Genomic DNA, 55,354 nt, shown 5'->3' on the forward strand with positions numbered 1-55,354 from the left:
CGTGCGCAGCACCGACTGCAGATGGCGTACAAAACTCACAACGGACTGTTGCATCTCCTGCTGTACATCGTCATCGGAAGGGCGCAGGCCGCGGGCATCCCAGCTTTCCGCCGGAAAATTATTGCGGGTGACGTAGGCTTCGAGCTGCTGATGGAGGGTAGTGCTCATAGAGGAAAGGGCAAGTAAATAACGAAGCTTTGTTTACGCTCAAGCCGGGGAAGGTTCCTGCAGAATAGCTCCTACGGTGCGCAACTTCAATTCGGTTTCCTGCCACTCACGGGCGGGGTCCGAGTCACTAGTGAGGCCGGTACCGGCGTAGAGAATGGCTTCCTGGGCGCGCAGCTGTAGGCAACGGAGGTTTACGTAGAGGCGAGCTACGCCGGCGTCGGGTAGGTTGACGGGGCCTAGGAAGCCCGCGTAGTAGGCGCGGTCGTAGCCCTCGTGGCGGCGCAAAAACTCCAGGGCCGGTTGCTTAGGTACGCCGCCCACGGCGGGGGTAGGGTGCAGCAGCCGCAGCATATCGGTACCAAGGGTAGGGAAGGGAACCTGGGTGAGGTACACGGCAAAATCGGTGCGCAAGTGCAGCATCTGGCCCGCCGCCACCGTGCGCGGACCCCGCTCATCGTACTCGCGCAGGCGCAGTTGCTTAAAGCAGTTCACAATGTAGCGGGCCACCATGGCGTGCTCCTCCAGGTCTTTGTGGGCCCATTTGGCCGTAGCCGGCTTCATACCCGGCAGCAGGGGCTGGGTGCCCGCCAGAGCCATCGTCCGGAATACCTGGTCCTCGTCGATTTCAGCCAGCACCTCCGGGGTAGCGCCCAGCCAGGTGCCTACCCCCGGCGCACTCACCAACGATACGAAGGCATTGGGGTAACGCTCCTGTAGCTCGGCAAAGGCGGCCAGGGCGTCAAACCCCGTCGGCAGCGCCCGCCGCACCGCTCGGCTCGATACTACCTTTTGTACCGTACCGGCCTCAATGGCCGCTACCCCGGCCGCTACCAGCGCCTCGTACTCGGCCTGCGAAGCTGTGACGGGCGCTGGCTGCCGGCTTAGGTGCCAGGGAAGGTTGGCGGTTTCGGGGAGGGTAGCAAACCGTTGCCGCAGCTCCGGGAGCCGGGCCGCTGCCGCCGCACTCACCTGAATTTCCTCGGGCTTCGCCAGGTCGAAAAACAGGTCGGCGGGCAGGAACAGCGGCGGGTTGTGGTCGGAGTCGCGGAAGGGAAAGAAGGCAAAACCGGCCGGCGCCGTGGGCTCCAGCGCGGGCGGCAGACCCACGTAAGCAGAATCAACTTTCAGGCTCAGACAGAGGCGGGGCTGCTCGGCGCCGGGCAGCCGCCACAGGGCTACGGGCCGGCCGCTGGTCAGGGCCAGGGCCACCAGCCGCCGCAGCCGCTCCGCTACGGGCAGCTCGGGCTTCCAGGCAATGCGCTGCAGGTTGCTCATGCCTGTGGTTTTGCCTGCGGAATATCAATAACCGCCATGGTAATACGGCTGATGCAGACCAAAGCGCCGGTTTCCTCGTGGGTAATCCGGATTTCCCAGACCTGCGTGCTGCGCCCAACGTGCAGCGCCGTGGCCCGCCCAACTACGTACCCGTCGCGCACGCCTTTGATGTGGTTGGCATTGATTTCCAGTCCCACGCAGGCCTGTTTGGTGGGGTCGAGCTTGGTGGCGGCGGCCACGCTGCCCAGGGTTTCGGCCAGGGCCACCGAGGCGCCGCCGTGCAGCAGGCCCATGGGCTGGTGGGTACGCCCATCTACCGGCATGCGGCCTTCCAGATACTCGTCGGTGAGGGCGGTGAGTTCAATGCCGAGGGCGTCGGCCAGGGTAGGGCGGGTGCTGACCCACTGTTTGATTTGCTCCAGCGTCATGGATGAGGGCGGGGTGGAAGAGGCGGGGTCATCCCGGAAAAAGGATGCGGCCTCTCTTCCGTTATAACAAAGTCGGCGCCCGATGTTCTGGCCCAACCTACCCTGCCTCTACGTAAAACAGAAGAACAAACTCTGCCCTCTGGCACGTCCTTTCCAGCGAAAAGGCCGTACTTTAAAGCAGAAACAGCAAAACTAGCGGGAAAGTGAGCGTCAAAAAAATCTACCTCATCCGCCACGGGCAGACCGATTTCAACGTGCGCGGAATTGTACAGGGCAGTGGCGTCGATTCCTCGCTGAATGAGGCTGGGCGTCGGCAGGCGGCGCGCTTTTTCGCGGCCTACCGTCATGTGCCCTTCGATAAGGTGTACACCTCCGTGCTTCAGCGCACCCACCAGTCGGTGCAGGGCTTTCTGGAGTTAGGCCTACCCCACGAGCAGCACGCAGGCCTCAACGAAATCAGCTGGGGCACCCGCGAAGGCACCCGCATTACCCCCGAGGAAGACGAGGAATACCACCGGGTGCTGCAGGACTGGAAGGCTGGCCGCACCCACGTGCGGATGGAAGGCGGCGAAAGCCCCGACGACGTAGCAGCCCGCCAACGCCCCGTAATTGAGCTGCTTACCTCGCGCCCCGAGGAAGAAACCGTGCTGGTGTGCATGCACGGCCGGGCCATGCGCGTGCTGCTCTGCCAGCTGCTGGGCTACCCCCTCAGCCAGATGGATTCCTTCGAGCACCACAACCTCTGCCTCTACCAGCTCGACTACACTGGCTCTATGTTCACCGTCCGCAGCTTCCTGGATGTGCGCCACCTGCAGGAGGCGGTATGAGCAGTAGCACGGGCTTTAGTCCGTACTTCGTAAAGCCGTCCTGCTTTCGGGGCAAGGCGACGGACTAAAGCCCGTGCTACACCCTGACTGAAAAAGAGCCCCCACTGAAAAGGCCGGCCGATTTTCTTACAGGCGAAAATTCGCTGTTTTCTACCCGCTCCCAGAAGAGTGCCTTTCGTTTGCACCCCCAAAAATTCGGGCTAATTTTGGCCCCACTCAACCCAACGAAGACGCAGATGGCCGAACTCATAAAAATGCCCAAAATGAGCGACACGATGACCGAAGGGGTCATTGCCTCGTGGCTCAAAAAAGTAGGCGACAAAGTGAAATCCGGGGATATCCTGGCTGAGGTGGAAACCGACAAGGCCACGATGGAACTCGAAAACTACGAGGACGGTACCCTGCTTCACATCGGCCCGAAAGAAGGTGAATCCGTACCCGTAGATGGTCTGCTGGCCATTGTGGGTAAGGAAGGTGAAGATATTTCCGCGCTGTTGAACGGTGGCGGTGCTGCTCCGGCTCCCGCTGCCGCCGAAGCTCCTAAAGCAGAAGCCGCGCCTGCTCCGGCGCCCGCGCCTACTCCCGCACCCACTCCAAGCCCGGCCCCGGCCCCCGCAGCCGCTCCGGCTGCTGCCCCCGCCGGCAACGGCAAGAAGGCCACCATCATCCGGATGCCCAAAATGAGCGACACGATGACGGAAGGCACCATTGCCGCCTGGCTGAAGAAGGTAGGCGACAAAGTAAAATCCGGTGATATTCTGGCCGAAGTGGAAACCGATAAGGCCACCATGGAGCTGGATAACTACGAAGATGGCACCCTGCTTTACGTAGGCCCGAAAGAAGGCGAAGCCATTCCGGTTGATGGCATTCTGGCCATCATCGGGGAAGAAGGCGCCGATGTGCAGGCCCTGCTTGGCGGTCAGTCGGGGGGTAGCACCTCGGCCGCTCCGGCCGCGGCAGAAGCTGCTCCGGCTGCTGCTACTTCGTCGGCCCCGGCTCCGGTGGCTGAGGAAGCCGCTCCGGCCCAGAACGGTGGCCGCATCTTCGCCTCGCCGCTGGCTAAGAGCATTGCCAAAGACAAAGGCATCGACCTGAGCACCATCAAGGGCTCGGGCGAAAATGGCCGTATCGTTTCCCGCGACTTGGAAAAAGCCCAGCCCTCAGCTGCCGCTGCTCCGGCCGCTGCCGCCGCTCCTTCGCAGCCGGCCCAGCCCGCCACGGTTCAGTCGGAGTACATTCAGGCCGCTCTGCCTGAGCAGCCGAAAGCCGCGCCGGCTCCGGTGGCTGCTCCGGCCGCTGCCGAAGGCACCTACATCGATACCCCGGTGTCGCAGATGCGCAAGGTTATTGCCCGTCGTCTGTCGGAAAGCTTGTTCACGGCTCCGCATTTCTATCTGACGATGGAAATCCTGATGGACCGCGCCATGGAGGTTCGCACCCAGCTCAATGCCCTCTCGCCGGTGAAGCTCAGCTTCAACGACATGGTTATCAAGGCGTCGGCCGTGGCTCTGAAGCAGCACCCCGCCATCAACTCCTCGTGGCTCGGCGACAAAATCCGCCAGAACAAGGTGGTGAACATCGGTGTGGCCGTAGCCGTGGACGAAGGCCTGCTGGTGCCCGTGGTGCGCAACGCCGACGGCAAAGGCATGTCGCAGATTGCTACGGAGGTGAAAGAACTGGCCGGCAAAGCCAAGAGCAAGAAGCTGCAGCCGAGCGAGTGGGAGGGTAGCACCTTCACCATCTCCAACCTGGGCATGTTCGGCATCGAGGAGTTCACCGCCATCATCAACCCGCCGGATGCCTGCATCCTGGCCGTGGGTGGCATCAAGCAGACTGCCGTGGTGAAAGATGGCCAGCTGGCCATTGGCAACGTGATGAAAGTGACCCTGAGCTGCGACCACCGGGTCGTGGACGGTGCCACCGGCGCTGCCTTCCTCCAGACGCTGAAAAGCCTGCTGGAAGACCCCCTGCGCATGCTCATCTAAGCAGCATACCCAGTACAGAAGCAGAAAAGCCAGTCCCGCCGGGGCTGGCTTTTTTGTTGGGCCAAAGGCAGGAAAGCACTGGTAAAAGCGCGAAGTGCCGCGCCTCGGCATGGTTCCGGGTATTAAGATATAGCACCCCGCAACTGCGCAAGATTCGGGTGGCGCCGGCCGGGGTGCGGCGGTACTTTTGGTTTCGTACTACCCCCTTCGTCTTATGCAACCTTCGCAAGCAGAGCTGGATTACGCCCGTGTGGAGCAGGCCATTGAGTACATTGCCAGCCACGTCAGCCAACAGCCTTCCCTGGATGATATGGCCGCGCACGTACACCTGAGTCCGTTTCACTTTACCCGCCTGTTCACGCGCTGGGCCGGCACCAGTCCGCAGCGGTTCCTACGGTATCTGACCAAGGAATATGCCCGTCGAGTGCTACTGGAGTCGGGCGACGTGCTGGCGGCCACTTACCGGGCGGGTTTGTCGGGGCCCAGCCGCCTGCACGATTTGTTTGTGACCTACGAGGCCATGACCCCGGCCGAGTACCGCGCCCAGGCCGCCGGCCTGACCATTCGCTACGGCTTCCAGACTACCCCCTTCGGGGAATGCCTGCTGAGCCTGACCGACCGAGGCATCTGCGGGCTGACGTTTCAGGCTGCAACCCAGCGGGAAGCGGCCCTGGCAGAGCTGCGCGCCGCCTGGCCCGGCGCCACGCTGCAGGCAGCCGAGGCGGAAACGGCGGCCGTAGCGACACAGCTTTTCGCTACCCCTCCCGCCCCGGGCAAGCCGTTGCCTCTGCTGCTGAAGGGCACTAACTTCCAGATTAAAGTCTGGGAAGCGCTGCTGCGCATTCCGGCGGGCATGGTGGTGTCGTACCGCCACCTGGCGGCGGCTATTGGGCAGCCCGGCGCCAGCCAGGCGGTGGGCGGGGCCGTGGGGGCCAACCACATCGGCTACCTTATTCCGTGCCACCGCGTGATTCAGCAGCACGGCGGGCCGGGCGGCTACCGCTGGGGCAGCGCCCGCAAGCAGGCCCTGCTGGGCTGGGAAGCCGTGCGCGCCGGACAGGCCGACGGCAAAGTCCACGAGTAGGTCGGTAGCACCGTAGCAGTACAAATTCATTGCAAAATCACTATACTTACCGGCGGTGGGAGCTACGCCGGCGGCACCCGATTGTAAAGCGTTCAATCGAGTAACAGTATGAAACAGACTATACTAGCAGTAGCGCTGTCAGGGGTAAGCATTGGTGCCTTCGCGCAGGTCCAGACCATTAGTGGGCAGATAGTAGATAGCGCCGGCAAGCCCGTAATTGGGGCTACCGTGGTGGAAAAAGGCACCAACAACGGCACCGCCACCGGCAACGACGGGCACTTTACCCTTCGCTCCCGCACGGCTACCCCCCGCCTGCAGGTAAGCTCCATCGGGTACGCCTCGCAGGAGGTAGATGCGGCGGGCGGCACGGTAAGCGTGCGGCTCACCGATGCTTCTACAGGTTTGGGCGAGGTGCAGGTGGTAGGCTCCCGCAGCCAGAACCGCTCCGTTACCGATTCACCCTCGCCCGTTGATATTATTGACCTTCGGGAAGTGACCACCAAAACCGGTCAGCTTGATGTAAACCAGCTGCTGCAGTTCGTGGCGCCCTCGTTCAACTCCAACCGACAGACCGGCTCCGACGGGGCCGACCACGTGGACCCCGCCACCCTGCGCGGCCTGGGGCCCGACCAGACCCTGGTGCTGGTAAACGGCAAGCGCCAGCACCAGTCGGCCCTGGTGAACCTGTTTGGCACCCGCGGCCGCGGCAACACCGGCACCGACCTGAACGTGATACCAGCCGCCAGCATCGAGCGAATAGAGATTCTGCGCGACGGGGCTTCGGCTCAGTACGGCTCCGATGCCATTGCCGGCGTTATCAACATTGTGCTGAAAAGCTCGGTGAAGGAGCTGACCACCAACGTGAACTACGGGGCCTACGACGCCAAATACCGCTTTGATGACGAGAGCTTCGACGGCGGCAACTTCAACGCCAACCTCAACTACGGGATTGGACTGGGGCAGAAGGGTAGCTTCGTGAATGCCACCGTGGACTACAACCTGCGCGAACACACCCAGCGGGCCAACGTGCCCAACGCCGACGGCCTGGCACGCCGCGAGTACGGCGACCCGGAAATCCGCAACCTCTCGGGCTACCTCAACTCCCGCTTCGCCCTCAGCGACCGGTCGTACTTCTACGTGTTTGGGGGTGGTAACAAGCGCAAGGGCGACGCCTACGCATGGACCCGCTTTGCCGACGACGACCGGAACGTGCCGGCTATTTACCCCAACGGCTTCGACCCCATTATCAGCAGCGACATCTGGGATGCCTCGGCGGTGGCGGGGCTGCGCACGGCCCTGGGCGAGTGGGAGCTTGACTTGAGCAACAACTTTGGCTCCAATCGTTTCGAGTACGGAGTCAAAAACACGCTTAATTCCTCGTTGGGGGCTTCTTCGCCGACCTCGTTCAACGCGGGAGGGTTTCAGCTCCAGCAGAACGTAGTAAACCTGGGCCTGACGCGCAATTACAAAACCGTGCTGCAGGGCCTGAACGTGGCCGCCGGCGCCGAATGGCGCCGCGAGTGGTATTCGCTGTTCGCCGGCGAAGAGGCCTCCTACCGCAACTACGACCCCCAATCCGGAGCGGCCAGCGGCTCCCAGGGTTTCCCGGGCTTCCAGCCCACCGATGCCATCAAAGCTCAGCGCGACAACCTGGCGGCCTACGCCGATGCCGAGTTGAGCGTAACCCAACGCTGGCTGCTGGCCGGGGCCCTGCGCTACGAGCACTACTCCGACTTCGGCAGCACCCTTAACTACAAGCTGGCTACCCGCTTCAATCTTACCGAGTTCCTGACTTTGCGTGGCACTTACAGCACTGGGTTCCGGGCGCCCTCGCTGGCCCAGGTGAACTTTAACTCCACCTTCACCAACTTCATCAACGGCGAGCCAGTGGAAGTGCTGCTGGCCCGCAACAACAGCGCCGTAACCCAGAAGCTGGGCGTGCCCAGCCTCAAGCAGGAAACCTCCAACAACGCCAACATCGGCCTCACCAGCCGCATCGGCTCGTCTTTGAGTCTGACCCTGGACGGCTACTACATCAAGGTCAAGGACCGGGTGGTGCTCACCAGCCAGTTTTCCGCCGATGACCCCGTAATCGGCCCCGACCTGCAGGCCCTGAACGTGGACCAGGCTCAATTTTTCGCCAACGCTGCCGATACCCGCTCCATTGGGCTTGATGTGGTGCTGAGCCACACGCTACCCCTGGGCGCCGGCCGGCTGAACTCTACGCTGGCGGCCAATGTCAACAACCTCAAAATTGACCGGGTCCGGACTTCGGGCCGCCTGACGGGTAGGGAGGAGGAGTTTTTTGGGGCCCGGGAGCAGGCTTTCGTGAAGGCGTCGGCCCCGCCCTCTAAAATCAACCTCACCTTCGACTACCAGCTAGGACGTTTCGGGGCCCTGGTGCGCTTCGTGCGGTTTGATAAGATTACGCTCATCGACTGGGATGGCAACCCCATGAAGTACGACCGGCGCGTCACCACCGACCTGACTCTGAACTACGCGCTAACCAACCACTTGCAGTTCATTGTGGGCAGTGCCAACCTGTTCGACCGCTACCCCACCTTGTTCGACCCGCAGCGCACGGAAACCGGCGGGGCCTGGGACCCGGTGCAGATGGGCTCGAACGGCCGGTTTTACTTTGCTAAATTGCAGGCCCGTTTCTGAGTAGGTGTCAGCCTGTGCATCTGTCATCCTGACGAAGGAAGGACCTCTACCGGGAGTAATTACCCGTGGTAGAGGTCCTTCCTTCGTCAGGATGACAGGCATTTTTTCTGGCCCGAAGAAGCTGACAACGGGCCACTATAAACGCACAAACTGAACTATGAGAATCCGCTCCACTACTGTGCTGGGCATACGCCACAACGGCGAAGTTGCCCTCGGCGCCGATGGCCAGGCCACCATGGACAAGCACGTAGCCAAAAGCAACGTGCGTAAGGTCCGCAAGCTGCAGGATGGCAAAGTAGTAACCGGCTTTGCCGGCTCTACCGCCGATGCCTTTATGCTGCTTGATAAGTTTGAGGAAAAGCTGAACGGCTATGGTGGGCAGCTACGCCGTGCGGCCATTGAGCTGGCCAAAGAGTGGCGCAAAGACCAATATCTGCGCAAGCTGGAAGCCATGATGGTGGTAGCTGACAAAGACGAACTGCTCATCATTGCCGGCACCGGCGACGTGCTGGAGCCCGATTCCGATGTGGCTGCCATCGGCTCCGGAGCCATGTACGCCCAGGCCGCGGCCCTGGCCCTGAAGAAGCACGCTCCCCACCTCACCGCCCGCCAGATGGTGGAAGACGCCCTGCACATTGCCGCCGACATCTGCATCTACACCAACCACAACCTCATGATTGAGCAGCCCAGCTAACAGCTGCTCCCGTGCGTCACATGACCGAAGACCTGATTTACTACAACTCGCGTAAGCGCCACGCGCTGCTCACCTTGGCCGGGCTGGCGTTTGTAGCTATGGGGGTGTTTATGATTGTGACAAAAGGCAACTGGGCTCTGGGGCTGATAACCATCGTCTTCTTTGGGGCCTGCGCCGCGGTAGGGGCCTGGCAGTTTTTCGACACCCGGCCGCGCCTGCAAATCACCGACGAAGGCATCCTGGACCGCACGCTGGGCGTGGGCCTCATTCCCTGGACTGATATTGCCGACGCCTACGTGCGCTCCATCAACCACGAGTATTTCGTTTGCCTGCAGGTGCATGATGAGGCGGCCTACCTGAGCCGCCTCCCGGCGCTGAAGCGTAAGCTGGCGGGTGCCAACGCGGCGCTGGGCTTTACACCTCTCTCCATCAACCTGAGCGGCGTTGACCTGAATGCGGAGCAGCTGCTGGAGTACATTCTGAAGCAAAGTGCCGCCGCGCAGTCTCATTTCCCTGATCTGTCTAAATAACGTTGCACCAGTCCGTGGCCCACTGTTTTGCTCTAGCGTATCCCAGTCCAAGCAGCCGGTATAGCCAAATCAGCTCACTCAGCAGGCTCTCATGAAGAAGAAAGCATTTGATTTCCGGGCACTAGGCGAATCATTGCAGGCCGATACGCAAGATTTTCTGGATACGTATGGGACCAATCATCCAGAGGACGGACCTCTGGTAGCGTTCTGCCTGTATTTCGATTCGCAGGGCGCTGTCCATAGTCTCCTACTACCCCACAAGGCACTGACTCAAAAGATTAGCGTAGATGATACGGCGGATTGGTTTCAATATGCTGAACACGTCGACGCCCGTCTGTCAGAACGAACCGAAGCACTGCTGAGCGACTACGAGGAGTTGTTTTGGGATGAAGATGCAGACGAGGAAGAGAATGAAGCGGTAATCCAGCAGTTTCACCAGATGATAACCGACGTTATGCAGCGTCTGACATTTGAGAAGCTGCCCAAAACCGACGACTTCGTGTACTACGCCGATGCTATGGACGAAGACTACAAAGCTTGGAACGCCACCATTCCCCCGGCTTTGTTGAAGAAGCATTTCGACCAATAAGCCAGAGTGCATGGCCTTTTTGCAAGCAACCCAGCCCTAATAGCACACTATTCAGAATCTTCGATATAGGGCATCCTGATTGAACGATTCCAGCCTTTTTTTTGATAGAACACTGACACCCACAAGCACAGAACACACGACTCAATGAACGTAACGAACTTCCTCAAGCACCACTACCGCCACTTCAATGCCGCTGCGCTGATTGATGCCGCCGAAGGCTACAACAAGCACCTCGCGGAAGGTGGCAAGATGATGATTACCCTGGCCGGCGCCATGAGCACCGCCGAAATGGGCATCCAGCTGGCTGAGCTGATCCGCCAGGACAAGGTGCAAATCATCAGCTGCACGGGTGCCAACCTGGAAGAGGATATCTTCAACCTGGTAGCCCACGACTTCTACGAGCGGGTACCTAACTACCGCGACCTGACGGCTGCCGACGAGCAGGCCCTGCTGGAGCGCCACATGAACCGCGTAACCGATACCTGTATTCCGGAAGAAGAGGCTATGCGCCGTCTGGAGCACTCGGTACTGAAGTTCTGGGAGCAGGCCGACAAGGCCGGTGAGCGGTACTTCCCCCACGAGTTCTTCTACCAGATCCTGAAGTCGGGCGAGCTGGAGCAGTACTACCAGATTGACCCCAAGGACTCCTGGATGCTGGCCGCCGCCGAGAAAAACCTGCCCATCATCTGCCCCGGTTGGGAAGACTCCACGCTGGGCAACATCTTCGCGGGTCACGTAATCAGCGGTGATATCAAGAACGTGCACACCGTACGCACGGGCATTGAGTACATGATTTACCTGGCCGACTGGTACACCAACCAAGCCACCGAGGAAAGCAAAGTAGGCTTCTTCCAGATTGGCGGCGGCATTGCCGGCGACTTCCCCATCTGCGTGGTGCCCATGCTGCACCAGGATCTGCAGCGCACTTCGGTGCCGCTGTGGGGCTACTTCTGCCAGATTTCGGACTCGACTACCTCATACGGCTCGTACTCCGGTGCCGTGCCGAACGAGAAAATCACCTGGGGCAAGCTGGGCCAGGACACGCCCAAGTACATCATCGAGTCGGATGCTACCATTGTAGCCCCGCTGGTGTTTGCCATGGTGCTAGGCCAGTAATGGCTGCCTGAAGCAATAAGTAAAAAGCCCGCCGCTGACATTCAGCGGCGGGCTTTTTTTATAAGGAGCGCTTGGCTCAGGGGCAGTGGTTTACCGGATAGGCTGAGCTTATGAAACTACCTGGCAGGCTGGGGCGTCGGGGCATGGCTGGCAGCAGAGGTAGGGGCCCTTCTTTGCTGAAAGTCTTTGAGAAGGGTAGGGTCCTGGCGGATAAGTGAAGCAATGATAGCCACGTACACCAGCATGATGCTGGCAAACAGTAATATCGTTTGCAGGACCACGGTACCGATGCTGCGCGCCCATTTGGCTCCTACGGATAGGCGGGCCGGCTCCAGCAGCTGGCGGTACACCCAGGCGGTATATACCGTGAACGGCAGCATACCTAGCACCAGATATTGCTGCAAAACCGGGAAATACGGTATCAGCAGCATCATCGGGAGCATCACGACGGTGGAAATAACGGTGGTGGTGCCTGATATAAACGCCTGACTTAGCAGCATCTCGGCAAAATTGAACCGCGCCGGCCGCAGCAACCAGGTCGCCAACAGGGCGTTGCCGGGGAGGAGAACAACGTAGATCAGGGTCGGGTATTTGGTGTAGAGCTGCAGGTAGCGCTCCATGGTCAGCTGTAGCAGGCGCGGCATGTCGGCCTGTTGGCTGGCCGCCATCGGGTTCATGCCTACCGCCGAGAGTAGCAACATGCACACGGCACAAATCAGGAGTAAGTAGGAAATGGGCCGGAAATGCTGGGCCCGGCGGCCCGCCATGTATTCGTGCAGGGTAGCGCCCGGCCGCGTCATCATCTGCCGGAACGTATAGCCGATGCCCTTATCAACGTGCCAGATGGAGTGGGGCAGGTCGTGGAGCAGCAGGAAGCGCAGCGTCAGGCGGTGCGTGTGGTGGACATCCTGCCCGCAGTGGCCACAGAACCGGTCCGCGACCAATGTGCCGCAATTCAAACAGGCGGCAGGGGCGTGCTCCGATGAGTGGGCCGCCACGCCATGAACCGAGTGCGCCAACTCAGGGTCAATGGCTATGGTTTGGGTAGCAGTAGCTTGCATATAGAATACAGTGGATGTTATTGAAATTAAGAGATTTATTATAGGAATAGCAAGAAAAAGCCCGCCGCTGAAGCTTCAGCGGCGGGCTTTTTCGATAAGTAGGCTTACAGCCGCATCAGCGTCATTTCTTTTCCAACGCCATAATTTTCCGAATTATACTATCTCTGTTTTTTGCGGCTAGCATCCAATGAGGAAGCCGGTTTTGTAAACTCTGATTGCTCCATCCGTAGGGCGTTTGTGTCCGCTCGCGCAATCCCGCTCCTAAGAATTGCTTAAGCCACGCCAAATGAGCGAGATTGTAAGCATAGAGTACCTCGCCTTTGTATCCTGTTTGGTACCAGAGAGGATAACGGAAGAAGCTGTCAACAGGCGGGCCAGTGAGAATTCCTTCATACTGCTCATAATTTGAGTGAGCTGTCACGAAGGAGTTTGCGTCGCCATCCCAAATTCTATGGAATAGGCATCCATGACACAAAAAAGAGGCTTCCCAGATGTTGCTGTAAGACGAAGTCACCTGTGCTTTTGAACCGCATCTAGGACATTCAACTGATATTTCAGTCATGAATTCAGCCAGAGAGCGATATTCAAATTTCATGGGTACTTAATTTGATGTGGATCCTTAAGACTGCTTACGCCAGTTCCGCCACGCGCACCTCTTGTGGCAACCTCACCGCCTCAAAAGCCTGGCTCAAATCCAGCATCAGGTCCCGTGGGTCTTCCACCCCGATGCTCAGGCGAATCATTTGGCTAGTGATACCCATTTCGAGCTGGTCGACGGGTGTGATGTCGGAGTGGGTCATGGTGGCGGGGTGCTCGGCCAGGCTTTCGGTGCCGCCCAGGCTCACGGCCAGCTTGATGAGGCGCAGGGCATTGAGGAAGCGGAAGGCTTCAGCCTCGCCACCCCGAATGTCGAAGGAAATCATGGAGCCGGGCGAGAGGCAGTGGCGGCGGTAGATATCCTGCTGAACGGGGCTGTGCTCCAGGTGGGTGAGGTAGTAAGTACGCGCCACCAGCGGGTGCTCCCGGAGCCAGTCGGCAATGACCTGGGCCGAGGTAGCGGCGCGCTCCATCCGCAGCTTTAGCGTTTCAAGGCTGCGCATGAGCATCCAGCCGGTGTTGGGGTCGCACATGGTACCCATGAAGGTGCGCATACCCTTGATTTCCTTCATAAGGGCCTTGTTGCTGAGTGCGGCGCCGGCAATGAGGTCGGAGTGGCCGCCCAGAAACTTAGTGGCCGAGTACAGCACCACATCGGCGCCGTGCTTAAGCGGATGCTGGAACACGGGGCCCAGGAACGTGTTATCCACCACGAGGCGCACGGGCTTTTCGAGGGTGCTGTATTGGCGGGCCAGGGCGGCGCAGGCCTCCAGGTCCACGAGGTGGTTGGTGGGGTTGGCGGGCGTTTCCACGAAAATCATGGCCAGGCGGCCGGGCGCAATGGCCGCGGCCTGAGCCGCCAGCTCCTCGGGTGTGGCGGTGGGCAGGAAGCCCCTGGCCTCGATACCAAACTTGCGCAGCACGTTTTTCAGGAAGAAGTCGGAGCCGCCGTACACGAGCTCGGAGTGCAGCACCACGTCGCCGGGCTGCAGCAAAGCCAGCAGGGTAGTGCTGATGGCGGCCATGCCCGAGGCAAAGGTGGCAGCTTCCTCAGCCTCATCCCAAAGGCACAGGCGGTTCTCCAGAATCTCGAGGCTGGGGTTGTTGAGGCGGGAGTAGATCAGGCCCATTTCCTCATCGGGGCCCTGCTGGCGCAGACCGTAGGCCAGCTCGAAAAAGGCTTTGCCCTCCTCCGCATTGGCAAACACGAAGGTGGACGTCTGAAAAATGGGCGGCTTGATGGCGCCTTCGCTCCAAGCGGGCGTGTAGCCGTAGCTCATCATCAGGCTCTCGGGGTGGAGGCGCTGCCCGCTGATACAGGCGTGGTCATGAGGGTTCGTCATGATGGAAAGGGGTAGGGTGGGAGGAAAGGTTGGATTCTGCTAAGGTAGCCTTTCTGATAAACCATGAGGGGAAGCTCTGGCAGAGTTGCAAGCCGTACCTTCGGGCGTTCCTCACCAGCTTTCTCCGTTATGCCCCTCGACCTTGCCAGCTTTCTGCACCACACGCCCGTAAGCGAGAAAACGGTTATTTACCTCCACACCGACGAGGAAACGGTCATTTCCTACGAAGCCCTGCTCATTGCCCAGACGCGCTTCCGCAAGCTCTTCATCACGCTGGAGCCCAAGCGCCGCTACCTCGTGCACACCGAAGTGCCGGGCGAAGAGGAGCCGGAAATAGACTTTTTAACGGATTACGAAGAAGTGGAAGCCCTGCTGGAAGACGCCGGCCTCGACGGCATCCACGACGGGGAGCAAGGTATTCTGTATCACAACCTGCTCTTCCTGCTGATGAACCCGTAGTCAGTTATCAGTTGTGAGTTGCCGGTTGTCAGTGCAACATTGCCTGGCAACTGGCAACCGGCAACTCACAACTCAACGTCCCGTGTAATCGGCCAGCAGACCTTCATAGATCCAATTGGCAAGGGCCTGGCGGTTGTCGGGAACCAGGAAGCGGCGCTGATCCTTGGAGTTGCGGATGTTGCCCAGCTCCATAAACACGGCCGGGGCGCGGCTATTGCGCACCTCATACAGCGTTCCGCGCTCCGACACGTTGCCGGAGTAGGGCCGGTTGGGCTGAGCCCGCTTATAGCGCGCCGTGAATACCTTGTGAATGTTCTTAGCCAGCCGCAGCCCCAGCGCGTTGCCGGGGTGGTGGTAGAAGAATACATCAATGTTCTGGCCCGCGCTGCGGCTGTCAACGTGCAGGGCAATGAGCCGCTGGTAGGCGCCCTTGTGGCGGGCGTGCAGGCGGTTGACCTCGGCAATACGCTTACGCAGCCGGTACACCTGGCTGAGCGGAATTACCTGGTTGGGGTAGCCGATTTCGTCGTGGTCTGTTTTCAGGATGGCCTCGTCGCGGATACCGTCGTTGGGGTCCTGCACCATCATATATACGGTGGCGCCGTGCTCCATCAGCACCCGCGCCAGCCGGATAGTCACGTCGTAGGCGTACTCATCCTCGGCCAGCTTGCTGTTGCCATAAGTACCGATAGCGCCGGGGTCGGGGCCGCCGTGGCCGGGCGAGAGGTAGTACACCGCGCCCCGCAGCGCCCGGTCGCGGACAGGTACGGGGCTGTACGCGGGCCCGAAGAGCTTGGAGGGCAGCATGGGGGTAGTACTCAGGCCATGCGAAGTAGCGGCGCGCGTGGCCGTGCTACGGGTAGCGGCCGCTGTTTTGGAACGGCTGGTGGTTTTGACCGCAGCTTTCGGTGCTGAGCGGTGCGGAAGCAGATAAGTGCGCCCGATGATGAGGCCGTTGCGCCTGGTGAGGTTGGCCCGGTTCAGCTGCTGAAACTGGCGCAGGTGCTGGCTCGGGTTCAGGCCGTTGCGGTAAAGCAGCGTATTCACCCCGTCGCCGGGTTTGGCTACCGCCCGCCGGTACTTGCTCTGGCCCAGGGCCAGCGAGGAAATCAGAAAAAGCAGACCGAAAAGAACAGCAGAGCGCAAAAGCAGAAGGAATCTGGTGAGAGTAACAAAGGCCGCGAAAGCCCCGCAAAGCTACGTTGGGCGACTCAGGGCGCCGTCGGTCCTGGCCTTTATGAAGGCTAAAACCGTACTATAGCGCAAAAAAGGCAGTAAATCTTTACAATACGAACAAAACCGGCCCGCAGCCATGCCCGGGCCTATCCTGAATTACGCCCATGACAACCACACGCCCCATTCCCAAAAAGCTTCTGGCGCGCCAGCACGAAATAACCGCCGACTTCCGGCGCGCCGTAGATGAGCACCTCCAGGATGTAGTAGCGGGGCGAACCACGGAAATGCTCGAAATCCGGGACCTGGCCGAGCAGCTCCACATCCACCCCACCCACCTGAGCAACACCATCAAGCTTACTACCGGATACTCGCCCTGCTATTATTTCGAGGGGCGCATTATGGAAATAGCCCGCGAGCAGCTCCGTGACCCGCGCCGGTCCGTGGCCGACATTGCCACTGGCCTCACCTACGACCCTTCCAACTTCACCAAGTTCTTTAAGCGCTTCCAGGCGTGCACGCCCAAGCAGTACCGCGAGCAGGTGTGGGCCGAGCAGCGGGTGGCCGCAACATCGGAAACTGTCACCATTTAAACTGAACTACTCACCATACTTCCGGGCCGGCGGGGTAGCACCTTTGCGCTGTTCACTTCAACTCCGAAACGTATGAGCAGCAACAAAATAGCCCTGGTTACCGGCGGCAGCCGCGGCCTCGGTAAAGACATGGCCCTGAGCCTGGCCCGCAAAGGCACTGATGTACTGTTTACTTACCACAGCAAAAAGGACGAAGCCGAGGCCGTGGTAGCCGAAATCCAGAGTCTGGGCCGGCAAGCGGCCGCGCTGCAGCTGGATGTAGCCGACAGCAAAAGCTTCGACGCCTTCTTTGAGCAGGTGCGCGCTACCCTGCACAATACCTTCCAGGCCGAGCAGTTCCACTTCCTCGTCAACAACGCCGGTGTAGCTCTCTACGCCCCCTTCGCGGATACCACCGAGGAGCAGTTCGATGAGATGGTAGCCGTTCACCTGAAAGGACCTTTCTTTTTGACCCAGAAAGCGTTGCCGTTGCTGGCCGATGGCGGGCGTATCATTAATATCTCCTCGGGCCTGGCGCGCTTCGCCCTACAGGGGTCCTCGGCCTATGCCAGTGTGAAGGGGGCCATTGAAGTGCTGACCCGCTACCAGGCCAAGGAGCTGGGCGCCCGCGGCATTGCGGCCAACGTGGTAGCGCCCGGCGCCATTGCCACCGATTTTGGCGGCGGCCGGGTGCGCGACGATGAGCACCTGCATCAGTTTGTGGCCTCGCAAACGGCCCTGGGCCGGGTAGGCCAGCCCGAGGACATCGGCGGGGTAGTAGCCTTCCTGTGCTCTGAGGAAGGCCGCTGGGTGAATGCCCAGCGCATAGAGGCCTCGGGCGGCATGCTCTTTTAAGTAGCATTCCCGTAGAGCACACAAGCAAAACGCCTCCCGAACTCAGGTCCGGGAGGCGTTTTGCTTGTGTTACTTCATTGAGCTCAGATGCGGAACGCGGGGCGGTCGGGGTTCCAGATGCCCCACGGAATCATTACCAGCACAATCAGCAAGGCAATCAGGAACCAGGTGAAGGCTTTCTTGTGCTTCACGATGGGGTCAACGGCTTTCTTGGAGAGCGAGCGGCCCACCTGAGCGGCTACTACGGCCAGTATCATCCCGACCAAGTGCTCTACGGCGAAGAAGCGGCTACCCGCGTCCTTCATTACCGCGCCGCCCTGGGTTTCAAAGGCCTTTACTCCGTAAGGGCTCAGGGCGAAATACAGAATCAGGCCCAGCAGCAGCTGCAGGTGCATGGAGCCCACGAAAGCAGCGCCCATACCATTGTCGGCACCGGTCCAGGGGCGGCCCTGGCGGCCCACAAAGGCCCGGTAAACGGCAATCAGCCCGAAAATCAATACCAGCCAGCGCGTCCAGGAGTGCACGGCAAGAACGATGGAATATGCAGTCATAAGCAAGGAAAAGGTGAGTTGGAAGCCGTAAAGGTCGCAGCCAAGCCCGGAAATGCAAGGCAAATGCTGGGAGGTTTGGCAGTAGGAGAGGGGTAGGGAATGGCTATGCCTCCGACTCAAACAAAGTCGGCAGCGGCTCGTGTTTGTGCCCCTCGAAGGTGAAAATCTTTTCCGGGATAAACTGCTCGCCTTCCTGCCGCAGAATAGCCAGGTTGTTGATGCTGAGCTTCAGGTTGAACGTGTGCTGGTTGAGGTACTGCATTACCGGGCCCAGCAGCTCGGGGGTGGTATCGTGCAGGGCCAGGGAAATGTGGGGCAGCCAGCAGTCGGGCCCGCTGAACTTGTCGGTACGCAGGCACAACGGGGCCGTGGCCTGCAGAACGCGGTGGTGCAAGTTGTTCAGGACATCGGAGCGCAGCACCGGAATGTAAATCACCGGGTTGGGACCCGGAAAAACCCCCAGGCCCGTGGTAAATGCCGCGAAGGGCTGGGTGTGGCGGGCTACCTCGCGCAGCACCTGCTTCAGGGCCGAGAGCTTCCGCACCCCGGCCAGCTGGTAGGTAATGTGCGGATCCGGCGTGGCCTGCACGTCGTCCAGTCCAAACTCAGCCTCCAGGCTCTTGATCAGGCGGTTAATCCGCTCCGCGTTCTGCGGGTTCAGAAGAGAAGTTATGGCCAGCATCGGTTCTTTAACTGAAAGCACTGCGGATTGGTTGGCCCCCACGGGCCCGGGAATGAGTACGTAAGGCAGGCTTTGCGGCCGGCCTTCAACAGGAAAATCGTGCTAAAATACACGCTGCCGCCAACCAGTCCTCCTAAGTAGCACCCGCTTTCCGCATCCTGCCCTACCCCTTCGCCGTAAGCCAGCCGTGTTTCCTTCGGACGTAGTATCTGTTCCAGCCGCGCTTCCGGCCGCTCCCCGTCGCCATTGGGGGCGTTGGCTGCTTGTTCTTTTACTGGGTTTGGCCCTGGTAGTGGGGGTAGGGCTGACGTTCTTCCTGGACCCCTGGCTGCGCCATACTCTGGAGCGCCGGGTGCAGGAAAGCAGCCACGGCCGTTACCAGCTGCGCATTGCCGGGCTGCCAACCAGCTTGTGGCAGGGTAGCGCGGTGCTTAGTGGCATTCGTATGCGCACGGCAGCTGCCACCCCCGATTCCGCTAAACTGCCAGCCCTGAGTCTGGCCCTGCCTCGCCTGCGCGTGAGCGGAGTTGGGCTGCTGGCCCTGGTACGCCGCCGCGAGGTGCCCATCGACAGCATTGCCCTTGACTCCCTGACCCTGCGCCTGGCTGCCCTGCCCCAAGGAGGTAGCAAACAGCCCCTGCATAAGCAGCTGCCGGTACCCGGAGTCCGAGTGGGTACGCTGGCTTTGCGCCATATCCGGATTGCCTATGGGTCAGAAAAACAGCCCACGGTACGTCTGGGTGAAAGCACGCTTTTGGCTGAGGATATCTGGCTGAGTGCGGCCGGGGCCGCCGACTCGGGCCGGATTGCCTACGCCGCGACTCTGGCGGCCCAGGTACACGGAGCCGCCGTACGCGTGCCCGGTCACGAGCTGCGGCTGGTGCGAGCGGCCTTCTCTTCGGCCAGTCGGCAGCTGCAGCTCGATTCCGTGCTGATTCACCCGCAGCAGCCCATCAGCCATGTCCGCACCCCAGCCGTGCGCGTGAGCCTGGCGCTGCCCCGGCTGGTGCTGGGCAGCCTCAGCCGAGGCTGTTTCCGGGCCGATACGCTCCGGGTAGCGGCCCCCCGTCTGGCCCTGACCCTGCCGGCCCAGGCGCCACCCAGCCTGCCGGAAATGCTCCGGCCCTACCTGCGCGAGTGCCGACTGAAACACCTGCGCCTGACTGGGGGGCAGGTGCGCGTGGCTGGGGTGGCGCTGGCCCCGGCTGTAACGGGCGTAAGCCTCTTGGGCACCGACTTGCAGGTGCTGCCTGACCGCAAAGCCGCCACCGATATATACTACGCCCGGGCCTGGCAGGTGCGCACCGGCCCGGCCACGGCTATCCTCGATGCTCCTTACTACCACCTGTCGTGGCGGGGCTTGCGGGCCGATAGCCAGACGGGCCAGATCCGGGTGCTGAACGCGCTGGTGATGCCTACCCTAAGCGTGGCCACGCTGGCCCGGCGCAAGGGGCACCAGACGGCGCACGTTACGGTCCGGCTGCCGGAAATCAGTTTTTCGGGTCTTAGCTTTCCGGCGGCTACCCGCCAGCAGCTGCGCGCGGTTTCTCTGGTGCTGCGGCGCCCCCAGGTAAGCACCCGCAGCGACGGCCGCTTCCCCATAAACCCTGCTCCCTCTATTGTAACGCCGGAAGCGCTACGGCGTCTGCCTTTTCAGCTGCACTTAAACCAGCTGCGTATTGAGCAGGCCACCATCCGGCTAAGCTACCGCGCCCCCCGCGACCCGCAGCCCGGGGTGATGAATATTGACCGGCTCAGCGTAGCGCTGCGCAATGTGTGTACCAGCCCCGCGCACATGAGCGCCGCCTCGCCCCTGACTGCAGAAGCCACCGGGAGGGTGCAAAACCGATGTCAGGCCCGGCTAACCCTGCGGGCCAACCTGCTGGATGCCGCCGGCCGCCACACGCTGGCCGGCGAGTTCGGGCCCACCCCGCTTTCTATCCTGAACTCCATGATAGTGCCCACCCGGGGCCTGGCCCTGCGCAGTGGCACAGTGCGCCGCATCCGGTTTCAGATGAGCCTGGACCAGGCGGCCGCGCGGGGTACCCTGTGGGGCGAGTATGCTGATTTGAAGCTGCAGCTGCTCAACCAGCAGGAAAAGCCCGGCCTGTTTCACCGCCTGGGCACCTCCGTGGTTAACGGTGTCTTCATCCGCGACAATAATCCGCGCCGGCTGGGTGAGGCCGTGCAACCCGGTCGTGTGCTTTCCGCGCGGGAAGCGCGCTTTTCGGTTTTCTCGCTCTGGCGCCAGGGCCTGGTTAGTGGTATGCTCAACAGCGCCGGGGTTCCGGCGGGTCTGTCCAAAAAACTCAGTGAGGCCAAATAAGCGCCCAGCCAACCACGGCCCCCATAACCTAACTCCCGATGGACGGAAGAAATAGGCTGGGGTTGAGAGGGCCTAGCTGATAACCCGCTGTTGCTGTAGCCAGGTCCGGGCACTAGGCAAGTCACTGAAAGAAGCAACAATGGGGTTTTCAATGGTATGGATAATACTCTGGGCCACACGCTTGTTTCCGGTGTGGTAGGAGGGGTAAATCCAAGCCAGATAGCGCAGGCCAGCCACATACATAGCATGCAGCCAGCTGACGCCCCAGGTAGTAAGCTCCACAGCCATGCTCGTCACGTTGGAGTTGTCGTTCAGGATTTTAGTAGAAGGCCATTGGCTGAGCGCCTCCAGCATCAGGCCGCATCCGACGCGCGCGGACTCCTGGTCATGCTTGCCCCGCCAGTCGGCGTAAAGCCACTTGTTGGTATAGTCATAGCTGATAATGAGGCCGGGAGTTTCCAGGATAATGTGCTGCATACATACTAAACAGAGAAAGTAGAAAGAAGGGAATGGCCTCTTAAGACGACCGAAGAACGTTAGGAAGCGAAGCGCAGATATATCGGCAGTTAGTGAAATAAGGCCCGGTCCTGATCAGAAAGTACCCTTGAGGTGCTGCCTGAGGGCCGGTCGGGGCAATTCAATGTATGAACATAGCTGATAGATTCGAGAACTGGTAACCTGCTGACTTCGGGCGGCCCGTTGGCTTAGGCCTAAGTGCCGCCCGCGGCCGTGGGAGCCCGCTCGCAACCGGCGGTGGGGTAGGGGCGGCCCCACTAGGCGTTGCATCAGATTCCCTCTATCTTGAAGGCACAAACCCACTTTCTATGAACCGCCGAATATTCCTGCGTAACGGCTCCCTCGCCGGCCTCGCCCTCTCCACCCTGTCGCTGGGGGCCTGCTCTACTACCCCCGAAAAAACCACTAACCCCACCGATGGGGACGCGGCAGCTGATGGTGGCCCCGATACCAGCTTCGAGCTGCACGAAGCCACCGTGGCCGATTTGCAGGAGAAAATGAAAAGCGGACAGCTCACCGCCCGCCGCATCACGGAGCTGTACCTGCAGCGCATCGAGCAGATAGACAAAGCCGGCCCCCGGCTGCACTCGGTGCTGGAAACCAACCCCGATGCCCTCAAGCTGGCCGATCAGCTGGATGAGGAGCGCAAGAACGGCAAGCTGCGCGGCCCTCTGCACGGCATTCCGGTGCTCATCAAAGACAACATCGACACCGCCGACCAGCAGCAAACCACCGCTGGCTCCCTGGCCTTGGCCGGGCACAAGGCTCAGCAGGATGCCTTTATCGTGAAGAAGCTGCGCGAGGCCGGGGCCATTGTGCTGGGCAAAACCAACCTGAGCGAGTGGGCCAACTTCCGCTCCACGCGCAGCACCAGCGGCTGGAGCAGCCGCGGAGGCCAAACCAAGAACCCCTACATCCTCGACCGTACGCCCAGCGGCTCCAGCTCCGGCTCGGGCGCGGCGGCGGCGGCCAACCTGTGCGCCCTGGCCATTGGCACCGAAACCGACGGCTCTATTGTGTCGCCGGCCTCGTGCTGCGGACTGGTGGGTTTCAAGCCAACGGTGGGCCTGTGGAGCCGCACGGGCATCATTCCTATCTCCGCCACCCAGGACACGGCTGGCCCTATGACGCGCTCTGTGCGCGACGCGGCCATTCTGCTCGGGGCCCTGGCCGGCGAAGATGCCGCCGATGCTGTAACCAAGGAAAGCCCCGGCAAAACCCAACCCGACTACACCAAATTTCTGGACCCCAACGGCCTGAAGGGTAAGCGCCTGGGCGTGGAGAAAGGCCACCTCACGGGCGCTTCCGACGCCATTCCGCTACTTAAGCAGGCCGTGGAGCTGCTGAAAGCCCAGGGCGCCACGGTGGTGGAGGTAGAGGTAGAAAAGCAGACCGACCCGCTGGGCCAGGCCGAGTACGACGTGCTGCTCTACGAATTCAAGGATGGCGTAAACAAGTACCTGGCTACGGCCGGCGCGGGCGTCAAAACCCTCACCGACGTCATTCGCTTCAACACCGAAAACAAGGCCAAGGCCATGCCCTTCTTCCAGCAGGAAATTCTGGAAAGCTCCGACAAGTTGGAGGGCCTGCAGAGCCCCAAGTACCAGGCTGCCCTGCGCAAGTCGCACCAGGGCGCCCGCACCGCCCTCGACACGGTACTGCGCGAAAACAAGCTCGATGGACTGGTGGCCATCACCAACGCCCCGGCCCGCTGCATCGACCTGATCAACGGCGACTCGGGCGGCGGCCCGGGCTTTTCGTCGTCGGCGGCCATGGCGGGCTACCCCCACATTACGGTACCCATGGGCCAGGTGCACGGCCTGCCGGTAGGCCTCTCGTTTGTGGGCGGCGCGTACCAGGAGGGGCCGTTGCTGGGGCTGGCTTACGCTTACGAGCAGGCCTCCAAGAAGCGGGCGGCCCCAGCCTTTAAGGCGCCGTTTGTGGGGTAGCCTATTGATTGCCAGGCTGCCAGGGGGTAGGCGGAAGAAGTGTCGCACAGCGGAGGCACTTCTTCCGCCTACCTTTTTCATTTCCAGTATCTGGTGGCAGACTTTGCAGCAACAGCACTCTTATAATCCTATATAGTGTTGGATATTTGTTAGTATAATTTTGATTATTGCTTTAAATATTTTCACTAGGTTTAGAATCACATCCCTCCACTTGTATCCACCCAAACCATAATCCGCTAGGTACATGAAGTTAAAATCACTCACGCTTGCGTTGCTTTGCAGCGGTGTCGGACTGCTGACCACCTCCTGCGAGAAGGAAAACGAGGTAGCTGCCGTGCAGCCGCAAAGCCGCCAGTCGGCGGCCGTAACCAGCAGTCAGACGGTCGGCGAAGGCCGGTTCAAGCTCGATAAAGCCAAGCTGCTGGCCTCGGGGGCCAATTGCTCTTACGATGCCTTCAGCAAAACGCTGGCCGCTAACGGCGCCAATGCCGTAGTGCCCAGCGTCTGCGGCCCTACCCCCTTCAACACCGCTATTAACCCCTATGCTAACGCCTTTGGGGCGCTGGAATGGGAGTGGTACGATTTGCTGATAACCATCAATCAGCTCTATACCTACCTCGATGCCAGCAAGCAAACCTTCGGGGCCGATGGCAGCCAGACCAACTTCGCCGCCAAGCACAAGCGCGACCTGGAGTCGTTCTGGAGCATGCCCAACCAGATTACCCTGGTAGGCCAGCACACCAGCACCCTGCAGAACCGCGACGCTATTGCGGCCGTGTACGTGAACTTCGCCGGCCTCTCGGCGGCCGATGCCTACGCTAACGCCGACTTCATTATTGTCAACGTAATTCAGCCCAGCGCTGCTTTCAAAACCTCGCCGCTGTTGTCGTTTGATGGCTTTGCGACCACCGACAAGCTGATTGTAATTGGCGACGGTATTGTAAAGGTAATGACCGATGCCGGGGTTGATGAAGGCGTGACCTTCGCCGGTATTCTGGCCCACGAGTGGGGCCACCAGGTGCAGTTTAATAACTACACCGCCTGGTACGGCCCCCGGGCAGATACTCCCGAGCAGACCCGCAAAACCGAGCTGGAAGCCGACTTCTTCTCCAGCTACTACCTCACTCACAAGCGCGGAGCCACCTACAACTGGAAACGCGCCGCCGAGTTCTTCGAGCTGTTCTATAACATCGGCGACTGCAGCTTCACCAGCAGCGGCCACCACGGCACGCCCAACCAGCGCCTGGCCGCCTCGCGCCTGGGCTGGATTATCGCGCAGGAAACCAAGCCCATGGGTCATATCCTGAGCGCCAATGATGCCCACAGCATCTTCATGGCGGCCTTGACCAGCGTCATCGAAAACAAGATTGATAGCTCTGCCGCCCTGGCCAGCCTGAAAACGCCCCAGCAGAAAGCCGTATTCGGCAACGTGCTCAAATACGAAAAAGAGCTGAAAGGCATTGCCAATGGCAGCCTGAATCAGACGGCCATCGAGAACCTGTAGGCGGTAGTTTTGCTACCCCTGCTAAACAAAACGACCCGCCTTAGCGGGTCGTTTTGTTTGGTGGCTGCCTTGGGCAACCAGTATCGATCTTGACTATTTGGCGTCGTCGCCGTCTTCGTTGCGGCCGCGGCTGGTGCGCTCATTGGCCGAGGTAGCACTGCCCGAGCCGCCTTCGTCGCCGGCTTCGGCATCCAGGTTCAGCTCGTAGCCGCCCACGCCGTAGCTGGGCTTGCCCGACGATTGACCTACCGGGCTACCGGCTTGCCGGCCCTGGGCGGCGCGTTCCGCGAAGTTGTCGTTTTCGGTTACGTTATCGTTAGAGGCGTTGGTTGCCATAGTAGTAAAGGTTAGGTACGTGAACAGATGCTGTCTTATACGGCACCAGCCTCGGGCAAGTCGATTTTTGCCTTAAAAACTCCCCGGCCGAGGGCGGCTTACGGTACGTACTGCTCCGTCAGGCTGGTGATAGTGCCCTGTTTGGTTTCTACGATAAAGGGAGCGTATCGAAACACATCCGTACCCTGGTTTAGCACTTCGGAGGGGGTAGGGTTGTACTGGCGAAGCTCTCCGGTTTTATTCCAGAAGGTCAGCACGGCCTGGTCGCTGAGGCGGAACGTGCGCTGGCGCGGGCTGTCGTTCACGATGTAATAGTCGTTGAAGACGGAATAAGTCGTGTCGCCGTTTTGGATGTCCACCACGGCGTCGCCCTTGCGCTGGGCTGCCGCCACGGCATCGGCCCCGTTCAGAAATTGGATGTAGTCGACAGTGACATAATACTTACCCTTCTCTTGGTAGAAGCGCCGGATGTAGCCGTGGTTGCGGGCCGTATTGCCCACCGTTTCCGTCGTCGATTGCTCGCCCTTTACGGCGGCGGGCACATTGTCGCGAGATTCGGCTACGGAGGTTTCCTGCTCGGAGCGGCAGGCTGCCACCAAGGTTAAGAGCAACGCAAGGGGTAGGAGGGAGGAGGGGCGGTTCATGCGCAGGTGTACGCGGGAGGGCAGGAGGCGGTTTGGGCTGAAAGCAGCGGCGAAATATCTCGTAATTGTAAATACTATTTTTGCCCACGACTTGATACCGCTTTTCCATGGCCCCTATCACGCAGCTTTCCCAACTCGACCTCTCCCGCCGCTACACCTATGCCGACTACCTAAGCTGGCAGCTCACGGAGTGGGTAGAACTGATTCGGGGCCGGGTGCGCCTGATGAGTCCCGCGCCTAAGCGGCAGCACCAAGATATTACTCTAAACATTGAGTTTTCTATTATGCAGTTTCTGCGAGGCAAAAGCTGCAAGATGTATCATGCTCCCTTCGATGTGCGCTTGGCCCGTGCTACCCCCAACGTCGACGCTAGCGTTGAAACCGTGGTGCAGCCCGATATCTGCGACCCGCAGAAGCTGGACGAGCGCGGCTGCTTCGGCGCCCCGGACTGGATTATCGAAATCCTCTCGCCTGGCAACGTTTCTCGCGACACCAAGGAGAAGTTTGATCTCTACGAGGAGGTAGGCGTGCGTGAATACTGGATAGTAACTCCCGAGCAGAAAAATGTGGTTGTGTACCTGCTCAGCGACGAGGGGCGCTACGAACTGCGCGGTGAGTTTTACACCCCCGGCCTGATTCCGGTGGCTACCCTGCCCGAGCTGCAGATAGCGTGGGCTGAGGTATTTGAAGGGGTGTGAGTAAAGCTACGTATTACATCCCTCTCTCCTTAAGAAGGTCTATGCGGTTTCTCCAATCTCTTTTCTCGATTGATCGAACGTTTGTGGTGTCCTTCAACTGCATTAGATAAGCTAAAAGCAGGAGTAATTCACTGTCATGTGGTTGCCCTGTGTATTCTTCAGGGTAAATGGCATTGCCATAATTTCTTTTGGATTTGGCCGGCGTATCATCAACGATCAACACCTTATTCAAATCGTAACCATAGCGCCGTACTTTCTTAAGTACTTTCAAGTAATCATAGTGACTATGATAGTTCGCATGTCCAGACTCTTCGAAAGCTAGGTTATTGAAGCAATAAGTGCAACGGCTGCGGCCCCAAACAAATTCGAGCGGTATAGATGCTGGAACGATACGTTTAGCTACCTCAACCACGTAATCGTCGGATGCCGACGACCAGATTGCTAGCTTGAAATATTGACTGCAACTAGTTAGGAACTCCTTCAAATAAGGCCGTTGATAGATGTAATAGCCGAATAACATAAAATCAGCTGGTCGGCCTAACTCCGTGCTTGATGCATGGATTAATGTTTCATCTAAATCTAGTATGAGAAGCAAGCTGTCTTTATCGCTCATGTATATACGCCACAGTTGTGTTAACTTCTAATTCAACCGCAACTAGATAGCTCGTACCTTTGCGGCTTCAAAGCCCCCGCAAAGTAGGATGATTTCCATTACTGACCTCGACTTTCATTTCGGCTCGCGTACGCTCTACGACAAGGCCAACCTGCATATCAAGCCCAAGGATAAGATTGGCCTCATCGGGCTGAACGGTCGGGGCAAATCCACGCTGCTGCGCATTCTGGTGGGTGAGTACAAGCCCGATGGCGGCAGCATCTCCATGAGCAAGGACGTGAGCCTGGGCTTCCTGAACCAGGATTTACTGAGCTACGACTCGCACGAGTCCATCCTGGTGGTAGCCATGCAGGCATTTGCCGAGGCCCTGGAGATTCAGAAGAAGATTGACGAGGTGCTGCTGGAGTTCGAAACCAACTACACCGACGACCTGGTAGAAAAGCTGGCGGCCCTGCAGGAGCGTTTCGAGGCCCTGGGCGGCTACACCATGCAAGCCCGCGCCGAAGAAATCTTGGAAGGTCTGGGCTTCACTACCGAGGAGCTGCAACGCCCCCTGAAGCTGTTCTCGGGTGGCTGGCGCATGCGCGTGATGCTCGCGAAAATCCTGCTTCAGCAGCCTTCCCTGCTCCTCCTCGACGAACCCACCAACCACCTGGACTTGCCTTCCATTAAGTGGATTGAAAATTATCTGGCTGGCTACGAAGGTGCCGTGATTATCGTATCGCACGACCGGGAGTTCCTGGACCGCACCACCAACACCACCGTGGAAGTAACGGGCGGCAAGCTGGTGCCCTACGCCGGCAACTACTCGTTCTACCTCGAAGAAAAGGAGGAGCGCAACGCCATCCAGAAAGGCGCTTTCGAAAACCAGCAGGCCCAGATCCGGCAGGCTGAGCGCTTTATTGAGCGTTTCAAGGCCAAGGCTTCGAAGGCCAAGCAGGCCCAGAGCCGCGTGAAGATGCTGGATAAGCTGGAGCGTATCGACGACGTAGCTGCCGATGATGCTCGCGTAAACATCAAGTTCAACTTCACCGTTACGCCCGGCCGCCACATCCTGCGCATGGAGCATGTAGGCAAGAAATACGGCGAAAAGCTCATCTTCCGCGACACCCACGTCCACATTGAGCGCGGCGACAAAATTGCGCTGATTGGGGCTAACGGTAAGGGTAAATCTACCCTGATGCGCCTGGTAGCTGGTTCGGAGGCTCCTACTAGTGGTAATCACCAACTGGGGCACAACGTGATTATGTCGTTCTACGCTCAGCACCAGCTGGAAAGTCTGCGCATTGAAAACGAGATTTTGCAGGAAATGGTAGAGGCCGGCTCGAAGCGCTCAGAAATGGAGCTGCGCTCGGTACTGGGCTCCTTCCTGTTCACCGGCGACGATGTGTACAAGAAAATCAAGGTGCTGAGTGGCGGTGAGAAAAGCCGGGTAGCTCTGGCCAAAACCCTGATTTCGGAAGCCAACTTCCTGCTCCTCGACGAACCGACCAACCACTTGGACATGCAGTCGGTGAACATCCTGATTCAGGCGCTGGAGCAGTACCAGGGCACTTACATCGTGATTAGCCACGACCGTTTCTTCGTGGAGAATGTGGCCAACAAGATCTGGTACATCGAGGACTACCAACTGAAAGAGTACCCCGGCACTTACAACGAGTACGAGCAGTGGCAGGAAGACCGCGAAAAGGCGGCCAAGAAAGCCGGCCTACCCTCGCCCTCGGCCCCCAGGCCCCTGCCAAAGGAGGAGAAGAAGGTAGAAGCCGCGCCCGCCAAAACGCCCTCACCCGACCAGAAAAAAGCCCTGAAAGAGCTGGCTGAGGTAGAAAAGAAGATTGACGAGCGGGAAAAGGAGCTGGCCCAATACGAAGCCCAGCTGGCCGACCCGCAGATCTATCAGAACGCCGCCCAGCTGAAAGACGCCACTCACAAATTCGAGCAGGTGAAAAAAGAGCTGGCCCAGCTCAACGACCGTTGGGAAATGCTGGCGGAAATGTAATTGCCCAATAGTGAGTAGTAGAAAGCCCCACCCGAAGCACTTTGCTTCGGGTGGGGCTTTTTTCTTGCTGCTTATATATCAGGAGTAGGGCTTCCTAGGGAGAAATGAAGTTAATAGATGGCTGCTGGCGCATCATTCAAAGACTTAATAAAGGCAATAATAGCCTGCTGCTCAGTGTTGGTTAAGTCGAGCTTGTCCTCGGCCAGGGTTTGGGTAGGCACGGAAAGGCCCATGCCGGCACCGCCGCCCCGGTTGTAGAAATCCAGCACCTCTTCCAGGGTTTGGTATAAGCCATTGTGCATGTAAGGAGGGGTGAGGGCCGCGTTGCGCACGGTGGGCGTTTTGAAGGCGTGTTGCTGGTGGGCCACGCCGTAGAGCAGAAACTTGCCGGGGTCCGTGTCCAGCTTCAGAGCCGCGGCATCGGTGGTGGCGGGCACACCCAGTACTTCACTCTCCGTTTTGTCGTAGAGGGGCGGCACGGTTCCGTTAAATAAAGGCAGGTAGTGGCAGGTACCACACTGCGCCTTGCCCATAAACAGGTTGAAGCCCAAAATTTCCTGGTTGCCGAGCACCGTAGTATCGCCGCGCAGGAACTGGTCGAAGCGGCTGTTGAGGCCCACCAGGGAGCGGACGTAGGCCGCCACGGCGCGGCGGATGTTACGCTCCGTAACGGGCTGCTTTTCGGTGGCAAAGGCTTGGGCGAACAGACGGGGGTAGGCAGCTTTGCGGCGCAGCAGGGCCGGGGCTTCGCTGAGCTGTCCGCCCATTTCGGCCTTGTTCGATACCACGGCGTGCACCTGGTCTTCCAGGAAATGCACCCGGCTGTCGTAGAACTGGTCGGGCTGCAGGGCGGCGTTGAGCAGGGTAGGGGTATTGCGTTCCAGTTCGGCAGAGGCCAGCAGGGAGCGGTTCACGCGCAGCCCATCGGTATAGGCCTGGCCCGGTTGGTGGCAGCTGGCGCAGGAGCGTCCCGCTTTGCCCGACAGCAACGGCTCCTGAAACAGGGCCTCGCCCAGGGCCAGCACGGCGGGGGTAGCCGGGGCGGCGTCCGCGGGAGCGAAGAAGCCAGGGTCAAACGCATCGGCCACGAAAAAGCTGGCCGCCGTGGGCCGCACAGCGCGGCGCGTGGTTGTAAAAGGAATGCCCTGCTCTGCCTGGGCCTGACGCAGACCAGCGAGGGCAGGGTTAAAGTAGCGGGTAAAAAACCGGGCTCGATCAAAGGAGTTGAAGTCCTGGCCGGGGCGGGCTACGGCGGCGGCACAGCGTTTCAGCTGTTGGGTTAGGGTAGCAGGAGCGTTGCTCAGCGCCAACACCTCCCGGCTCGACTCCAGAGTGGCCGCCGCCTCAGGCAGAGAAGCATGGGCGGCGGGCGAGTCGAAGCCCGAAAGGCCTTTGGCCGCCAGGCGGTACAGGTTCAGGCGTAGAGCGTCATAAACCTCCTCGGCCGGGAAAACCAGCACGGGCGCCTGCTGCTCTAGGTAGCGCATCTGGTAGAGCAGGTTGTCGATTTCCTGGTGCACCAAGTCACGGTTGCCGGGCGTGTCGGGGGTAGCAAACAAGTAGTCTTCCAGCACCTGAAAGCCAGTGGGCGGAATTACCTCGCCCGGCTCGCCGGGTTCGGTTTCGGGTAGTGCCGCCCCGTTGATGCGCTGGGCCGCATGGGGGTAGTAGTACTCGACGGCAAACTCCAGGCATTTGTACTCCTGGCGGCAGGCCGCGAACTGCTGGCGCAGGCTGGTGGTATCGGCGGTGTGGGCAGTTTCCTGAAAGCGTTGCAGGCGCGTGTGCAGCTGCTGCAGGTGGCGGGTGTAGTAGCCCTTTACCTTCTCGGCGGGCGACTGGTAAAGCACCGCGAAGGAGAACAGCAGCCCCGCCAGACCCAGCAGCAGGGAGCGAACCAGGCCGCTGCCTGGTAGTAGTGAGCGGGTGTGCATCAGAAGTGAAATTTAACTCCAGGCAGGCGGGCTTCGGCCGCGCGGCGGGCTTGCGGGCTAAAGGTGTTGTTGCGCACGATGACGGTTTTCAGCTTTTTCAGCTTTCCCAGGCTTTTGGGCAAGGCCGTCAGCTGGTTATCGTTGGCAATGAGCATTTCCAGGTTCTGCAGCTTGCCCAGGCTTTTGGGGAGTTGCTTTAGCTGATTTCCCGAGAGAATCAGCACCTTCAGCTGCGCACAGTTGCCCAGGCTCTCCGGCAGCTGCTCCAGCTGGTTGTTTGCCAGGTTTAGCTCTTCCACCTTAGTCATTTTTTCAAGATGGGCAGGAAGACTCTGCAGCTTGTTATCGTTCAGATACACGTAGCGCAGGCTATGTAGGCTGCCAATGGAGGCGGGTAGAAACAGCAGCTGGTTGTGCGAAACATCTACATACTCTAGCTGCGTCAGGCGCCCTACCTGCTCGGGCAGGGAAGTAAAGTTGTTGTAAGCTCCCATCAGGTAGCGCAGGCTGTCGAGGGTGCCAATGCTGGGAGGCAGCTCCGTGAGCATGTTTTGCTCAATCTGCAGCTGCCGCAGTCGGTGCAGGCTGCCAATGGCCGGCGGTAAATCCAGTAAGCCGTTCTTATTGATGAATAGGACCCGCAGACTATCCAGCTGCGTGAGGGTGCTGGGCAGGTGGCGCAGGTGGTTTTCGTGGGCAAACAACAGCCGCAGCCGCCGCAATTGCTCTATGTTTTGGGGTAGTAATTCCAGGTTCTGGCCCCGCAGGTTTAGCTCGGTAACGCAGGCAGGCTGGCTGAGAGCAGCAGACAAGGAATGAGAAACTTTGGTGGTGCACTGCGCCAAACAAGTGTTGCCCTGCAAAGCCTGCAGGGCAACAACTAGTAAGGTTGAAAGAAAAAGTAGGCTGTACCTCACTGCTTAATGAAATGACGAGTAGTGAGGGTGGTAGCCGTTTTGATAACCAGGCTGTAGTGGCCGCCCTGTAGCTGGCTTACCGTCAGCTTCAGCATGTTCTGGCCCTGGTTTAGGGTAGCCGTCTGTTCCAGTACACGGGTGCCCACAGAGTTATACACCGTTAGCGTAGCCGCTTCCCGCAGCCGGTGCGACAGGGCAATAGTCAGCTCGTCGTTGCTCACGGGGTTCGGATACACATCGGCCTTAATGAGCTCAGATTTGGCGGTGCTTAAGGCCGTGGCAGTACCTAGCGTGCCTTTGCGCCCTATAACCAAGGCAGTGGATTTGTTAAAGACTACCGATTGGCCCGCCGCATCCAGGGTAGCAAGCGTATTCTTCTCATCCGGGCTCTGCATTGAAACGAAAATGAACCGTTCATCGGGCGAGAAGGTCATGCCTGTCGGCTCACAGCCAGCAGGGGTTACGGCAAACAGCTCCACGGCTGGGCTTGCCTGCGTGTGGCAGGGCTTGATCAACCAGATGTGGTTGCGGCCGCCGTCCTGCAATACATACAGGTTGCCTTTGGAATCAAAGGTGAGGTTATCGTTGCCGGTGCCCCAGCGCTCTGAGATAGTGCCAGTACCGTAGTTGATGGTGTAAGCCTGGTCGGTTACCGTAGGCGAGTTGCCAGCAAAGATTTCAAAGTTGCTGATAGTAGTGCCGGTGGCGCCTGAATCAGTGAAGCGGTAGGTAGTGCCGGGGCCTTTGGCCGTGAAATATACTTGGCCGGTAAGCGGGCTGATTTCAATGTCTTCAACGCCATTGAAGCTGGTAGCACCTAATGCTCTGGCGGCCGTAGTGGTGTTGTTACACTCCGTAGGAGTAGAGTTTGGTACCTGAATCCAGGTGCCCGTAGTGGCTGTGCCAATAGCCCCACTTAATTGAAGAGCATACAGCTTGCCCTTGCCTAGCTTACCCGCAGCATCAGCCACATACTTATACACGAAGCTGTTAGCAGAACCGTCATCTGCGCCTTCGTACACCGTGCGCAGGTCAGGAGCCACAACGATGTTCTCGTGCTTCAGGCGGCCCATCATCCACAGCTTATCAGGCTTGCTGTCACCGTCCTGGTCTTTTACGGCATGCGTAGCAGGGTCAATTTCTATGTTCCAGCCGGAGTCCAGGTACCCGTCGTTGTTGGTGTCCACGGGGTTAGTAGGTCCCAGATTTTCCTCGCAGGTCACAATCGTGCTCCAGGGGGTGACGGTGCCCGAGCAGTTGTTAATGGTACCAAGTACGGGGGCAAAATTTACCGGATGCTTGGCCGTTACGTTCCACAGCTTGGAGGTAGCATTAAAGTTCAGGCTGAGCATGCTTACCCCCGAAGTTGTGCCGGAGCCCTCATGGTTAATAGAGAGGTAGCCATTGGTGCTGCTGCCGCTTATAGGGGCGTACCCGGTAAAGTCGAAAGCTTCCAGCATGTTGCCATCGGCGGCGTTGGTGTAGGCATTACCCCCCTGCGCCAGCATCTGAAATGTGTGCGTGGACGGGATGCGCAGGTCCTGGGGCTGGGTGGAGGGCTGCACCGACGTAAACCGGCTGATGTGGTCCTCGGGCAGGGTAGGGCAGGCCGTTTGGGCCAGCCCCGCGGTGCTGCCGCCAAGCAGAGCGGCGGCCAGAAAGGTAGAGGTAGATTTCATGCGTAGGGCTTGGTTTGGAATGCGCCGCAAGTACGAAACCCACTGTTTCGCGTGGTTTAAGTGCCGGTTAAGGCTTTATAAACTCGTGGTTACCGAGGTGTTACGTCCTGGCCCTCCGCACTCCGGCTGGTCCGGGCCTGGCGGTCCGGCGGCCAGCGCCCAGGCTGCTGGTGGCTAGCGCCCGGCCGGGTTGCCACCGGCGCAGCGGCGGCGGGCCCGCGCCGGAAGTGCGCCGTATCGCCTACATTCGCTTTTATGCGCTACCCCCTTTTTTCCGCTGTACTGCTGCTGGCGGCCACCGCCTGTGTGCCGCTGGGCACGCCCATCACCGACCCTAACGCCGCCCGCCGGCCCGCCACCCCCGGCCAGCAAGCCCCCGAGTACTACGCCAACAAAACCCTGCGCTACGAGGACGCCGTGTACGACCCCAACGTGCGCACGGTGCAGTGCTACGTGCCCACCGGGCAGGCAAACGAGGTGTTTAATCCGCCGGTGGTGCCGCTGTCCCAGGGGCAGCCTGCGGTGCTGGAGTTTGACGTGCTGGGCGGTACCGGGCAGCGCCTCACGGCCAAGCTGGTGCACTGCGACCTGAATTGGCAGCCCTCCGTGCTGACGGATCTGCAGTTTCTGTCGGAAATCAATGAGCAAACTATCACCGACTACCGGGCCTCGGTGAGTACCAGGGTGCCCTACTACCACTACCGCCTCCGGATGCCGCGCGTCAAGCTTTCGGGCAACTACCTGTGGGTAGTGCAGGGGCCGGGCGGTACGCCCCTGCTGAGCCGGCGGGTGCTGGTGTTCGAGGAGGGCGGCGTGCAGGTGTACCTGCGCCAGGGTATTCCGGTAGCTGGGCAGGAGCGCTACACCCTGCAGCAGCTCGATTTCGGTATCCGCTACAATATGCAGCTGGTAAACCCGGCCCAGGAGGTAAAGGTGGTACTGCGCCAGAACTACCGCTGGGACAATGCCAAGTACAACCTGCGCCCCACCTTCGTGCGCGACGCCGAGCGCCAGCTGGATTATCAGTACTTCAACTTCGAGAATGCCTTCCCGGCCCTGAGCGAGTTCCGGTTTGTTGATTTGCGCACGTTCCGCTCCCTGGGTGTGGGCGTGGCCCGCATTGATGCCGAGGCTACCCCCCGCGCCGCCCTGCTACTGCCCGAAGCTACCCGCAACGGCCAAGCCTACTCCCAGTACGACGACATCAACGGGCAGCGTGTAATTGAGAGCCGCGAGTATGGCAACGGTGCTACCAACGCCGACTACCTCGACGTGACCTTTCAGCTCCGGGCCGAGCAGCCGGCACCCGGCCCCGTGTATGTGCTGGGCGCGCTTTCCGACTGGCAGTTCAAAGATGAGTTTAAGCTGACCTACGATGCCGCGGCCCGGCAGTACATCGGCCACGCCCTGCTCAAGCAAGGCTACTACAACTACCTCTACGCCGTGCAAACGCCCCAGGGTCCCAACAGCGTGTACTGGGAAGGCAGCCACCAGGAAACCGAAAACCGCTACGATCTGCTGGTGTACTACCGCCCGCCCGGCACCCGCACCGATCTGCTCGTTGGCTACCAGACGGTGAACGTAAATGGCCGTCAGCCCTAAACTCATCTTCTTCCTGAATGCAACAGCGGCGCCCTGGTACCAGGGCGCCGCTGTTGTAGTATGCTAATGCTAACGGGTCAAGCCGTAGCGGTGCTACGGATGGTTCTGGTGTACTACCGCTTCGTGGCCGGTACCGTTCTGGGCCACTGTGCTGCTCTGGCCCGAAAGGCCCTGGTACGTGCGGGCCTCGTTCAGAATGCCGGCCTGCTGCTGGCTGGCCACGCTGTTGAAGCTGTCCTGCTCGATGAGGGCCTGGTTGCCGCCACCCGAAACGCCCAGGCCCTGGGCCTGGTAAGCCCGGTTGCCGGAGCCGGTTTGTTCCACGGCCGCCAGGTTGCCCGAGCCGTCGCTCTGGCTTTGCTCGGCCACGTTGCGGTTGCCAATCTGCAGGGCTGAGGCCACGTTATCCCCAAACGACTGCGTCTGGATCAGCCGGTTGTCGTTGCCGATCTGCACCCCGGTAGCCGTTTGGCTGATGCCGCGCTGGCTCTGGTAGGAGTAGTTGCGGTTGCCCGTCGAGGAAAGCGTTGCCGTGCTCCCCGGCCCTTCCTGGTGCTGCTCGGCGGTGTTGGCGCTTCCCACCTGGTTAATGGAGGCCTGCAGCGCCCGGCCCCGCTGATCCTGCAGGGCCTCGTTGCGGCTGCCAATCTGGATAACGGATGCCGCGCCCTGGCCTACCTGGGTTTGCGTGCTCTGGTTTTCATTGCCGAGCTGTACGGCCGCCACGCTGCCGCCGCTCCAGAAATTCTCGGTCTGCGATTGGGTAACAGCGTTGCGAATACCCGTTTGGGTAGCCGTGGCCGTGTAGTCGCGGCCACTTTGGGTTTGCTGCAGCGTGTTACGGTTGCCAGCCTGCGTGCCCGTAGCCGTGTTGCCTGCCCCGCTTTGCAGCACGGCAATGGTATTGCGGCTGCCGCGCTGCGTATCGGTGGCGGCGTTGTCGTTGCCTACTTGCTGTACCGTGGTCAGGTTGTTTTGGGCGTAAGCGCTGCTGCCTGCTAAAGCCAGCGTAAGGCAAAGCGCCATTTGAGTAGCCTTTTTCATACTAAAAGAGGGAATAAGGAGTGAAGGTGAATGACGGGGTATAATTAGTTAATTAATATTAATTATTAAAATAATTTTATAAAGTGAATTGAGTTACTATGGATTTTCGTCTAGTCGATTCCTACGTGATGTGGTGAGGCCTACTTTCGTTTCAATCGTTGAACGCCAGCTGTTGAGCACCCCACAAGGAGCCGACAATAAGACGCAAGCGTATTTACAACCTCCGCTACACCGTCTGGAAAACCGCTTAGGATGGCTGGCTAGCTGAATCGGCACGGAATTGGTCTGGTGGCTAGCGGTTCTGTAACCTTGCAGCCGTGGAGCTTCGTTGCAGGCGTAGTCCCTCTCCCGGCTCATCACCCTAGCTCTCTCACCATGTACCCTACGTTCACTTCTGTTCTACACACCGGCGCTGCTTTGGCGCTGCTGCTGCCGCTCAGCAGCTCCCAACCAGCCGCTGTATCCCCCGCCGCGCTACCGGTAGCACCTGTGCAGGGCGCCCAGCCCGACCCACAGGTAATTGCCCAGTTCGGCCTACTCGACAATGCCAAGCTGCAAAGCTACATTGATCAGAAAGGCATGCAGATGGGCCGCATTTCCGACCGCCCCGCTGACGTAAAAGGCTTTACCATCGTCGATTCGCCCATCATCAATGCTTTTGCTACCCCCGATGGGCACGTGTACTTTACGCGCGGCATTCTGGCCCACTTCAACAACGAAGCGCAATTCAGCGGAGTGCTGGGCCACGAAATCGGGCACATTACGGCCCGCCACGGCCAGAAGCAGCAAACCCGCTCCACCATTGCCAACGGGGCACTTATTCTGGGGTCCATCCTCTCGAAACGGGTAGCCTCCATTGCCCAGCCGGCCTCGCAGGTGGTGGGCCTGGGCCTGCTTAAGTACGGCCGCGACGACGAAAATGAATCGGATAAGCTGGGGGTGAAATACTCCAGCAAAATCGGGTACGACCCGGCGTCCATGGCCGACTTCTTCCTGACCCTCTCGCGTACCGAGCAAAGCAGCGGGGCCGCCACCGTGCCCACCTTCCTGTCTTCGCACCCCAACTCCGCCGACCGTTACCAGAACGTGAAAAAGCTGGCCCAGCAGGCCGAGCAGCAGGCCGGCCGCCAGCTGGCCGTGAACCGCGACCAGTACCTGCGCCTGATTGAAGGCCTGCCCTACGGCGACAATCCGCGCGAAGGCTACGTGGAAAGCAGCGTGTTTTACCACCCCGATCTGAAGTTTCAGTTCCCGATTCCTCAGGGCTGGAAGTCGCAGAACTCGCCCAGCCAGTTCCAGATGGCCGAGCCCAACGGCAAGGCCGTTATCGTGCTGCTGCCCGCTGGTAGCGGTGCTCTCGATGCGGCCGCGCAAAGCCTCGCTGAGCAGTTGAAGCTGCAGAATGCCCAGGCCCAGAAAACCACCGTCAACGGCTTCCCTGCCATTGCCATTCAGGGCGACCAGGTAGGGCAGGACCAGCAAACCGGCCAGCAGGGCATCACGGCCCGCACGCTCACCTACATCATTCAGGATGGGCAGAGCCTGTACGCCTTCGTGGGCCTGACCTCACCCAACGACTTCAGCACGTATGCTCCGCAGTTTCAGCGCACGGCTCAGGGCTACCGCCGCCTCACCGATGCCGCCAAGCTCAACAAGCAGCCCGAACGCATCCGCATCAAAACCGCTAAAGCTGGCCAGACGCTGGCCCAAGCCCTCACGGCCAACGGCGTGCCCGCCAAGCGCCACGAGGAACTGGCCATCGTAAACGGCATGAAAACCACGGATAAGCTAACGGCCGGTCAGCTGTTTAAGGTGGTAGGGAAGTAGAATGTCAATTGATGTAAAAGACAATTAAAGAACTCCAAACACTACATCAGTTGCCCCGGCTTCCTTATGATGAGTAAGACTTTCAATGACGGCCTCAAGATCTTCCGTCATTTGTCCTGACTTGAAGTAATCTTCCCACATGCTATACTGAAAGGGCTTCGCCTTGTAGGTAACTTCATTAAGCATGTTCGGTTGACTCTGCATCTTTTCGGCAACAGTCTTGACAAGCGTCAGCAGTTCATCTACGTTTTGTTTAACGACAATTTCATCTTCTTCAGATTCTTCCTCCAGGCTATCCAGATAAGTTAGCTTAACTAGAGGATGCAGATCAAGTCCTAAGTAGTTGCCAACACTTATAATCACAGACTCTTCCCCGAATAAATCATAGCTGGCGACGAAGTTGTAGTATGATCTATTTATGAAGACGCCACTGTCTTCATATTCCGAATCAACTGCCCTGAGCACAGTCACGTTGAACCCCATAATCAAGCGTATATAACAAAGCGCCCCGGCCGAACCATTTCGACCGGGGCGCTTAAGTTACGGAGCGGCTGCAGAGAAAGGGCTAGGCTTTCTTCACGAATTCGGTTTTGATAACCAGCATGCTACCCCCGGCCTTGCCTTCAATCTCAGCGGGCGAGTTGGTAAGGCGGATGTTCTTGACCACGGTGCCGCGCTTGAGCGCCTGGGCCATGCCCTTTACTTTCAGGTCTTTGGTAATGGTAACCGAGTCGCCTTCGGTGAGCAGGTTGCCGTTGCTGTCTTTTACGTCCATGATAGGGGTAGGGAAACCGTGAAATCCGATTAATCCGTCTAAATCCGTGATTAAACGTTGAAGCGGAAGTGCATGATGTCGCCGTCCTGCACCACGTAATCTTTGCCTTCCACGGCCATTTTGCCGGCTTCCTTGATCTTTACTTCGGTTTTGTACTCCTGGTAGTCGGCCAGCTTGATAACCTCGGCCCGGATAAAGCCCTTCTCGAAGTCGGAGTGGATAACGCCCGCAGCCTGGGGAGCCTTGTCGCCCTTGTGGATGGTCCAGGCGCGTACTTCCTGCACACCGGCCGTGAAGTAGGTAATCAGGTTCAGCAGGGAGTAGGAAGCGCGGATCAGGCGGTTCAGGCCCGACTCTTTCAGGCCGTACTCAGCCAGGAACATTTCCTTTTCCTCGGGGTCTTCCATCTCCGCAATCTGCGACTCAATGGCGGCCGACACCAGCACCACTTCGGCGCCTTCCTGGGCTACGTGAGCCTGCAGGGCAGCCGTGTGGGCGTTACCATCCTGAATGCTGGCCTCGTCTACGTTGGCCACGTAAATCACGGGCTTGATGGTCAGCAGCTGCAGATCGGCTACGGCCTCCAGCTCCTCGGGGGTAGCCTGCACGGCGCGGGCGTTCTGGCCGGCTTCCAGGGCATCCTTGAAGCGCTGCAGGGCTGCTACCTCTTTCTTAGCCACAGCATCGCCGCTCTTGGCCGAGCGCTCGGACTTGGCCAGCTTCTTGTCAATGCTCTCCAGATCCTTGATCTGCAGCTCCGTATCGATAACGTCCTTGTCGAAGACGGGGTCAACGCCGCCGGCTACGTGCACGATGTTGGGGTCGTCGAAGCAGCGGATAACGTGGATAATGGCGTCCACTTCCCGGATGTTAGCCAGGAACTTATTGCCCAGCCCTTCGCCCTTGGAAGCGCCCTTCACCAGGCCCGCAATGTCCACGAACTCAATGATGGTAGGCAACACGCGCTTGGGGTTTACCAGCTGCTCCAGAATCTGAAGGCGCTCATCGGGCACGGTAATCACGCCCACGTTCGGCTCGATGGTGCAGAAGGGGTAGTTGGCCGACTCGGCCTTGGCGTTGGAAAGAGCGTTAAACAGCGTGGATTTGCCCACGTTCGGCAGGCCGACGATACCGCAGCGGAGACCCATATGACGGTGAAATAGTGAGTTAGTGAGATGGTGAATGGCTCCCGAAGAAGCAATTCATGGCGCAAAGGTACGGGGCTTTTCCAAGGAAAGCACGGCGCGCGGTACAGTACAGGCTGCCGGCAATGCGGTGGCCCGCTATAAGGGGCCCCGGGCAGAGCCGCTATGCGCTAAAGCTCGTGCCGCACAGCAAAACGGCGCGCCGGGCCGAAGCCGGACGCGCCGTAAAATGGAAAGCAAAAATGCTGAGTAGTGTGTGTTTCGCTAGGCTTGCGGGGGCGGGTTAGTAGGTGTCGTCGGCGCGGTTGTAGTTGCCTTCCCGCTCGTCGTAGGCGGGGCGGGGGCGGTCCAGCTCGGCTACCTCTTCGGGGGTCAGCAGCTCTTCGCGTACGTAATCCACGGCATCCTGCAGGGCATCAACAAACTTGAGAAAGTCTTCCTTGTACAGGAAAATCTTGTGCTTCTCGTAGGAGAAAGTATCGTCGTCGCGCAGGCGACGCTTGCTTTCCGTAATGGTCAGATAGTAGTCCTGGCCGCGGGTAGCTTTCACGTCAAAAAAGTACGTGCGCTTGCCGGCTTTAATGCGCTGGGAGTAGATTTCTTCCTGGTCGTGACGGTCTTCCACAGTTCCTTCCGGTAAATTTTTGTTATTCCAAGATGATTGAAGTTCAGCGCAAAATACGTGCTTTCAATCATATATAAAAATTTGAAGGCGGGCTTTTTCCTTTTCCGGGCCCTGAACCGCAAAAACCTTGCAAAGTGTGAAAAAAACGCCGTATGTGCCACTCGTATGCTCAGTGTAAGCGCCTGGTATAAAAGCAAGATGAATATACTGCAGGCTATATATTGACGCGGCGGTGGAGAGACCCGACAAAAGGTAGAGGCCGCGCCTTTACCGTTCAGCCTTTGGCTCGTTGGGGACGCATACCCAGGTAAGTAGCCTACCAGCCAGCTGACTTTGTTAAACCGAACCTCCCGCGCGGGCCTGCTGTTGCGGGCTGCAGCGGGCCCGCGCGGGTTTCCTTGTACCTTAGGGCTACTTTCCGTTGCCTTCCTACCCCTGCAGTTATGGCCCAACCCCTCGACTTAGCCGCTATCCGCTCGTTCGAAAACCTGGAGTTTCTGGCCCGCCAGCTGGTGGAAGGGTTCATCACGGGCCTGCACCAGTCGCCCTACCATGGGTTTTCGGTGGAGTTCTCGGAGCACCGCCTCTATAACCCCGGGGAAAGCACCCGCCACCTCGACTGGAAGGTATTCGCGCGCACCGATAAGCTGTTCGTGAAGCGCTACGAGGAAGAAACCAACCTGCGCTGTCACCTGCTGCTCGATGTAAGCCCCAGCATGTACTACCCCGCGCCTTCCCACGATAAGCTGCGGTTTTCGGTGCTGTGCGCGGCGGCTATTACCACGCTGCTGCAAAAGCAGCGCGACGCGGTAGGCCTGGTTACCTTCTCCGACCAGGTGGAGCTGCAAACGCCCGTGCGCTCCACTAGCAGCCACCGCCACACCCTGCTCCTGACCCTGCAGCAGCTGCTGGAGCGCCCTGCTACCCCCGGCCGGGCCCGCACCGATGTGTCGGGCGTCATTCATACCATAGCCCAGCAAATCCCGAAACGCTCGTTGGTGGTGCTGTTTTCCGACATGCTGGGCCGGGCCCCCGAGGCGCAGGCCGAAACCCTGGCCGCCCTGCAACACCTGCGCCACCAGCATCACGAAGTGCTGCTCTTTCACGTGATGGACCGCGCCACGGAGGCCAACTTCAACTTCCAGGACCGGCCCTACCTCTTCGAGGACCTCGAAACCGGCCAGACGGTGAAGCTGCAGCCCGATCAGGTGCGCGCGCAGTACCAGGCCACTATGCACCGCTACGAGCAGGAACTGGCCCTGCGCTGCGGGCAGTACAAAATTGATTTTGTGCCCGTGGACATCCGGGAGCCGTTCGATAAAGTGCTGCACGCCTACCCTCGTGAAGCGCGGCAAAGCCCGGTAACCAGCTGCTGTAATGATGGAAGTGTGGTACTGCCGGGTGTGCGGCCTGGATTACGATGAGTCGCCGTGGGGGCCGGATGGGCACTCGCCGGATTTCAGCACCTGCGCGTGCTGTGGGGTAGTGTTCGGCTATGATGATTACGCTCCGGATTCTGCCCGCCAGTACCGCGCCCAGTGGCTAGCAGCCGGTGCGGCGTGGTTTTACCCCAATATGAACCCCCCGCACTGGCAACCCGCCGCCCAACTACAGCAGGTGCCCGCCGACTACCAATAGGCTTCTGCGTACTTTTGTGGTATGGATTTCCTCAACCTGCTGTTCTTTGCCCTGCCTGTCTGCCTGCTGTCGGCGGTGATGACCGTTTACATCGCGCACATGTACGGCCGGCGGTTCTGGCCCTGGCTGCTGTTCGGTCTGTTGGTACCCTTTGTTTCTACGTTTATAGCCATTGGCTTGGGTATCTGGGATGCCCGCCGCAACGAGCGTAACGGCAAGCCAGAGGCCTAGGGCCTACCCTGGCGCATTGTCCAGGGACTGCCAGAGGTACTTGCTGGCCAGGGTCCGGTAGGGGCGCCACGGTTCGGCTAGCTCTATCATACGCGTCAGCAGGGCGCGGCCGGTTTCCTGCAGGCCATAGTGGCGGCGCATGGCGTTCTGAATGCCCAGGTCGCCTTCCGGAAATACGTCGGGTTGGTCGAGGGCAAACATCTGCAGCATCTGAGCGGTCCAGCGGCCTACCCCTTTAATCTGGGTGAGGTGCTGGGTAAATTCTTCCGCTGAGAGCTGACTGAGGTGAGCGTGGTCGAGTTGGTCGCGTTGAGCAAAATCGGCAATAGCGCGCAGGTAGCCTGCTTTCTGGCGTGAAATGCCTGCCGCCCGCAGGTCCTCATCGGAAAGGAGCAGCAGGGCCGCCGGCTCGGGGTAGCCTTCAGGCAGAAACAGGGCCTGCACCTTGCGCCAGATGGCCGCTGCCGCCTTCGTGGAAATCTGCTGACTGACAATGGCCCGTAGCAAAGCCAGATACAGGTCTTCGTGGGCAGAAGGCTCAATGGGGCGGCCCTGCCGGATAAGGCGGGCCAGCACCGGATCGGCCTGGGTGAGGTGCCGCAGGGCGGGGTTTAGGGTAGGGAGGGGGGTAGGAGCAGCCATAAGAGAAGGCTAGGTCAGGACAATATCCAGTAGGGAGGTTGGAATCAAAACTTCCCCCAGCAAGTCGCCGGTAAACGACAGCCGCAAGGCGCTCAGGTTACGGCCAAAGCAGGCGCCCGTATCAATGTAGAGGGCATTGGCCGCCGCCTCGAAGGTAGGCGCTCCAGTGGCGGTGGGTGTGTGCCCCACTACCTGCCGCCGGCCCACGTTGCGCAGCGGGCCTCGCCGCCAGAGTACACCATCCATATTTTCCGCGTCCAGGGGGGCTTCCGTGTCAGCAAAGCCCGCGTGGCTAACCAGCACGTAGTCGTTTTCCCAGGTGAAAGGGCGCTGCCTCAGCCAGCTCAGGTGCTGCTGTAGCAGGTCGGGTCGGCCCTGGTACTGCTGCACCGTGGCCCGGCCGCCCCAGCCCAGCCAGGCCGGGTTGGGGCCGGTAGGGCCGAAGTGCTTCAGCATTTCGTGCTCGTGGTTGCCCCGCAGAAACACCGTGCGCCCGGGGTATTGCTGTTCCAGCTCCAGGGCCAGCTGCACGCACTCCGGCCCGAAGCGGCCCCGGTCCACCAGGTCGCCGGTTTGTACCAGCAGCTCTTCCTGCGGGCGCCAGTGCCCCAGCAGCTCCCGAAACGTATGGTAGCAGCCGTGCACATCGCCTATCAGGAAAAGATTGTGGTGTATCATCGTCTAAACATACGCTTCCGCCCCCGCTTCGTCCGGCGCCAGACCGGGGCAGGCGGCAGCAAGCATGGGTTGCGGTTGTTTTTGAAAAACGCGCCGGGGCAGCAGAACAAAGCAGGAACCGAAGGCCCGGAAGTCGGGGCTGTTCAGCCCTGCCTTGTTTAGTACAAGCACGCGTGCTGGCGGCTTACAGGGCCGCCAGCACCGCCTCTACCCGCCCGATCATGGCATCGTCGATGTCGAGGTGGGTCACGAAGCGGATCATCTGGGGGCCGAAGGAAGTTGCCCGAATCCCTTGCTGCTCTAACTGAGCCAGGAACTGCTCAGCGGGGGTATTGTCCTGCAAGCGGAAAATAACCAGGTTGGTTTCCACGGGCAGCACCTCGGCTACGTAGCTCTGGGCGGCCAGAGCCGTGCCCAGCTGCCGGGCGCGGCGGTGGTCGTCGGAGAGGCGCTCTACGTTGTGCTCCAGCGCGTAAAGGCCCGCTGCGGCCAGGTAGCCGGCCTGGCGCATGCCGCCACCCATCACCTTCCGGATGCGCTTGGTTTTCTGGATAAAGGCTTTGCTCCCCAGCAGCACTGAGCCCACCGGTGTGCCCAGACCCTTGCTCAGGCACACCGAAATAGTATCGAAGAGGCGGCCATACTCCTGGGCCGGCTGCCCGGTAGCCACCAGCGCGTTGAAAATGCGGGCCCCATCGAGGTGCAGCGGAATCCGGTGGCGACGGGCAACCTCCGCAATGGCTTCCAGTTCCGGCAGGGCGTAGCAGCTGCCGCCGCCCCGGTTGTGGGTGTTTTCCAGGGAAATCAGGCTGGTGGTGGGGTAGTGCACGTTCACGGGCCGGATGGCGGCCTCTACCTGCGCGGCTGTGAGGCGGCCCCGGTTGCCGGGCAGCAACGCCACCGAGGCTCCCGAGTGGAACGCAATACCGCCCACTTCCCAGAGGTAAATGTGGGAGTTTTGCTCGCAGACTACTTCCGACAGCGGCTCGGTGTGAGCCTTAATGGCAATCTGATTGGTCATGGTGCCGGAGGGGCAGAACAGGCCGGCTTCCAGCCCGAAGCGGGCGGCTGCTTCCTGCTCCAGGGCCCGCACGGTGGGGTCTTCTTCGTACACATCGTCGCCCACGCGGGCCTGAAACATGGCTTCCAGCATGGCGGGGGTAGGGCGCGTTACGGTATCGGAGCGCAGGTCAATTACAGATTCAGTCATGGAGTTAGGAAAGGGAAAAGCGGGAAAGGTTTCCCGGTTTCAAATTTAGTCGTTACTTTTGCCCCTCATTTACTGAAAGACTAAACCGACCCGGAAAAAATGAGCGTTACCCGTCTGAAGCGGAAGCACCGCAAGAACATTGCCCGCGCTAACAACAAGCAGCGCGTTATTAAGCAACTGCTCCTCACCCCCGTTCTGAAGAACGTGGACCTCGACGAGCTGAAAGCCCGCTTCACCAAGACCGAAGCCGCCGCTTAGTCAGCCGCCTTTCGCGTCTGGTGCACCTACCCCGGTGTCGGTGGGTACCAACCAGAATATTCAAAAGCGTCTTTTTCTACGGAAAGAGGCGCTTTTTTAATTAGCTGCGGCTGGTTAGCTGTTGTGGTCAATAGTATTACTTTGGGCCCAGCTCAATTACCTGCAAGTGCTGCACTTTGCCCTCCGCAACCTCAAACCGCAGCAGAGTGCGCACTTTATGGAAGCCGTGGCGGCCAGCCGCGCCGGGGTTGAGGTGGAGCAGGCCCAGCTTATGGTCGGGCATTACTTTCAGGATGTGGGAGTGGCCGCTGATGAACAGGCCCGGGCGCTCCTGCTGCACCAGCGTGCGGCCGGCCGGACTGTAGTGACCGGGGTAACCGCCAATGTGGGTCATCAGCACCCGCAAGCCTTCCACTTCAAAGTTTTGCACCAGCGGCTGGGTACGGCGCACGTCCTGGCCATCAATGTTGCCATACACGCCGCGCAGGGGTGCCACGGTTTCCAGGGTTTCGGCCACCTCGGCCGTGCCGAAGTCGCCGGCATGCCATATTTCGTCGCAGCCGCGCAGGTGGTGCAAAATTCGGTCGTCGAGGTAACTGTGGGTGTCAGAGAGCAAGCCGATTTTCTTCATGCAGATGAGAGATAAAGAATAAAGGTAGTTGGATAAAGGATGAGGGATTACAGATAGTGGAGTAAGGACACTTCCTGTTTCTTGCGCTTCCATCCTCCTCCATTATCCATCTGTCCTTCATCCCTTGTCCATCCATCCATTATCCATCTATCCTTCATCCATTATCCCTCATCCAACTACCCCCTGATACAACACAACCGCAGACATCCCGTATCTTGCCCGACCCCCGGACGCTTTCGTTTCCGGGGAAATATGCTGTGTTTTACAGCACCCCGCCTGAGTCCCCTTTTTGCTCCTCTCCAGATTACCCCGCGATGAACGTTTTCATCAACGATATTCCGCTGATTATCAAGAAAAACAGCGAGAAGATATACAAGCACAAGTACGACCTGATTCTGAATCCGGAGGATGAGTTTATCTCAAAGGATCTGGTGGGCGACGTGCTGGTGCGCGACGTGACGGACGTGTTCGTGGACCGGCTGCTGCGCCTGATGGAAGTGAAAAAGCTGAAGAAGCTGACTTCGCTTACGCTGCTGGCCCGCAAAAAGAAGCGTCTGATTCTGCACCTGAAAGACCAGTTCAAGATTGTAAAAGCGGCCGGCGGGCTGGTAGTGCAGGAAGGTAAAATATTGATGATCTACCGGTTGGGTAAATGGGATTTGCCCAAAGGCAAGCTCAAGAAAGAAGAGGACCCCATGCTGGGCGCCCTGCGGGAAGTAGAGGAAGAGTGCAACATTAAGGTGGAAATAGGGGACAAGCTCCCCAGCACCTGGCACTCTTATGCCTACAACGGCAACAAAATCCTGAAAAAAACGAACTGGTACATCATGCGCTGCCTCGACGACTCGCTCATGAAGCCCCAGGCCGAAGAGTACATTGAGGAAGTGCGCTGGATGACGCCCCAGGAGGCGCTGGGCGTGCTCGATGAGTCTTATGCTAGCATTGCCCTGGTAGTGCGGCACTACCTGAGCGAAACGGCCGGACAGGCGCCCGCCAGCCAGGAATCAGCCAAGTAACTCACCTGCTTTGCTCGTGCGTATGTCAGTTTTCCGCCATCTGCCGCTGCTGGTGCTGTTGGGCGCCGGGGCCTGCACCGGTGCCCAAACGGCATCGGAGCCGCGCACGCCGGCCCCGGAAAGCGCGGCCGCTCCCGCAGCTGCCCTCGATGTGCCGGCCCTGGTAGGGCGCAACATTGACCAGGTGCGCCGGGTGCTGGGGCCGCCGCACGAGACCCCCGACCAGAAAGTAGGAGCTGAGCCCACGGCGGAGCAGATGAAGGCCACGAAAGGCGAAGACTGGATTAATACCTTCGAGCACAACGGCGTCACGGTTGTGGCAACCTTCAACGCCCGTACCCGCAAAGTCCGGGACTTGGTGCTGGTAGGTACTGATGAAGACGAGATTCTGCAGAAAGGCAACCTGAGCCTTACCTCGTCCCAGTACATTGTGCTACCTGTGGTGAACCCCAGCAATAACCGGGAAATAATTGGCATGCGCGTGGTAGCCCGGAAATAGCGGATCTTCCTATGCCCCACAACGCCAGCGGCCGCCTGATAAGCTCAGGCGGCCGCTGGCGTTGTGGGGCACATGGTAGGCTTACAGAACGGGCGGCGGCAGCCGGAAGGGCACGAAGTCATCTACATTACCCCCGAAGCGGTGAATTTCGCGGATAATGGTGCTGCTGATAGCGGCCAGCACGGGTGAGGTGATGAGAAATACCGTTTCCAGCTCGGGGTTAACGTGGCGGTTGGCCTGAGCAATGGTGTTTTCGTACTCGAAGTCGGTGGTGTTGCGCAGGCCCCGCAGCAGAAACCGTGCGCCTACCTCCCGGGCGAAGTCGGCGGTAAGGCCCTTGTAGGCCCGGACCGACACCCGTGGCTCGTCCCGAAAAATATCCTCAATCAGACTAATCATCTGCTCTACCGGCAGGTAGCGCTGCTTACTGCTGTTGTTCCCGATGGCAATGATAACCTCATCAAACAAGGCCGCGCCGCGCCGTACTACGTCCAGGTGGCCGTTGGTAAACGGGTCAAAAGAGCCGGGGAACAGAGCGATACGCATAGAGAAAAATGGGCTGGCGAGGTAGTGAAAGAGCAATCGGTGAGCTGGTGAGTTTGTCGTTCAGGCCGGAGTGCTTGCACTGGTGGTACCGCTAACAATCCGTCTTACCAACTCATTAATAAGCGACTTATTAGCACAAGTGCAGAGCGTACAGCTCGAAATAGCGATACTCAAATACGTCGTTGAGGCGGTAGCTGTAGCCCAGGTCGTAGGGGCGGTTGCCGAACCGGATGTTGCGGATGTACTTACGCAGAATGGTAAATAGCTCCGAGTCGTGGGTAAGGTCGCCCCACACGGTTACCACGTCCTGGTCGGGGTTAAGCTGCAACTCCTGCATCACCAGAATGGTGTAGTAAATCAGATCCTCGGGAGTGCTGAATGGAAATACGTTGCAGAACTCCGGCTGCTTGTCGCGCATGGCCAGCAGCGTAACCTCCTGGTAGCTGATGCTAAGATAAATACGGCGGGAACCGCCCTGCTCGTTCTGGTGAGTAATGCCTTCTAGCAACGCACTGGTATGGTGCAGCAGCCGGCCCTCGGGGTAGGCAGCCTGAAACCACTCGGCCAGGGCCCGCTCGGCGGCAAAGATGTTGGTGATTTCCAGGCCCGGGTGGGTATAGTGCAGCACCTGCTCCCGCTGTGGATCGGTAGCATGGTGGAGGCGCAGGTAAGCAGCCTCATCGCCGGCCCGAAACAAAGAGGCGGGCAGCAAGGTGAAATGCCGGTTTTGCACGGCCAGGCGCACCCGGTTCCAGCCGGTGCGGCCCAGCAGCTCATGTTCGGCGGCCAGGGCCTGCAGCTGGGATGCCAGTGGAGTGGCGGTATCGGGGGCCGCGTAATCTTCCAGGGCTACAAACTTATTGCGGCGCACGTCGGCTACGCCCACGCGCAGGCCGGCCGGGCCGGCCGTCAGGTAGAGGTTGTAGGCCGAGAGGTTGTCCAGGTCCAGCGTTTCGTCGTGCAGGCGCTGCAAGGCGGCCGGGGGAGGCGTCAGGACGGAAGCGGACATAGGCGTAGCGGAAAAAGTGGGTACAGACGGGAAACAGAGGCAAAAGCCCGCTAAAGGTACGCAGGCGCCGCCCGACTCGAAAGCCCTGCCGTGCGGGAGCCAGGTGCGGGCCCGGCATAAACCAGCCGGGCGGCCGTCGGGCCTCCGCCCGCTAGCCCGGGGCATGGCTTACTGAAAGCGCACCTGCGGAATAAATACATCGTCGGGGCTGATGATGTCGCGTAGCACCGGATGCACCTGTGAAGGCAACAGCAGCCCCAGCTGGCGCGGCGTCATAAACTCCAGCTGGGTCAGCAGCTGGGCATGGGCGGCGTGCTCCGGATCGAGGCCGAGGCGGGGGGTAGCGGTGGGGTCGAGGGGGCGTACCTCAAAGAACAGCTCCAGGGCCTGCAGGCCCGGACCCCGAAACTCGTGCAGGTGCAGAAACCGCCCTACACTTACCGCCAGGCCGGTTTCCTCGGCAAATTCCCGTTCCAGGCCCTGTTGCAGCGTTTCGCCAAATTGCCACCCTCCACCGGGAGGCGACCAGAATGGTAGTTGGTTGGGCAGCAGCCCACGGTGGGCCGTAAGCAGCAGGGTATCGTTCCGGACCAGCAGGCCGCACACCCGCACCCGGGCTACCCCGGCGTACGCCTCCAGCAGGGAGTTAGCAGCAGTACCAGCAGTGAAGTCAGTCATAAGAGAAGCTCAGCTTTCGGCCGTGCAAAGGCACCAAAACGCAAGCTTACGAAGAAAGCCGGTGCAGCGGCTCACCTGAGGCGGCCAAAATGCTTTTCTACCGGCCGGCGGCCGTCCCCACGAGGCCGGCCCGGCGCGCTGCCCGGCGCTGCCGCCAGTGCCGCAGCCGCACCAGTGCCCACACCACGCCGGCCAGGGCCAGCACGGCCATCAGCAGCGGCAGCAGCAGCCCCAGCACCGTGCCCACCAGCGCCAGCAGATTTTCCAGCGTGGCCAACACCGGATTTCCCAGGCCAGCCGTGGTAACCGTAGAGCCGGCCCGCAGCAGCGAAGTACCGGTCTGGATGATGCCAGCGGCTCCGCCCCCGGCCAGCACCCCCAAGCCCCAGCGCAACATCGGGGGCATATCGGGCAGGGCCGAAGTCATGAGAATAGTGCCGGCAATGAACGCCGCCGGCCCCGTGATGGTGTCCAGTATATTATCCACCACCGGAACGTAGTAGCCCAGAATTTCGGCTACCGTGGCCGTACCCAGCACGGCCACGGCGGGCCAGCTGCCCAGCCAGGCAAAGCCGGCGGCCGGGGTCAGGTAGCCCGTCCGATAAGCCAGAGAAGCGGCCAGCAGCGGCACAAATACCCGAAAGCCGCTGCAGGCAGCCAGCGCCAGGCCCAGGGCCCCACTCAGCAGGTAGTCCAGATGTTCCATGGTAAGCAGGTAGGCAAAGGAGAAACGAAGAGAAGCGCGGCGCCCGGCGGCCCGGCGCCAAACTTCCAAAAGATACACAACCTTTGTGGCTCTATGACGACTGAATCGCTCGAAACCCGCATCCGCCGCAAGCTCACCCGCCAGCACTTCATGCACCACATCGGGGCCGACCTTACCCGCATTGAGGAGGGTAGGGTAGAGGCCGAGCTGACCCTGCAGCAGCAGCACCAGCAGCACGGCGGCTTTGCCCACGGCGGACTGGTAGCCACCATGGCCGATCTGGTAGCTGGCTTTGCCGCCGTAACCCTGGTGCCCGATGGTACGGGCTTGGTAACCGTGGAGCTGAAAACCAGCTACCTGCGCCCCGGAGTGGGGCAGAAGCTGCGGGCCGTGGGCTGGGTCCTGAAAGCCGGGCGCCGCCTGCATTTCTGCGAGGCGGAAGTGTGGTGCGACAGCCAGCTGATTGCGAAGGCTACGGCTACCATGGCCGTGGTAGAGCCCCCCGCAGCTGAGCAGTAGAATCTAAGGTTTTCTTCTCACCTTAGCGTAGCAGTCCGGATAGTTCCCACCGGGTGTGCTCTACCTGGTTATGAAGTGGATTATTACGGTGCTGCTATTACTGCTGGGCAGCCCCATTCAGGCCCAGCACCGCTACTGGGCCGCCGATTATGATTCGCTTAGCCAGGTGCTGCGCCGCCAGCCTGCCGACACGGCCCGCGTGCGTACCATCCGGCACATGCTGGATGTGGTGGAGCTGACGGAGCTGCGCCGCCGTCAGCAGGTACTACCCTTGCTGGATACGCTGTTCGCCCTGAATGCTCGCACCCAGCAGCTAGACGATGCTCCGTACCGGGAGCTGCAAGCCGGTGTGCGGCTGTGGGTCGGCGCTACTCGCTACCCCCAGGCCCTAAGCGCCCTGCAACAGGCCGTTGAACTGTTTGATGCCGCCGGCCACCCGGTGCCGCTTTTGCTCATTGACCTGGCCCCCCTCTACAACGCCATGCACGAAACGGCTGGGCGCCAGGCTTATTTTCAGCGGAAGCTGATACAGTACCGGGTGGAGAGAAACGTAAAAAACCAGGCGGCCTGCTACCTGGTGCTGGGCGGCACCTACCGCCACCGCGGCGACTACAACCAGGCCATCAGCTGCTACCTGCACGCCGCTGACCTCTTCAGGACCTTCCACCGCCGCCTGTACGCCAATGAGCTGATGGTAGCCGGCACTACCTACGCCGAGTGGGGCAACGACCAGAAAGCCCTGCACTACCTGACGCAGGCGTCCGGGCTTAATCAGCAATACACCATCAACGGGCTGCAGCGCTTCTTTGGGCAGCAGGCGGTGGGCAAGCTGTATCTGCAGCAGGGCAAGCTGCCCGAGGCCCTGCGCTACGCCGACCTGCTGCTGGAAACCGCCCGCCTCGACCCCGTGGACGGAACCCAGTTCAGGGCCTACGCGCTGGTGCTGAAAAGCCAGGTGCTGCTGGCCCTCCGGCAGCCCCAGGCAGTATTGCCGCTCCTGACGCGCGCCCAGCAGATTGCCGACTCCTTGCACATGCCCGTAACGGGACGTCCCGGCGAGTTTGCGCTCGATGCCACCTGGGCCCGCTACTACACCGCCCGCCATAACATTGCCCAGGCCGACCAGCACTGGCGCCAGGCTTACGAGAAAGCCACTGCCGCCAATTTTCAGATGCTGCGGCCCAAATACCTGCAACAGATTATTCGCTTTCAGGATGCGCACGGGGCCGCCGAGGCTACCCGCCTCTACGCCCGCGCCTACTTCAACCTGATGGATACCCTCAACGAAGCCCAGGGCCACAACCTGGTGGCCCAGTATGAGGCGGAGCGCACCGAGCAGGCCCAAAACGCGCAAATCGTTCGGTTGCGCCAGGAAAAAGTAGTGCAGGCCATGCGCCTGCGCCAGCGCAACCAGCTGCTGGGGGTAGCGGCCGTAGCCATTCTGCTGATATCGGGGCTGGGGGTGGCGGTGTACCGGCAGCTGCAGGTCAATAAGCAGACGCTGGCCCAGCTGCGCACAACCCAGCACCAGCTGGTGCAGTCGGAAAAGTGGGCGTTTGTGGGCGAAGTATCGGCTGGCATTGCCCACGAGCTGCAGAACCCGCTCAACTTCATGAAGCGCTTTGCTGAGGTGAGCACAACCATGGTGGATACCATGCACAACCCGGGCAAGAAAGCCGGGCTGGAGCAGGAAATTCTGGTGGGCCTGCGCCAGAATCTGCAGGAAATCAGCCAGCACGGCATCCGGGCTTCCGCCATCATCAAAGACATGCTGGAACACTCCCGCGCCGGCACCGGGCAGCGCGAGCCCATCGATCTGAACGAGTTGATTCGGGAGTACCTGTACCTGGCCCGCCAGGCCCCGGAGCTACGCGAGAAAACCCAGGCCGTAATAGTCGAAACCCACCTCGACCCGATGCTACCCCCTGTATCGGTGGTTGCCCCGGATATGGGCCGTGTGCTGCTGAACCTGTTCGCCAACGCTCTGTACGCCGTGGTGCAGCGCCCGCCGACCGCCGCCTACCTTCCCACCCTGCGCGTATCTACTGCAATCCAGTCAAATACCGTAGAAATCCGGGTGCAGGATAACGGCGTTGGCATGACGCCCGAGGTGCAGGCAAAAGTGTTTCAGGCCTTCTTCACCACCAAGCCTCCCGGCGAAGGCACCGGCCTGGGCCTCTCTCTCAGCTCCGACATCGTGAAAAGCCACGGCGGCACTATGGCAGTTGAATCGGGGGTAGGAAAGGGAACAGAATTTATTATCACGCTGCCGGTTGCTTAACCCATGGATACGGCCGCTGCGAAATACTACATCAGCTGGTACCGGTGGCAGGCCCAGGACAGCTACACGCTGTGGCTGACGATGCCCTACGAAGATGCTTTATGGGCTGATGAAATGGGTCGGGTTCCTTTATTTGCTACCCCTGGTGAAGTGAGGATACTGGCCGAAAGGTTAGGTGTTACGGTAGAAGGGGAAGCCCCTAGAATGCATGATTTTGACGCTGTAGCGCATTGGATGATGCACTCCAACCGTCTGCCTCCACGGGAATGCCTTATCGCCTGGAATGCATTCGACGATCTGAGTTCGGGCGTTGGGCACGAGTTTGCCGGAAACCGAAAAGCGCCTGTGCGAAACCGGGTGTTTGACTTATTGTACGCACAGAGCGGGCTCTGGAAAATAACTGCCGAGCCCATCTGGCGCTTGCAGGAACGGAAAGTGCTGCGGCGCATTCTGCAGCAGGGCTTCCGGTTGTGGCAGCGGTACACATATCAGGCATCGGCACCAGCCCGCGCACATTCTGGTAACGCAAACCGCCTATCCCCGCCGGGAGCTTAAACCGGCGTAGCTTTGTTCTCTCGATTACACAGCTATGCTTACCGTCAGAACTCCCTCCGTCCGCGACTATTTCCCCTACGAACCCACCCAGGACCAGGCCACGCTGTTTCGGCAGATGGACGGTTTCCTCGGCGATGCGCTGCCGGGGCGCAAGGCCTTTATCCTGCGCGGCTACGCCGGTACGGGCAAAACCACTGTGGTGAGTGCCTTGGTGCAGTGGCTGCACCGCATGGGCCGCAAATACGTGCTGATGGCCCCCACCGGCCGTGCCGCCAAGGTAATGAGCACTTACTCGGGGGTAGCAGCCAGCACCATTCACAAGAAGATTTACCGCCAGACCAGCGGCACGCCTGCCCAGGGCCTTTCGTTCCAGCGTCAGCCTAACCGCGCCCAGGATACCCTGTTCATCGTGGATGAGGCCTCCATGATTTCTGACGAAAAGGCTTTCGGCGAAAACGGCCTGCTCGACGATTTGATGAACTACGTGTTCGAGAAGCCCTCGAACCGTCTGCTGCTCATCGGCGACACGGCCCAGCTGCCGCCCGTGGGCCAGCTGCTCAGCCCGGCCCTCGATGCCGAGCTGCTGCGCCACCGCTTCCGCGCTCAGGTCGATTCGGTGGAGCTGCGCCAGGTAATGCGCCAGGCCGAGCAGTCGGGGATTCTGATGAACGCCACCGTGCTGCGCGAAGAGCTGCGCGAGGAGCACCCGCAAATTACCTTCTTCACCAAAGGCTACCCCGATATTTTCGCTATGGGTGGCGACAAGCTGGAAGACGGCCTGCGCTGGGCCTACAAGAACTTCGGGCACGAGAACAGCACCATCATCTGCCGCTCCAATAAGAACGCCAATCAGTACAACCAGTACATCCGGCGCATTCTGTTTGAGGCCGAGGATGAAATCGAATCGGGCGACTACCTGATGGTGGTGCGCAACAACTACTACTGGCTGCCCAAGGATTCGGAAATCGGGTTTCTGGCCAACGGCGACTTTGTGCAGGTAGTGAAAATCGTGCGCCTGACCGAGGAGTTTGGCTTCCGCTTCGCCGATGCCCGCGTGCGTCTCGTGGACTACCCCGACGAGCCGGACATGGAAATCAAGCTGCTGCTGGATACCTTGCACACCGAAAGCCCAGCCCTACCCGCCGACCGCAACAAAGCCCTCTACGACGCCGTTAGTGCCGATTACGCCCACCTCGAAACCAAGAAGGAGCGTACCGCCGCTATGCGCAAAGACCCGTTCCTGAATGCCCTGCAGGTGAAATTCGCCTACGCCCTTACCTGCCACAAAGCCCAGGGCGGGCAGTGGCAGGCCGTATTCGTGGACCACGGCTTTCTGAAGGAAGACATGGTGAACAGCGAGTTTGCCCGCTGGCTGTATACCGCCGTCACGCGCTCCTCGGAAAAGCTGTTTCTGCTGAATTTTAACAAGAAGCTTCTCGCCGACGAGAATCAGGAGTAGCGCCTACCCCCT

General features: G+C 59.9%; 56 protein-coding genes and 1 pseudogene (1 of these 57 running past the window's edge). 28 read left to right on the top strand and 29 right to left on the bottom strand.

Going from position 1 to position 55,354, the window contains the following annotated elements:
- The 3 genes in view from FGZ14_RS01620 to FGZ14_RS01630 are tightly spaced (at most 39 nt apart) and all read right to left on the bottom strand, a layout consistent with a single transcriptional unit that may run on beyond the window.
- Positions 1-168 carry the 5' portion of a hypothetical protein gene (locus tag FGZ14_RS01620; protein ID WP_139920526.1) on the bottom strand. 159 nt of this gene lie to the left of the window's left edge, so the window shows 168 of its 327 coding nt (coding positions 1-168); the start codon lies at positions 166-168; its stop codon lies beyond the left edge, outside the window.
- Positions 169-207: 39 nt separating this feature from the next.
- Complete coding sequence (locus FGZ14_RS01625) at positions 208-1,443, bottom strand: chorismate-binding protein (RefSeq protein WP_139920528.1); 1,236 nt, start codon at positions 1,441-1,443, stop codon at positions 208-210.
- Complete coding sequence (locus FGZ14_RS01630; protein ID WP_139920530.1) at positions 1,440-1,871, bottom strand: hotdog fold thioesterase; 432 nt, start codon at positions 1,869-1,871, stop codon at positions 1,440-1,442. The genes FGZ14_RS01625 and FGZ14_RS01630 overlap by 4 nt, the downstream gene beginning before the upstream one ends.
- Before the next feature lie 203 nt (positions 1,872-2,074).
- On the opposite strand from FGZ14_RS01630, the gene FGZ14_RS01635 reads away from it, so the two are divergent.
- The 8 genes from FGZ14_RS01635 to FGZ14_RS01670 all read left to right on the top strand — a co-directional run bounded on the left by FGZ14_RS01635 (position 2,075) and on the right by FGZ14_RS01670 (position 11,360).
- Positions 2,075-2,698, top strand: coding sequence for a histidine phosphatase family protein (locus FGZ14_RS01635; protein WP_139920532.1), 624 nt, complete (start codon positions 2,075-2,077; stop codon positions 2,696-2,698).
- Positions 2,699-2,934: 236 nt separating this feature from the next.
- The gene (locus tag FGZ14_RS01640) at positions 2,935-4,683 is read left to right on the top strand and encodes a pyruvate dehydrogenase complex dihydrolipoamide acetyltransferase (protein WP_139920534.1); all 1,749 of its coding nucleotides are present in this window, start codon (positions 2,935-2,937) and stop codon (positions 4,681-4,683) included.
- Positions 4,684-4,897: 214 nt separating this feature from the next.
- Positions 4,898-5,767: a methylated-DNA--[protein]-cysteine S-methyltransferase gene (locus tag FGZ14_RS01645; protein WP_139920536.1), complete on the top strand. Its 870-nt coding sequence runs from the start codon at positions 4,898-4,900 to the stop codon at positions 5,765-5,767.
- A gap of 108 nt (positions 5,768-5,875) precedes the next feature.
- A complete protein-coding gene (locus tag FGZ14_RS01650; RefSeq protein WP_139920538.1) occupies positions 5,876-8,431 on the top strand; it encodes a TonB-dependent receptor in 2,556 nt (851 codons plus the stop codon).
- Between the two features lie 157 nt (positions 8,432-8,588).
- Entirely contained in the window at positions 8,589-9,125 is a 537-nt protein-coding gene (gene hslV, locus FGZ14_RS01655; RefSeq protein WP_139920540.1) for an ATP-dependent protease subunit HslV, read from the top strand.
- Between the two features lie 20 nt (positions 9,126-9,145).
- Positions 9,146-9,655, top strand: coding sequence for an STM3941 family protein (locus FGZ14_RS01660; protein ID WP_180754454.1), 510 nt, complete (start codon positions 9,146-9,148; stop codon positions 9,653-9,655).
- A gap of 91 nt (positions 9,656-9,746) precedes the next feature.
- Entirely contained in the window at positions 9,747-10,244 is a 498-nt protein-coding gene (locus tag FGZ14_RS01665; protein ID WP_139920544.1) for a hypothetical protein, read from the top strand.
- A 144-nt stretch (positions 10,245-10,388) separates the two neighbouring features.
- A complete protein-coding gene (locus tag FGZ14_RS01670; protein WP_135531563.1) occupies positions 10,389-11,360 on the top strand; it encodes a deoxyhypusine synthase family protein in 972 nt (323 codons plus the stop codon).
- 116 nt (positions 11,361-11,476) lie between these two features.
- Here FGZ14_RS01670 and FGZ14_RS01675 read toward each other — a convergent pair whose 3' ends face one another.
- From FGZ14_RS01675 to FGZ14_RS01685, 3 genes are all read right to left on the bottom strand, one after another.
- On the bottom strand, positions 11,477-12,421 hold the full coding sequence (locus tag FGZ14_RS01675) for a DUF3667 domain-containing protein (protein WP_139920546.1): 945 nt from the start codon (positions 12,419-12,421) through the stop codon (positions 11,477-11,479).
- 121 nt (positions 12,422-12,542) lie between these two features.
- A complete protein-coding gene (locus tag FGZ14_RS01680; RefSeq protein ID WP_139920548.1) occupies positions 12,543-13,016 on the bottom strand; it encodes a hypothetical protein in 474 nt (157 codons plus the stop codon).
- A gap of 34 nt (positions 13,017-13,050) precedes the next feature.
- Positions 13,051-14,361, bottom strand: coding sequence for a cystathionine gamma-synthase family protein (locus tag FGZ14_RS01685; RefSeq protein WP_139920550.1), 1,311 nt, complete (start codon positions 14,359-14,361; stop codon positions 13,051-13,053).
- 129 nt (positions 14,362-14,490) lie between these two features.
- On the opposite strand from FGZ14_RS01685, the gene FGZ14_RS01690 reads away from it, so the two are divergent.
- Positions 14,491-14,820, top strand: a complete 330-nt coding sequence (locus FGZ14_RS01690) for a hypothetical protein (protein ID WP_139920552.1) — start codon at positions 14,491-14,493, stop codon at positions 14,818-14,820.
- Between the two features lie 72 nt (positions 14,821-14,892).
- On the opposite strand, the gene FGZ14_RS01695 is transcribed toward FGZ14_RS01690, so the two are convergent.
- The gene (locus FGZ14_RS01695) at positions 14,893-15,966 is read right to left on the bottom strand and encodes an N-acetylmuramoyl-L-alanine amidase (protein ID WP_257883317.1); all 1,074 of its coding nucleotides are present in this window, start codon (positions 15,964-15,966) and stop codon (positions 14,893-14,895) included.
- 194 nt (positions 15,967-16,160) lie between these two features.
- On the opposite strand from FGZ14_RS01695, the gene FGZ14_RS01700 reads away from it, so the two are divergent.
- Together FGZ14_RS01700 and FGZ14_RS01705 are read left to right on the top strand one after the other, a co-directional pair.
- On the top strand, positions 16,161-16,586 hold the full coding sequence (locus FGZ14_RS01700; protein WP_139920554.1) for an AraC family transcriptional regulator: 426 nt from the start codon (positions 16,161-16,163) through the stop codon (positions 16,584-16,586).
- Between the two features lie 72 nt (positions 16,587-16,658).
- Positions 16,659-17,420: an SDR family NAD(P)-dependent oxidoreductase gene (locus FGZ14_RS01705; RefSeq protein WP_139920556.1), complete on the top strand. Its 762-nt coding sequence runs from the start codon at positions 16,659-16,661 to the stop codon at positions 17,418-17,420.
- 83 nt (positions 17,421-17,503) lie between these two features.
- On the opposite strand, the gene FGZ14_RS01710 is transcribed toward FGZ14_RS01705, so the two are convergent.
- Both FGZ14_RS01710 and FGZ14_RS01715 read right to left on the bottom strand, forming a co-directional pair.
- Positions 17,504-17,971 carry a hypothetical protein gene (locus tag FGZ14_RS01710; RefSeq protein ID WP_139920558.1) on the bottom strand — a complete coding sequence of 156 codons (468 nt, stop codon included), beginning with the start codon at positions 17,969-17,971 and terminating at the stop codon, positions 17,504-17,506.
- A 103-nt stretch (positions 17,972-18,074) separates the two neighbouring features.
- On the bottom strand, positions 18,075-18,653 hold the full coding sequence (locus tag FGZ14_RS01715) for a 2'-5' RNA ligase family protein (protein ID WP_139920560.1): 579 nt from the start codon (positions 18,651-18,653) through the stop codon (positions 18,075-18,077).
- 280 nt (positions 18,654-18,933) lie between these two features.
- On the opposite strand from FGZ14_RS01715, the gene FGZ14_RS01720 reads away from it, so the two are divergent.
- Entirely contained in the window at positions 18,934-20,979 is a 2,046-nt protein-coding gene (locus FGZ14_RS01720; RefSeq protein ID WP_139920562.1) for a hypothetical protein, read from the top strand.
- 72 nt (positions 20,980-21,051) lie between these two features.
- On the opposite strand, the gene FGZ14_RS01725 is transcribed toward FGZ14_RS01720, so the two are convergent.
- On the bottom strand, positions 21,052-21,456 hold the full coding sequence (locus tag FGZ14_RS01725) for a hypothetical protein (protein WP_139920564.1): 405 nt from the start codon (positions 21,454-21,456) through the stop codon (positions 21,052-21,054).
- 347 nt (positions 21,457-21,803) lie between these two features.
- Between FGZ14_RS01725 and FGZ14_RS01730 the strand changes: the two genes are divergently transcribed.
- Entirely contained in the window at positions 21,804-23,444 is a 1,641-nt protein-coding gene (locus FGZ14_RS01730; protein WP_139920566.1) for an amidase, read from the top strand.
- Between the two features lie 244 nt (positions 23,445-23,688).
- A complete protein-coding gene (locus FGZ14_RS01735) occupies positions 23,689-24,948 on the top strand; it encodes a hypothetical protein (protein WP_139920568.1) in 1,260 nt (419 codons plus the stop codon).
- Positions 24,949-25,041: 93 nt separating this feature from the next.
- Here FGZ14_RS01735 and FGZ14_RS01740 read toward each other — a convergent pair whose 3' ends face one another.
- Positions 25,042-25,284: a hypothetical protein gene (locus FGZ14_RS01740; RefSeq protein WP_139920570.1), complete on the bottom strand. Its 243-nt coding sequence runs from the start codon at positions 25,282-25,284 to the stop codon at positions 25,042-25,044.
- Positions 25,285-25,382: 98 nt separating this feature from the next.
- A complete protein-coding gene (locus FGZ14_RS01745; protein WP_139920571.1) occupies positions 25,383-25,928 on the bottom strand; it encodes a hypothetical protein in 546 nt (181 codons plus the stop codon).
- A 107-nt stretch (positions 25,929-26,035) separates the two neighbouring features.
- On the opposite strand from FGZ14_RS01745, the gene FGZ14_RS01750 reads away from it, so the two are divergent.
- On the top strand, positions 26,036-26,626 hold the full coding sequence (locus FGZ14_RS01750) for a Uma2 family endonuclease (protein ID WP_139920574.1): 591 nt from the start codon (positions 26,036-26,038) through the stop codon (positions 26,624-26,626).
- Between the two features lie 13 nt (positions 26,627-26,639).
- Here the strand turns inward: FGZ14_RS01750 and FGZ14_RS01755 are convergent, their stop codons facing one another.
- The gene (locus tag FGZ14_RS01755; RefSeq protein ID WP_139920576.1) at positions 26,640-27,239 is read right to left on the bottom strand and encodes an HAD family hydrolase; all 600 of its coding nucleotides are present in this window, start codon (positions 27,237-27,239) and stop codon (positions 26,640-26,642) included.
- A gap of 88 nt (positions 27,240-27,327) precedes the next feature.
- Between FGZ14_RS01755 and abc-f the strand changes: the two genes are divergently transcribed.
- A complete protein-coding gene (gene abc-f / locus FGZ14_RS01760; protein WP_139920578.1) occupies positions 27,328-29,238 on the top strand; it encodes a ribosomal protection-like ABC-F family protein in 1,911 nt (636 codons plus the stop codon).
- Positions 29,239-29,348: 110 nt separating this feature from the next.
- On the opposite strand, the gene FGZ14_RS01765 is transcribed toward abc-f, so the two are convergent.
- From FGZ14_RS01765 to FGZ14_RS01775, 3 genes are all read right to left on the bottom strand, one after another.
- On the bottom strand, positions 29,349-31,172 hold the full coding sequence (locus FGZ14_RS01765) for a cytochrome c peroxidase (RefSeq protein WP_139920580.1): 1,824 nt from the start codon (positions 31,170-31,172) through the stop codon (positions 29,349-29,351).
- Positions 31,172-31,984 (bottom strand): leucine-rich repeat domain-containing protein, encoded by an 813-nt coding sequence (locus FGZ14_RS01770; RefSeq protein WP_139920582.1) that lies wholly within the window; start codon positions 31,982-31,984, stop codon positions 31,172-31,174. Before FGZ14_RS01770 ends, FGZ14_RS01765 begins: the two co-directional genes overlap by 1 nt.
- A gap of 101 nt (positions 31,985-32,085) precedes the next feature.
- Entirely contained in the window at positions 32,086-33,768 is a 1,683-nt protein-coding gene (locus tag FGZ14_RS01775) for an alkaline phosphatase PhoX (protein ID WP_139920584.1), read from the bottom strand.
- 255 nt (positions 33,769-34,023) lie between these two features.
- Between FGZ14_RS01775 and FGZ14_RS01780 the strand changes: the two genes are divergently transcribed.
- Positions 34,024-35,370: a DUF5103 domain-containing protein gene (locus FGZ14_RS01780; protein WP_139920586.1), complete on the top strand. Its 1,347-nt coding sequence runs from the start codon at positions 34,024-34,026 to the stop codon at positions 35,368-35,370.
- Between the two features lie 93 nt (positions 35,371-35,463).
- Here FGZ14_RS01780 and FGZ14_RS01785 read toward each other — a convergent pair whose 3' ends face one another.
- Positions 35,464-36,414, bottom strand: coding sequence for a hypothetical protein (locus tag FGZ14_RS01785; RefSeq protein ID WP_139920588.1), 951 nt, complete (start codon positions 36,412-36,414; stop codon positions 35,464-35,466).
- Between the two features lie 375 nt (positions 36,415-36,789).
- On the opposite strand from FGZ14_RS01785, the gene FGZ14_RS01790 reads away from it, so the two are divergent.
- Positions 36,790-38,241 carry a M48 family metalloprotease gene (locus FGZ14_RS01790; protein ID WP_139920591.1) on the top strand — a complete coding sequence of 484 codons (1,452 nt, stop codon included), beginning with the start codon at positions 36,790-36,792 and terminating at the stop codon, positions 38,239-38,241.
- A 24-nt stretch (positions 38,242-38,265) separates the two neighbouring features.
- Here the strand turns inward: FGZ14_RS01790 and FGZ14_RS01795 are convergent, their stop codons facing one another.
- The 4 genes from FGZ14_RS01795 to FGZ14_RS01810 form a co-directional block, all read right to left on the bottom strand.
- Positions 38,266-38,724 carry a hypothetical protein gene (locus FGZ14_RS01795; protein ID WP_139920593.1) on the bottom strand — a complete coding sequence of 153 codons (459 nt, stop codon included), beginning with the start codon at positions 38,722-38,724 and terminating at the stop codon, positions 38,266-38,268.
- A gap of 82 nt (positions 38,725-38,806) precedes the next feature.
- Entirely contained in the window at positions 38,807-39,016 is a 210-nt protein-coding gene (locus FGZ14_RS01800) for an alkylphosphonate utilization protein (protein ID WP_139920595.1), read from the bottom strand.
- Between the two features lie 50 nt (positions 39,017-39,066).
- Positions 39,067-40,164, bottom strand: coding sequence for a redox-regulated ATPase YchF (gene ychF / locus FGZ14_RS01805; protein ID WP_139920597.1), 1,098 nt, complete (start codon positions 40,162-40,164; stop codon positions 39,067-39,069).
- A 280-nt stretch (positions 40,165-40,444) separates the two neighbouring features.
- Positions 40,445-40,786, bottom strand: a complete 342-nt coding sequence (locus tag FGZ14_RS01810) for a DUF3276 family protein (protein WP_139920599.1) — start codon at positions 40,784-40,786, stop codon at positions 40,445-40,447.
- Positions 40,787-41,229: 443 nt separating this feature from the next.
- Here FGZ14_RS01810 and FGZ14_RS01815 point away from each other — a divergent pair.
- The 3 genes and pseudogenes from FGZ14_RS01815 to FGZ14_RS01825 all read left to right on the top strand — a co-directional run bounded on the left by FGZ14_RS01815 (position 41,230) and on the right by FGZ14_RS01825 (position 42,655).
- A pseudogene (locus FGZ14_RS01815) lies at positions 41,230-42,151 on the top strand (DUF58 domain-containing protein).
- A gap of 12 nt (positions 42,152-42,163) precedes the next feature.
- Positions 42,164-42,424: a hypothetical protein gene (locus FGZ14_RS01820; RefSeq protein WP_139920603.1), complete on the top strand. Its 261-nt coding sequence runs from the start codon at positions 42,164-42,166 to the stop codon at positions 42,422-42,424.
- Between the two features lie 21 nt (positions 42,425-42,445).
- A complete protein-coding gene (locus FGZ14_RS01825) occupies positions 42,446-42,655 on the top strand; it encodes a hypothetical protein (RefSeq protein WP_139920605.1) in 210 nt (69 codons plus the stop codon).
- A gap of 3 nt (positions 42,656-42,658) precedes the next feature.
- Here the strand turns inward: FGZ14_RS01825 and FGZ14_RS01830 are convergent, their stop codons facing one another.
- From FGZ14_RS01830 to FGZ14_RS01840, 3 genes are all read right to left on the bottom strand, one after another.
- On the bottom strand, positions 42,659-43,297 hold the full coding sequence (locus FGZ14_RS01830) for a DNA-3-methyladenine glycosylase (protein ID WP_139920607.1): 639 nt from the start codon (positions 43,295-43,297) through the stop codon (positions 42,659-42,661).
- A gap of 9 nt (positions 43,298-43,306) precedes the next feature.
- On the bottom strand, positions 43,307-43,975 hold the full coding sequence (locus FGZ14_RS01835) for a metallophosphoesterase (protein WP_139920609.1): 669 nt from the start codon (positions 43,973-43,975) through the stop codon (positions 43,307-43,309).
- A 184-nt stretch (positions 43,976-44,159) separates the two neighbouring features.
- Positions 44,160-45,185, bottom strand: a complete 1,026-nt coding sequence (locus FGZ14_RS01840) for a low specificity L-threonine aldolase (RefSeq protein WP_139920611.1) — start codon at positions 45,183-45,185, stop codon at positions 44,160-44,162.
- A 99-nt stretch (positions 45,186-45,284) separates the two neighbouring features.
- On the opposite strand from FGZ14_RS01840, the gene FGZ14_RS21645 reads away from it, so the two are divergent.
- Positions 45,285-45,443 carry a hypothetical protein gene (locus FGZ14_RS21645; protein WP_180754455.1) on the top strand — a complete coding sequence of 53 codons (159 nt, stop codon included), beginning with the start codon at positions 45,285-45,287 and terminating at the stop codon, positions 45,441-45,443.
- 136 nt (positions 45,444-45,579) lie between these two features.
- On the opposite strand, the gene FGZ14_RS01845 is transcribed toward FGZ14_RS21645, so the two are convergent.
- The gene (locus FGZ14_RS01845) at positions 45,580-46,074 is read right to left on the bottom strand and encodes a metallophosphoesterase (protein WP_139920613.1); all 495 of its coding nucleotides are present in this window, start codon (positions 46,072-46,074) and stop codon (positions 45,580-45,582) included.
- 314 nt (positions 46,075-46,388) lie between these two features.
- Here FGZ14_RS01845 and FGZ14_RS01850 point away from each other — a divergent pair, with 314 nt between their 5' ends.
- Both FGZ14_RS01850 and FGZ14_RS01855 read left to right on the top strand, forming a co-directional pair.
- Positions 46,389-47,090, top strand: a complete 702-nt coding sequence (locus FGZ14_RS01850) for an NUDIX hydrolase (protein ID WP_139920615.1) — start codon at positions 46,389-46,391, stop codon at positions 47,088-47,090.
- Positions 47,091-47,112: 22 nt separating this feature from the next.
- Entirely contained in the window at positions 47,113-47,589 is a 477-nt protein-coding gene (locus FGZ14_RS01855) for a hypothetical protein (protein ID WP_139920617.1), read from the top strand.
- An 81-nt stretch (positions 47,590-47,670) separates the two neighbouring features.
- Here the strand turns inward: FGZ14_RS01855 and coaD are convergent, their stop codons facing one another.
- From coaD to FGZ14_RS01875, 4 genes are all read right to left on the bottom strand, one after another.
- On the bottom strand, positions 47,671-48,135 hold the full coding sequence (coaD, locus tag FGZ14_RS01860; RefSeq protein WP_139920620.1) for a pantetheine-phosphate adenylyltransferase: 465 nt from the start codon (positions 48,133-48,135) through the stop codon (positions 47,671-47,673).
- Between the two features lie 130 nt (positions 48,136-48,265).
- Complete coding sequence (locus tag FGZ14_RS01865) at positions 48,266-49,144, bottom strand: DUF3822 family protein (protein WP_180754456.1); 879 nt, start codon at positions 49,142-49,144, stop codon at positions 48,266-48,268.
- Between the two features lie 168 nt (positions 49,145-49,312).
- Complete coding sequence (locus FGZ14_RS01870; protein WP_139920624.1) at positions 49,313-49,822, bottom strand: NUDIX domain-containing protein; 510 nt, start codon at positions 49,820-49,822, stop codon at positions 49,313-49,315.
- A gap of 97 nt (positions 49,823-49,919) precedes the next feature.
- Positions 49,920-50,528, bottom strand: coding sequence for a DUF4126 domain-containing protein (locus tag FGZ14_RS01875; RefSeq protein WP_139920627.1), 609 nt, complete (start codon positions 50,526-50,528; stop codon positions 49,920-49,922).
- A gap of 93 nt (positions 50,529-50,621) precedes the next feature.
- Between FGZ14_RS01875 and FGZ14_RS01880 the strand changes: the two genes are divergently transcribed.
- From FGZ14_RS01880 to FGZ14_RS01895, 4 genes are all read left to right on the top strand, one after another.
- A complete protein-coding gene (locus tag FGZ14_RS01880) occupies positions 50,622-51,047 on the top strand; it encodes a PaaI family thioesterase (protein ID WP_139920629.1) in 426 nt (141 codons plus the stop codon).
- Positions 51,048-51,117: 70 nt separating this feature from the next.
- Positions 51,118-53,328 (top strand): ATP-binding protein, encoded by a 2,211-nt coding sequence (locus FGZ14_RS01885; protein ID WP_139920631.1) that lies wholly within the window; start codon positions 51,118-51,120, stop codon positions 53,326-53,328.
- A 3-nt stretch (positions 53,329-53,331) separates the two neighbouring features.
- Complete coding sequence (locus FGZ14_RS01890) at positions 53,332-53,883, top strand: hypothetical protein (protein WP_139920633.1); 552 nt, start codon at positions 53,332-53,334, stop codon at positions 53,881-53,883.
- A gap of 34 nt (positions 53,884-53,917) precedes the next feature.
- Complete coding sequence (locus tag FGZ14_RS01895; protein WP_139920636.1) at positions 53,918-55,342, top strand: ATP-dependent RecD-like DNA helicase; 1,425 nt, start codon at positions 53,918-53,920, stop codon at positions 55,340-55,342.
- Positions 55,343-55,354: the final 12 nt, after the last annotated feature.

This window comes from Hymenobacter sp. DG01 (genome assembly GCF_006352025.1).
GTDB lineage: Bacteria > Bacteroidota > Bacteroidia > Cytophagales > Hymenobacteraceae > Hymenobacter.

Bases quoted from the DNA above. Each gene is read 5' to 3' on its own strand.
- FGZ14_RS01830 (WP_139920607.1), bottom strand. From the start codon at position 43,297: ATGGCTGCTCCTACCCCCCTCCCTACCCTAAACCCCGCCCTGCGGCAC.
- FGZ14_RS01870 (WP_139920624.1), bottom strand. From the start codon at position 49,822: ATGACTGACTTCACTGCTGGTACTGCTGCTAACTCCCTGCTGGAGGCG.
- FGZ14_RS01750 (WP_139920574.1), top strand. From the start codon at position 26,036: ATGGCCCCTATCACGCAGCTTTCCCAACTCGACCTCTCCCGCCGCTAC.
- FGZ14_RS01630 (WP_139920530.1), bottom strand. From the start codon at position 1,871: ATGACGCTGGAGCAAATCAAACAGTGGGTCAGCACCCGCCCTACCCTG.
- FGZ14_RS01685 (WP_139920550.1), bottom strand. From the start codon at position 14,361: ATGACGAACCCTCATGACCACGCCTGTATCAGCGGGCAGCGCCTCCAC.
- FGZ14_RS01785 (WP_139920588.1), bottom strand. From the start codon at position 36,414: ATGAAAAAGGCTACTCAAATGGCGCTTTGCCTTACGCTGGCTTTAGCA.
- FGZ14_RS01845 (WP_139920613.1), bottom strand. From the start codon at position 46,074: ATGAAGAAAATCGGCTTGCTCTCTGACACCCACAGTTACCTCGACGAC.
- FGZ14_RS01730 (WP_139920566.1), top strand. From the start codon at position 21,804: ATGAACCGCCGAATATTCCTGCGTAACGGCTCCCTCGCCGGCCTCGCC.
- FGZ14_RS01755 (WP_139920576.1), bottom strand. From the start codon at position 27,239: ATGAGCGATAAAGACAGCTTGCTTCTCATACTAGATTTAGATGAAACA.
- FGZ14_RS01745 (WP_139920571.1), bottom strand. From the start codon at position 25,928: ATGAACCGCCCCTCCTCCCTCCTACCCCTTGCGTTGCTCTTAACCTTG.
- FGZ14_RS01660 (WP_180754454.1), top strand. From the start codon at position 9,146: ATGACCGAAGACCTGATTTACTACAACTCGCGTAAGCGCCACGCGCTG.
- FGZ14_RS01700 (WP_139920554.1), top strand. From the start codon at position 16,161: ATGACAACCACACGCCCCATTCCCAAAAAGCTTCTGGCGCGCCAGCAC.
- hslV (WP_139920540.1), top strand. From the start codon at position 8,589: ATGAGAATCCGCTCCACTACTGTGCTGGGCATACGCCACAACGGCGAA.
- FGZ14_RS01795 (WP_139920593.1), bottom strand. From the start codon at position 38,724: ATGGGGTTCAACGTGACTGTGCTCAGGGCAGTTGATTCGGAATATGAA.
- FGZ14_RS01880 (WP_139920629.1), top strand. From the start codon at position 50,622: ATGACGACTGAATCGCTCGAAACCCGCATCCGCCGCAAGCTCACCCGC.
- FGZ14_RS01725 (WP_139920564.1), bottom strand. From the start codon at position 21,456: ATGCAGCACATTATCCTGGAAACTCCCGGCCTCATTATCAGCTATGAC.
- ychF (WP_139920597.1), bottom strand. From the start codon at position 40,164: ATGGGTCTCCGCTGCGGTATCGTCGGCCTGCCGAACGTGGGCAAATCC.
- FGZ14_RS01735 (WP_139920568.1), top strand. From the start codon at position 23,689: ATGAAGTTAAAATCACTCACGCTTGCGTTGCTTTGCAGCGGTGTCGGA.
- FGZ14_RS01800 (WP_139920595.1), bottom strand. From the start codon at position 39,016: ATGGACGTAAAAGACAGCAACGGCAACCTGCTCACCGAAGGCGACTCG.
- FGZ14_RS01890 (WP_139920633.1), top strand. From the start codon at position 53,332: ATGGATACGGCCGCTGCGAAATACTACATCAGCTGGTACCGGTGGCAG.
- FGZ14_RS01675 (WP_139920546.1), bottom strand. From the start codon at position 12,421: ATGCAAGCTACTGCTACCCAAACCATAGCCATTGACCCTGAGTTGGCG.
- FGZ14_RS01875 (WP_139920627.1), bottom strand. From the start codon at position 50,528: ATGGAACATCTGGACTACCTGCTGAGTGGGGCCCTGGGCCTGGCGCTG.
- FGZ14_RS01780 (WP_139920586.1), top strand. From the start codon at position 34,024: ATGCGCTACCCCCTTTTTTCCGCTGTACTGCTGCTGGCGGCCACCGCC.
- FGZ14_RS01850 (WP_139920615.1), top strand. From the start codon at position 46,389: ATGAACGTTTTCATCAACGATATTCCGCTGATTATCAAGAAAAACAGC.
- FGZ14_RS01855 (WP_139920617.1), top strand. From the start codon at position 47,113: ATGTCAGTTTTCCGCCATCTGCCGCTGCTGGTGCTGTTGGGCGCCGGG.
- FGZ14_RS01895 (WP_139920636.1), top strand. From the start codon at position 53,918: ATGCTTACCGTCAGAACTCCCTCCGTCCGCGACTATTTCCCCTACGAA.
- abc-f (WP_139920578.1), top strand. From the start codon at position 27,328: ATGATTTCCATTACTGACCTCGACTTTCATTTCGGCTCGCGTACGCTC.
- FGZ14_RS01820 (WP_139920603.1), top strand. From the start codon at position 42,164: ATGATGGAAGTGTGGTACTGCCGGGTGTGCGGCCTGGATTACGATGAG.
- FGZ14_RS01825 (WP_139920605.1), top strand. From the start codon at position 42,446: ATGGATTTCCTCAACCTGCTGTTCTTTGCCCTGCCTGTCTGCCTGCTG.
- FGZ14_RS01885 (WP_139920631.1), top strand. From the start codon at position 51,118: ATGAAGTGGATTATTACGGTGCTGCTATTACTGCTGGGCAGCCCCATT.
- FGZ14_RS01650 (WP_139920538.1), top strand. From the start codon at position 5,876: ATGAAACAGACTATACTAGCAGTAGCGCTGTCAGGGGTAAGCATTGGT.
- FGZ14_RS01710 (WP_139920558.1), bottom strand. From the start codon at position 17,971: ATGACTGCATATTCCATCGTTCTTGCCGTGCACTCCTGGACGCGCTGG.
- FGZ14_RS01665 (WP_139920544.1), top strand. From the start codon at position 9,747: ATGAAGAAGAAAGCATTTGATTTCCGGGCACTAGGCGAATCATTGCAG.
- FGZ14_RS21645 (WP_180754455.1), top strand. From the start codon at position 45,285: ATGAGCGTTACCCGTCTGAAGCGGAAGCACCGCAAGAACATTGCCCGC.
- FGZ14_RS01705 (WP_139920556.1), top strand. From the start codon at position 16,659: ATGAGCAGCAACAAAATAGCCCTGGTTACCGGCGGCAGCCGCGGCCTC.
- FGZ14_RS01690 (WP_139920552.1), top strand. From the start codon at position 14,491: ATGCCCCTCGACCTTGCCAGCTTTCTGCACCACACGCCCGTAAGCGAG.
- FGZ14_RS01790 (WP_139920591.1), top strand. From the start codon at position 36,790: ATGTACCCTACGTTCACTTCTGTTCTACACACCGGCGCTGCTTTGGCG.
- FGZ14_RS01625 (WP_139920528.1), bottom strand. From the start codon at position 1,443: ATGAGCAACCTGCAGCGCATTGCCTGGAAGCCCGAGCTGCCCGTAGCG.
- FGZ14_RS01680 (WP_139920548.1), bottom strand. From the start codon at position 13,016: ATGAAATTTGAATATCGCTCTCTGGCTGAATTCATGACTGAAATATCA.
- coaD (WP_139920620.1), bottom strand. From the start codon at position 48,135: ATGCGTATCGCTCTGTTCCCCGGCTCTTTTGACCCGTTTACCAACGGC.
- FGZ14_RS01865 (WP_180754456.1), bottom strand. From the start codon at position 49,144: ATGTCCGCTTCCGTCCTGACGCCTCCCCCGGCCGCCTTGCAGCGCCTG.
- FGZ14_RS01645 (WP_139920536.1), top strand. From the start codon at position 4,898: ATGCAACCTTCGCAAGCAGAGCTGGATTACGCCCGTGTGGAGCAGGCC.
- FGZ14_RS01715 (WP_139920560.1), bottom strand. From the start codon at position 18,653: ATGCTGGCCATAACTTCTCTTCTGAACCCGCAGAACGCGGAGCGGATT.
- FGZ14_RS01775 (WP_139920584.1), bottom strand. From the start codon at position 33,768: ATGAAATCTACCTCTACCTTTCTGGCCGCCGCTCTGCTTGGCGGCAGC.
- FGZ14_RS01835 (WP_139920609.1), bottom strand. From the start codon at position 43,975: ATGATACACCACAATCTTTTCCTGATAGGCGATGTGCACGGCTGCTAC.
- FGZ14_RS01640 (WP_139920534.1), top strand. From the start codon at position 2,935: ATGGCCGAACTCATAAAAATGCCCAAAATGAGCGACACGATGACCGAA.
- FGZ14_RS01765 (WP_139920580.1), bottom strand. From the start codon at position 31,172: ATGCACACCCGCTCACTACTACCAGGCAGCGGCCTGGTTCGCTCCCTG.
- FGZ14_RS01670 (WP_135531563.1), top strand. From the start codon at position 10,389: ATGAACGTAACGAACTTCCTCAAGCACCACTACCGCCACTTCAATGCC.
- FGZ14_RS01840 (WP_139920611.1), bottom strand. From the start codon at position 45,185: ATGACTGAATCTGTAATTGACCTGCGCTCCGATACCGTAACGCGCCCT.
- FGZ14_RS01740 (WP_139920570.1), bottom strand. From the start codon at position 25,284: ATGGCAACCAACGCCTCTAACGATAACGTAACCGAAAACGACAACTTC.